General features: G+C 45.6%; 52 protein-coding genes, 1 tRNA gene and 3 pseudogenes. 34 read left to right on the top strand and 22 right to left on the bottom strand.

Going from position 1 to position 49,876, the window contains the following annotated elements; genetic code table 11:
- The 4 genes from QT984_RS11045 to QT984_RS11030 form a co-directional block, all read right to left on the bottom strand.
- The coding region (locus QT984_RS11045; protein ID WP_333373997.1) for a DnaJ domain-containing protein at window positions 1-324 on the bottom strand (324 nt) is incomplete at its 3' end.
- A gap of 108 nt (window positions 325-432) precedes the next feature.
- Complete coding sequence (locus QT984_RS11040; RefSeq protein ID WP_333055042.1) at window positions 433-1,281, bottom strand: alpha/beta hydrolase; 849 nt, start codon at window positions 1,279-1,281, stop codon at window positions 433-435.
- 195 nt (window positions 1,282-1,476) lie between these two features.
- The gene (locus QT984_RS11035; protein WP_333055043.1) at window positions 1,477-2,202 is read right to left on the bottom strand and encodes a DUF3120 domain-containing protein; all 726 of its coding nucleotides are present in this window, start codon (window positions 2,200-2,202) and stop codon (window positions 1,477-1,479) included.
- Entirely contained in the window at window positions 2,195-2,779 is a 585-nt protein-coding gene (locus tag QT984_RS11030) for a hypothetical protein (RefSeq protein ID WP_333231875.1), read from the bottom strand. The genes QT984_RS11035 and QT984_RS11030 overlap by 8 nt, the downstream gene beginning before the upstream one ends.
- Window positions 2,780-3,081: 302 nt before the next feature.
- On the opposite strand from QT984_RS11030, the gene QT984_RS11025 reads away from it, so the two are divergent.
- The 5 genes from QT984_RS11025 (at window position 3,082) to QT984_RS11005 (ending at window position 5,760) form a co-directional block, all read left to right on the top strand.
- Window positions 3,082-3,237 (top strand): hypothetical protein, encoded by a 156-nt coding sequence (locus tag QT984_RS11025; protein WP_333231873.1) that lies wholly within the window; start codon window positions 3,082-3,084, stop codon window positions 3,235-3,237.
- Window positions 3,238-3,257: 20 nt separating this feature from the next.
- Complete coding sequence (locus QT984_RS11020) at window positions 3,258-4,496, top strand: ferrochelatase (RefSeq protein WP_333055046.1); 1,239 nt, start codon at window positions 3,258-3,260, stop codon at window positions 4,494-4,496.
- Between the two features lie 292 nt (window positions 4,497-4,788).
- Window positions 4,789-5,031: an AbrB/MazE/SpoVT family DNA-binding domain-containing protein gene (locus QT984_RS11015; protein WP_333055047.1), complete on the top strand. Its 243-nt coding sequence runs from the start codon at window positions 4,789-4,791 to the stop codon at window positions 5,029-5,031.
- Window positions 5,028-5,372 (top strand): endoribonuclease MazF, encoded by a 345-nt coding sequence (gene mazF, locus QT984_RS11010; protein WP_333055049.1) that lies wholly within the window; start codon window positions 5,028-5,030, stop codon window positions 5,370-5,372. Before QT984_RS11015 ends, mazF begins: the two co-directional genes overlap by 4 nt.
- A gap of 4 nt (window positions 5,373-5,376) precedes the next feature.
- Entirely contained in the window at window positions 5,377-5,760 is a 384-nt protein-coding gene (locus QT984_RS11005) for a DUF433 domain-containing protein (RefSeq protein WP_333312478.1), read from the top strand.
- A gap of 120 nt (window positions 5,761-5,880) precedes the next feature.
- Here QT984_RS11005 and QT984_RS11000 read toward each other — a convergent pair whose 3' ends face one another.
- The 3 genes from QT984_RS11000 to QT984_RS10990 all read right to left on the bottom strand — a co-directional run bounded on the left by QT984_RS11000 (window position 5,881) and on the right by QT984_RS10990 (window position 7,898).
- Window positions 5,881-6,285, bottom strand: a complete 405-nt coding sequence (locus QT984_RS11000; RefSeq protein ID WP_333312476.1) for a type II toxin-antitoxin system VapC family toxin — start codon at window positions 6,283-6,285, stop codon at window positions 5,881-5,883.
- Window positions 6,285-6,509, bottom strand: coding sequence for a DUF2281 domain-containing protein (locus QT984_RS10995; protein ID WP_172189408.1), 225 nt, complete (start codon window positions 6,507-6,509; stop codon window positions 6,285-6,287). The genes QT984_RS11000 and QT984_RS10995 overlap by 1 nt, the downstream gene beginning before the upstream one ends.
- Before the next feature lie 237 nt (window positions 6,510-6,746).
- On the bottom strand, window positions 6,747-7,898 hold the full coding sequence (locus QT984_RS10990; RefSeq protein ID WP_333373995.1) for an aminotransferase class V-fold PLP-dependent enzyme: 1,152 nt from the start codon (window positions 7,896-7,898) through the stop codon (window positions 6,747-6,749).
- A gap of 160 nt (window positions 7,899-8,058) precedes the next feature.
- Between QT984_RS10990 and QT984_RS10985 the strand changes: the two genes are divergently transcribed.
- The 3 genes from QT984_RS10985 to QT984_RS10975 all read left to right on the top strand — a co-directional run bounded on the left by QT984_RS10985 (window position 8,059) and on the right by QT984_RS10975 (window position 11,380).
- Window positions 8,059-9,909 (top strand): TM0106 family RecB-like putative nuclease, encoded by a 1,851-nt coding sequence (locus QT984_RS10985; RefSeq protein WP_333373993.1) that lies wholly within the window; start codon window positions 8,059-8,061, stop codon window positions 9,907-9,909.
- 258 nt (window positions 9,910-10,167) lie between these two features.
- Window positions 10,168-11,250 (top strand): esterase-like activity of phytase family protein, encoded by a 1,083-nt coding sequence (locus QT984_RS10980; protein ID WP_333240509.1) that lies wholly within the window; start codon window positions 10,168-10,170, stop codon window positions 11,248-11,250.
- Window positions 11,251-11,306: 56 nt separating this feature from the next.
- A tRNA-Asp gene (locus QT984_RS10975) sits at window positions 11,307-11,380 on the top strand.
- 720 nt (window positions 11,381-12,100) lie between these two features.
- On the opposite strand, the gene QT984_RS10970 is transcribed toward QT984_RS10975, so the two are convergent.
- The 4 genes from QT984_RS10970 to QT984_RS10955 all read right to left on the bottom strand — a co-directional run bounded on the left by QT984_RS10970 (window position 12,101) and on the right by QT984_RS10955 (window position 14,460).
- Complete coding sequence (locus tag QT984_RS10970) at window positions 12,101-12,913, bottom strand: HNH endonuclease (protein WP_333373991.1); 813 nt, start codon at window positions 12,911-12,913, stop codon at window positions 12,101-12,103.
- Between the two features lie 257 nt (window positions 12,914-13,170).
- Complete coding sequence (locus tag QT984_RS10965) at window positions 13,171-13,548, bottom strand: DNA cytosine methyltransferase (RefSeq protein WP_333373989.1); 378 nt, start codon at window positions 13,546-13,548, stop codon at window positions 13,171-13,173.
- A 108-nt stretch (window positions 13,549-13,656) separates the two neighbouring features.
- Complete coding sequence (locus tag QT984_RS10960; protein WP_333373987.1) at window positions 13,657-13,866, bottom strand: hypothetical protein; 210 nt, start codon at window positions 13,864-13,866, stop codon at window positions 13,657-13,659.
- 96 nt (window positions 13,867-13,962) lie between these two features.
- Window positions 13,963-14,460 (bottom strand): DUF393 domain-containing protein, encoded by a 498-nt coding sequence (locus tag QT984_RS10955; RefSeq protein WP_333373985.1) that lies wholly within the window; start codon window positions 14,458-14,460, stop codon window positions 13,963-13,965.
- A gap of 71 nt (window positions 14,461-14,531) precedes the next feature.
- On the opposite strand from QT984_RS10955, the gene QT984_RS10950 reads away from it, so the two are divergent.
- From QT984_RS10950 to QT984_RS10940, 3 genes and pseudogenes are all read left to right on the top strand, one after another.
- Window positions 14,532-14,747: a hypothetical protein gene (locus tag QT984_RS10950; RefSeq protein ID WP_333373983.1), complete on the top strand. Its 216-nt coding sequence runs from the start codon at window positions 14,532-14,534 to the stop codon at window positions 14,745-14,747.
- Between the two features lie 64 nt (window positions 14,748-14,811).
- Window positions 14,812-16,254, top strand: a pseudogene (gene gltX, locus QT984_RS10945) (glutamate--tRNA ligase); the annotation flags it as partial.
- 366 nt (window positions 16,255-16,620) lie between these two features.
- The gene (locus tag QT984_RS10940) at window positions 16,621-17,055 is read left to right on the top strand and encodes a CAAD domain-containing protein (RefSeq protein WP_333055098.1); all 435 of its coding nucleotides are present in this window, start codon (window positions 16,621-16,623) and stop codon (window positions 17,053-17,055) included.
- Window positions 17,056-17,197: 142 nt separating this feature from the next.
- Here QT984_RS10940 and QT984_RS10935 read toward each other — a convergent pair whose 3' ends face one another.
- The gene (locus tag QT984_RS10935; protein WP_333373981.1) at window positions 17,198-20,881 is read right to left on the bottom strand and encodes a CHAT domain-containing tetratricopeptide repeat protein; all 3,684 of its coding nucleotides are present in this window, start codon (window positions 20,879-20,881) and stop codon (window positions 17,198-17,200) included.
- A gap of 667 nt (window positions 20,882-21,548) precedes the next feature.
- On the opposite strand from QT984_RS10935, the gene QT984_RS10930 reads away from it, so the two are divergent.
- On the top strand, window positions 21,549-22,727 hold the full coding sequence (locus tag QT984_RS10930; protein ID WP_333373979.1) for a hypothetical protein: 1,179 nt from the start codon (window positions 21,549-21,551) through the stop codon (window positions 22,725-22,727).
- Between the two features lie 148 nt (window positions 22,728-22,875).
- Here the strand turns inward: QT984_RS10930 and QT984_RS10925 are convergent, their stop codons facing one another.
- The gene (locus tag QT984_RS10925) at window positions 22,876-24,153 is read right to left on the bottom strand and encodes an aspartate aminotransferase family protein (protein WP_333373977.1); all 1,278 of its coding nucleotides are present in this window, start codon (window positions 24,151-24,153) and stop codon (window positions 22,876-22,878) included.
- A 128-nt stretch (window positions 24,154-24,281) separates the two neighbouring features.
- On the opposite strand from QT984_RS10925, the gene QT984_RS10920 reads away from it, so the two are divergent.
- Entirely contained in the window at window positions 24,282-25,559 is a 1,278-nt protein-coding gene (locus QT984_RS10920; RefSeq protein ID WP_333373975.1) for a ribulose bisphosphate carboxylase small subunit, read from the top strand.
- A gap of 419 nt (window positions 25,560-25,978) precedes the next feature.
- Here QT984_RS10920 and rbsK read toward each other — a convergent pair whose 3' ends face one another.
- Complete coding sequence (gene rbsK, locus QT984_RS10915) at window positions 25,979-26,899, bottom strand: ribokinase (protein ID WP_333055064.1); 921 nt, start codon at window positions 26,897-26,899, stop codon at window positions 25,979-25,981.
- Between the two features lie 208 nt (window positions 26,900-27,107).
- Here rbsK and nblR point away from each other — a divergent pair, with 208 nt between their 5' ends.
- The 4 genes from nblR (at window position 27,108) to QT984_RS10895 (ending at window position 29,469) form a co-directional block, all read left to right on the top strand.
- Window positions 27,108-27,803: a response regulator transcription factor NblR gene (gene nblR, locus QT984_RS10910; RefSeq protein WP_333055065.1), complete on the top strand. Its 696-nt coding sequence runs from the start codon at window positions 27,108-27,110 to the stop codon at window positions 27,801-27,803.
- A gap of 135 nt (window positions 27,804-27,938) precedes the next feature.
- A complete protein-coding gene (locus tag QT984_RS10905; RefSeq protein WP_333055066.1) occupies window positions 27,939-28,469 on the top strand; it encodes a DUF192 domain-containing protein in 531 nt (176 codons plus the stop codon).
- A 457-nt stretch (window positions 28,470-28,926) separates the two neighbouring features.
- A complete protein-coding gene (locus QT984_RS10900; RefSeq protein WP_333055067.1) occupies window positions 28,927-29,241 on the top strand; it encodes a hypothetical protein in 315 nt (104 codons plus the stop codon).
- A gap of 12 nt (window positions 29,242-29,253) precedes the next feature.
- The gene (locus tag QT984_RS10895; protein WP_015179531.1) at window positions 29,254-29,469 is read left to right on the top strand and encodes a DUF2949 domain-containing protein; all 216 of its coding nucleotides are present in this window, start codon (window positions 29,254-29,256) and stop codon (window positions 29,467-29,469) included.
- 55 nt (window positions 29,470-29,524) lie between these two features.
- On the opposite strand, the gene QT984_RS10890 is transcribed toward QT984_RS10895, so the two are convergent.
- The 3 genes from QT984_RS10890 to trpC all read right to left on the bottom strand — a co-directional run bounded on the left by QT984_RS10890 (window position 29,525) and on the right by trpC (window position 32,260).
- A complete protein-coding gene (locus QT984_RS10890; protein WP_333055068.1) occupies window positions 29,525-30,682 on the bottom strand; it encodes an alanine--glyoxylate aminotransferase family protein in 1,158 nt (385 codons plus the stop codon).
- Window positions 30,683-30,765: 83 nt separating this feature from the next.
- Window positions 30,766-31,011, bottom strand: coding sequence for a DUF5340 domain-containing protein (locus tag QT984_RS10885; RefSeq protein WP_333055069.1), 246 nt, complete (start codon window positions 31,009-31,011; stop codon window positions 30,766-30,768).
- 349 nt (window positions 31,012-31,360) lie between these two features.
- Window positions 31,361-32,260: an indole-3-glycerol phosphate synthase TrpC gene (trpC, locus tag QT984_RS10880; RefSeq protein WP_333055070.1), complete on the bottom strand. Its 900-nt coding sequence runs from the start codon at window positions 32,258-32,260 to the stop codon at window positions 31,361-31,363.
- Between the two features lie 154 nt (window positions 32,261-32,414).
- Between trpC and QT984_RS10875 the strand changes: the two are divergent.
- The 4 genes and pseudogenes from QT984_RS10875 to QT984_RS10860 all read left to right on the top strand — a co-directional run bounded on the left by QT984_RS10875 (window position 32,415) and on the right by QT984_RS10860 (window position 34,055).
- Window positions 32,415-32,834, top strand: a pseudogene (locus QT984_RS10875) (element excision factor XisH family protein).
- Window positions 32,819-33,211, top strand: coding sequence for a XisI protein (locus QT984_RS10870; protein ID WP_333055072.1), 393 nt, complete (start codon window positions 32,819-32,821; stop codon window positions 33,209-33,211). The pseudogene QT984_RS10875 and the gene QT984_RS10870 overlap by 16 nt, the downstream one beginning before the upstream one ends.
- Before the next feature lie 155 nt (window positions 33,212-33,366).
- Entirely contained in the window at window positions 33,367-33,699 is a 333-nt protein-coding gene (locus QT984_RS10865; RefSeq protein ID WP_333055073.1) for a DUF433 domain-containing protein, read from the top strand.
- Window positions 33,696-34,055: a DUF5615 family PIN-like protein gene (locus QT984_RS10860; protein WP_333055074.1), complete on the top strand. Its 360-nt coding sequence runs from the start codon at window positions 33,696-33,698 to the stop codon at window positions 34,053-34,055. Before QT984_RS10865 ends, QT984_RS10860 begins: the two co-directional genes overlap by 4 nt.
- A 215-nt stretch (window positions 34,056-34,270) precedes the next feature.
- Here the strand turns inward: QT984_RS10860 and QT984_RS10855 are convergent, their stop codons facing one another.
- A complete protein-coding gene (locus QT984_RS10855) occupies window positions 34,271-34,546 on the bottom strand; it encodes a type II toxin-antitoxin system Phd/YefM family antitoxin (RefSeq protein WP_333055075.1) in 276 nt (91 codons plus the stop codon).
- Window positions 34,547-34,574: 28 nt separating this feature from the next.
- A complete protein-coding gene (locus QT984_RS10850; RefSeq protein WP_333373972.1) occupies window positions 34,575-34,724 on the bottom strand; it encodes a hypothetical protein in 150 nt (49 codons plus the stop codon).
- Between the two features lie 190 nt (window positions 34,725-34,914).
- Between QT984_RS10850 and QT984_RS10845 the strand changes: the two genes are divergently transcribed.
- The 11 genes and pseudogenes from QT984_RS10845 (at window position 34,915) to QT984_RS10795 (ending at window position 43,630) form a co-directional block, all read left to right on the top strand.
- A complete protein-coding gene (locus tag QT984_RS10845) occupies window positions 34,915-35,676 on the top strand; it encodes a lecithin retinol acyltransferase family protein (RefSeq protein WP_333231851.1) in 762 nt (253 codons plus the stop codon).
- A 229-nt stretch (window positions 35,677-35,905) separates the two neighbouring features.
- Window positions 35,906-37,152, top strand: a pseudogene (locus QT984_RS10840) (ISL3 family transposase).
- Between the two features lie 252 nt (window positions 37,153-37,404).
- Window positions 37,405-38,139, top strand: a complete 735-nt coding sequence (locus tag QT984_RS10835) for a glutathione peroxidase (RefSeq protein ID WP_333055077.1) — start codon at window positions 37,405-37,407, stop codon at window positions 38,137-38,139.
- Between the two features lie 203 nt (window positions 38,140-38,342).
- Complete coding sequence (locus QT984_RS10830) at window positions 38,343-39,314, top strand: sodium-dependent bicarbonate transport family permease (RefSeq protein WP_333055078.1); 972 nt, start codon at window positions 38,343-38,345, stop codon at window positions 39,312-39,314.
- A gap of 1 nt (window position 39,315) precedes the next feature.
- On the top strand, window positions 39,316-39,627 hold the full coding sequence (locus QT984_RS10825; RefSeq protein WP_333055079.1) for a P-II family nitrogen regulator: 312 nt from the start codon (window positions 39,316-39,318) through the stop codon (window positions 39,625-39,627).
- Window positions 39,628-40,252: 625 nt separating this feature from the next.
- Window positions 40,253-41,284: a type I glyceraldehyde-3-phosphate dehydrogenase gene (gap, locus tag QT984_RS10820; RefSeq protein WP_333055080.1), complete on the top strand. Its 1,032-nt coding sequence runs from the start codon at window positions 40,253-40,255 to the stop codon at window positions 41,282-41,284.
- Between the two features lie 159 nt (window positions 41,285-41,443).
- Complete coding sequence (locus QT984_RS10815) at window positions 41,444-41,809, top strand: DUF1823 family protein (protein ID WP_333055081.1); 366 nt, start codon at window positions 41,444-41,446, stop codon at window positions 41,807-41,809.
- 262 nt (window positions 41,810-42,071) lie between these two features.
- A complete protein-coding gene (locus QT984_RS10810) occupies window positions 42,072-42,311 on the top strand; it encodes a helix-turn-helix domain-containing protein (protein WP_333055082.1) in 240 nt (79 codons plus the stop codon).
- Window positions 42,312-42,327: 16 nt separating this feature from the next.
- A complete protein-coding gene (locus QT984_RS10805; protein WP_333208856.1) occupies window positions 42,328-43,065 on the top strand; it encodes a transposase in 738 nt (245 codons plus the stop codon).
- Complete coding sequence (locus tag QT984_RS10800) at window positions 43,037-43,246, top strand: zinc ribbon domain-containing protein (protein ID WP_333055084.1); 210 nt, start codon at window positions 43,037-43,039, stop codon at window positions 43,244-43,246. The genes QT984_RS10805 and QT984_RS10800 overlap by 29 nt, the downstream gene beginning before the upstream one ends.
- A 117-nt stretch (window positions 43,247-43,363) precedes the next feature.
- A complete protein-coding gene (locus QT984_RS10795; protein ID WP_333055085.1) occupies window positions 43,364-43,630 on the top strand; it encodes a hypothetical protein in 267 nt (88 codons plus the stop codon).
- Between the two features lie 22 nt (window positions 43,631-43,652).
- On the opposite strand, the gene QT984_RS10790 is transcribed toward QT984_RS10795, so the two are convergent.
- Window positions 43,653-44,807 carry a transposase gene (locus tag QT984_RS10790; RefSeq protein WP_333055086.1) on the bottom strand — a complete coding sequence of 385 codons (1,155 nt, stop codon included), beginning with the start codon at window positions 44,805-44,807 and terminating at the stop codon, window positions 43,653-43,655.
- A 56-nt stretch (window positions 44,808-44,863) separates the two neighbouring features.
- On the opposite strand from QT984_RS10790, the gene QT984_RS10785 reads away from it, so the two are divergent.
- Together QT984_RS10785 and QT984_RS10780 are read left to right on the top strand one after the other, a co-directional pair.
- On the top strand, window positions 44,864-45,025 hold the full coding sequence (locus QT984_RS10785; RefSeq protein ID WP_333269959.1) for a plasmid mobilization protein: 162 nt from the start codon (window positions 44,864-44,866) through the stop codon (window positions 45,023-45,025).
- 12 nt (window positions 45,026-45,037) lie between these two features.
- A complete protein-coding gene (locus QT984_RS10780) occupies window positions 45,038-45,490 on the top strand; it encodes a CsgG/HfaB family protein (RefSeq protein WP_333055087.1) in 453 nt (150 codons plus the stop codon).
- Window positions 45,491-45,739: 249 nt separating this feature from the next.
- On the opposite strand, the gene QT984_RS10775 is transcribed toward QT984_RS10780, so the two are convergent.
- Together QT984_RS10775 and QT984_RS10770 are read right to left on the bottom strand one after the other, a co-directional pair.
- Complete coding sequence (locus tag QT984_RS10775) at window positions 45,740-46,462, bottom strand: glycosyltransferase family 25 protein (protein WP_333055088.1); 723 nt, start codon at window positions 46,460-46,462, stop codon at window positions 45,740-45,742.
- Window positions 46,463-46,624: 162 nt separating this feature from the next.
- On the bottom strand, window positions 46,625-48,940 hold the full coding sequence (locus QT984_RS10770; protein ID WP_333208860.1) for a protein phosphatase 2C domain-containing protein: 2,316 nt from the start codon (window positions 48,938-48,940) through the stop codon (window positions 46,625-46,627).
- Window positions 48,941-49,876 lie beyond the last annotated feature (936 nt).

Below are 49,876 nucleotides of genomic sequence, written 5' to 3'. Positions count from 1 at the left end.
TCTGTACTGAGCGTTTTGTTGCTGGGTAGTTTGTTGCTGGGTATGTTTGTGCTGGGTGTTTTGTTGCTGGGTGTGTTTGTGCTGAGTATGTTTGTGCTGAACGTTTTGATTCTGACCTCTTGGTTGAATCGATCGCAATTGTTCGCGAGCTTGATTAATTTCCTTAATCTTCTCTTCAGCTTTCTGTAGTAGTCTGGGATTGTCTTTGGGGATGCGATCGGGGTGCCAAATGAACGCTAAATCCTTGTAGGCTTGGCTAATTTCTTCTCTGGAAGCTCCCGGCAACAGTCCCAGCACTTTATAGTATTGGTCGAGGTCGTTCATTGTACCACCTTTCGCTTTAAGAAATTAGAAATTAAAAATTAAGATCGGAGCAAAAGCCGTTCTCAAAGCTTGCGTGTCCGATCGTACATTAGATGAACAATAACTCAGCTAAGCCGCTGCTGGCAAAAAGTCTCGAATTCGCTGCAAGTATGTTGCGGCATCCTCCAGCATCGGAAAGTGAGCCGTATTCGGAATTATAACAAATTCTACTTTTTTGCTGAGGGAGGCTGCTTGCTCTCCCATGGCGGCGGGAATAATTTGGTCAAATTCTCCTGCCACAAGCAGTGTGGGAACACTCAGCCGCGCAAATTCTTGGGGCATTTCCTCGGCTGCTCTTTTACTGACTGCCGTCACCATTGTACCAATAGCAGCTTGCTCGTCTGCCATTAAAAAATCCTTGAGAAACGCCAGACTGACCTCTGTGGGCAGGGAACGGCGCAAAAACCGGGCCATAAATAGCCGATCGGCAAAAGGGATCGATGCCAGCCAAGATGGTCTAAATTTTACCACATAGCCACCGAATTTGTGAAAAGTTGTAAAGGCTTTTTCGTCGTATTCAAAAATCCCGCTGCAAGTGAGAATTGCTTTTTCTACTTTTTCAGGGTAAAGGTTGAGAAATAAAGTAGCAATTGATGCACCTGTGGAGTGAGCATTGAGAAAGACGCGGCTTAAATTCAGAGATTCTAATAATTCCGCTAAGTCGTGGGCATAGGTTTCGAGTTCGTAGCTGGACTCAGGAGGCTCTTTCGGCAAGGGCGATCGACCAAAACCTCTCATATCGTAGAGCAAACAATCAAAATCATCAGCAATAGCCCGTGCCGTGCTTTCCCAGTAGCGCGCTGAACCCGCCCAGCCGTGCAGAAATACCATCACTGGTTTCCCGCTGGGTTGGGCCGTGTTATCTGCCGTTATCCACTCGTAATAATGTTCTACACCGCGAATTGAAATGAAAGACATGATATTGATTTTGGATTCTGAGATTTTAGATTTTAGATTTTAACTCATAATTGTTCCGTAAATACCAAAATTCCCGACTTCTTTAAAAAGTCAGGAATCTCAAGACTACATCCCTCAAAAAATTCTGCGTTAATCTGCGTCAATTTGCCCACATCTGCAGTCAAAAAATACCAACATAAAAACTAATCATAAATCTTAAGCAGCAGAAGCAGCCAACCAAAATAAACCATCTACCAAAAGCGTGCTTAACACCGCGCCGCTGAAAGCGCGCCAGTGCAGTTCTCGATCGCGCAAACTCAGCAAACCGACTGTTAGCAACACAGCGATTAGAACTAAAGCACAGCCTATGCCCCAAGGAGTTTCAATTTGACCGATCGCACTTTGAAAAATCGGCATAGCTAATTCCGGTTCCGCGTGCATCACTTGGCGCCAGTAGGGCATCAACCCAGTTAAATAAAAATATAAATCGGTAATAGCAGTGCCAAATAGGGAACCCAAGTAAAAATAGCTGCCAACTTTTCCCCAAGATTTGCCCAAGCACCAAATAGCAAAAGGCAAGCCAATTGCTTCTATAGGTAGATGTAAAATTGGTTCCCATCTAAACCAGCCCCAATAGATAGAACCTGCGAGCCAACAGCCGGCAAATCCTAATAATAAATCTCCCCAAAGTTGGGTTTTGGGGCGGAAAATTAGAATTAAACTCAGAACGAACCAGGGGATAGTTGACAGCAAACTGATGGTTGGATATAAACGCACTAACGGTGCTTGCACGAAGACGGGAATTGAGACTAAAAATGCTGAGGCGCTAAATATCAACCACTGTTTGATGGTGTTTGTTGTGGCTGAAGAGACAGAATTGTCGAGGCGGGCGATGGTGGCAATAGGTGCGATCGCTGAGGATACTAAATTTAGATTAAACAACTGATTGGACTCCGTATTGTTTCAATAGGTGGACTAAAAATTTTGCTGCGGTTGTGGGTGCGAGAGTCTCAATGCCGGCGGCGGTTTGGCTGAGGTGCCAGCCTTTTGCCGTTTGGGGAGCTCGCCATAAATCCAAATGTTCGATCGCGGGATCTGCATAAAAGCTTTCTCCACCGCCACCGAGAATTGCCGAACTCCAGTGCGTAAAGCGATCGTGGCTGATGCGGTGGATGGGAAAATTTCCCACCAGAGGTACTCCCCAACCGTCTAAGGCAAAAAAAGCCCCGACTTTGCCACCGAGTTGCTGCCACAGAAGAGCCGCCCCGATCGCCCCGGCTACTCCTGCCGAAAAGCTGACAAATACTAGACTTTCTCCTGCTAACTTTTCGCTGCACAAAAATTGCAATATGTCAAGAGCTGAGAAAGGCGGATATTTATGAGCGGGAAAAATCTTGACACGATCGACTATTTGCTGGTTTGGGCGATCGGCTGCCAGTCCCCAAAGCCCCGAAAGTCCCGTCAGGAAACAGTCGGTTAGCTTTGGTTCGTGAACTCCGGGGCAAATTACCAGTCTCATAGTTCGTCAAGAAAGTTAATATAGTTCGCAACATAACTTTATCATATACCTACTATATCATATACTACCCCAGGGGATAGGGTGTTAAACTTATAATAGAGTCAAGTTTGAAGAGTATCCCCCCAAGTTAAAAGCTGGGAACGCTCCAAACCCCATTAATCTGAGGCAAGGTCAGGGAGTCTTAAGAAAACATGAAACTTATCCCCCCCCGCCCCATCTCCTGTCAAGCTTAGCAAAGGCTGATTCTAGTTCTAGCCACCCTACGAATTTCGGGTCAGGGTCAAAAAACCGACTTAGGACTGATGCCCATCAATCCGGTTTCTAGGATAAATAAGAGGTTTGACCGGGAAGTAGGGGCGCAGAAACCGGGAATCAGCCCAGCACGCAACCGTCGTGCGATCGCACACAATGAAAAATCTCCGATTCACCCTTCATCCTGTTTGGATCTCTTAGAATAAATAAAATTGAGGAATACAAAGTGGTTGCTTCTCCAGAAAAAATCGAGTACAAAACATCTGCAGCACCCGCAAGTAACGATCGCGTTGCTGTATTGCTGATGGGTTATGGCGAAGTCGAAAGCTACGACGATTTTGCCAACTACAACGAACAAGCTTTAAATTTGCTTACGGCAAAGTTTGCGCCAGTACCGCTGTGGATTTATCCGCCGCTGGCGAAGATTTTAGCAATCTTTGACTTGCACGAGTGGAGTCACCAACACGGTAAATTCGTTTCGCCGCACAATGCAATTTTTGAACAGCAGCGCGCCGGGATTGAAAAGAATTTACAGGAGAAATGGGGCGATAAAGTAAAAGTGTTCAAAGCTTTTAACTTTTGCGCGCCGTTTTTGCCGGAACAAGTAATCCCTCAAATTCAAGCAGAAGGATTTGACAAAATTCTGATTTATCCGCTGTTGGTAGTTGATTCTGTTTTCACCAGCGGCATTGCTGTCGAACAGGTGAATAAAGCTTTAGCACAAACCTTTGATGGTAAGGAACATTGGGTAAAAGGACAGCGCTACATTCCTTCTTTTTACGATGAACCTGCTTACATCCAGCTAATGGCGGATTTGGTAGAAGAGGAAATTAAGAACGATTTAGCTGTAGCGCATTTGCCTTCTCAGATTGGGATTGTGCTGATGAATCACGGTTGTCCGCACAAGGCGAAGGGCTTTACTTCGGGAATTGTGGAAAGTCAAGCTTTGTACGATCGCGTGCGGGAACGTTTGATGTATCGCTATCCTTTGATTTCGGTGGGTTGGCTGAATCACGACACGCCGCTGATTGAGTGGACGCAGCCGGATGCGACGTTGGCTGCGAAGAATTTGATCGATTTGGGTGCAACTGCGATCGTCTTTATGCCGATCGGATTTGCGACAGAAAATCACGAAACATTGTTAGATGTAGACCACATTATTGAGTCTTTGCAGAAACAGCGTCAAGGAGTTACTTACCGCAAATTGCCTTGCGTTAACGACCATCCAGAGTTTCTGAAAATGGCGGCCGAGTGGGCAAATCCGCAGATTGAAGCGTTGTTGAGTGAAACTGCGGTTGCTGTTAATCCGAGTTTGGCTTCCGCGCACCGCGAGCACAGCCATTCTCACGGGGAACACGGGCATTCTCATGGCGATCGCGGACACAATCACGGTGGACATTCTCACGGTGGGCATTCTCATGGTGATCGCGGGCATTCTCATGGCGGGCACGGGCACAGTCATTAATAGGACTTAGGCCTGAGAGCTCAGAAACCGGGTTTTTTGCGAAGATACTGCATGGAAATGGCAGATTTAGTGAAAAACCCGGTTTCTTTTGTTGGGGTGCGTAGGTCGAAATTTGGGCGAAAAGGGCGATCGTCCTTTGTTGTTTTTAGGGAAAGGGCGATCGGCTTTTTTGTCAAATTTTCTGTGCTTGTCAAACATCCGCTTAGTCGCTACACTGTAGATACTCTGTATATACTTTCTCTGAGAAAGGGTAAATTCCTCAGAGTGATATCACTAACTAGAGGTTCAGGCTATGGTTGCGACGATCGCAAAATGGGGAAACAGTCTTGCTATTCGGATTCCACAGAATTTAGCTAAAGAGATTAACTTGACTGAGGGTTCCGAAGTGAAGCTTGTCTTGATAGATGGCAAGCTGACAATCGAGCCTATCGTTCGTCGGCGGTATTCGCTTGAGGAGTTGATCGAGGCAATGACGCCAGAGAATGTTCATACTGAGATTGATACTGGAATTGCTGTGGGGAACGAAGTTTGGTGACACAATCAAATCCCTACATTCCGAGTCGAGGCGATATCGTTTATTTAGACTTTGACCCAACTAAGGGACACGAGCAAAAAGGACTTAGACCTGCTTTTGTGCTGTCGCCTCGCTCCTACAACGAGAAAAGCTCCTTAGCTCTATTTATGCCGATTACAAAACAACAAAAAGGGTATCCTTTTGAAGTTATCCTACCCACTGGATTAAAAGTTCAGGGAGTAATTCTTGCCGATCAAATTAAGTGTTTAGACTGGAAAGCTCGCGGTATTCGATTGGTTGAGTCGGTATCTCAAGATGTAATTGAAGAGGTACAAGCTAAAATAGAGCCGTTGTTATTGTAAAAGCATGAAGTTCACGGGGCTGGATAAATCAGACGATCGCGCTTTTCCTGAAATTACCTATGTGCGGGGCGCTAGCGGCGAACTCGTCCCCGTTTTGCGCGGCACTCGCTTGCGGTTGCAAACAGTAGTAGTTGCATCTCAGAAATGGGGTTTTTCGCCAAACCAAATTGCCACTGAGTATGATTTAAGTGAAGCTCAAGTGAACCATGTTCTCGCTTTTTATGCAGCCCACTCTCAGGAAATAGATGCCTCTATTGACGCTGAGAAAATTATCGAACCGGTAACTCGTTGGCGGTATTCCATTGAGGAGTTGGTTGAGACGATCGCGCCTGAGAATCTTCATAATGAGATTGACAGTGGAGTTGCTGTGGGGAACGAAGTGTGGTGACACAATATTGCTATTTGTATGGTGCGTCGCTGTGAGATTTTCCTGCTAGTTGAAATAGCTACGGGAAGCGACGCACCCGAAGGTATTACTGTAGGGAACGAAGAGAGTTTCCTGTCATACTCACCAAATTGTTTGAATAGTAGTTAACCCTTGAATTTTTGCGTCGCGAGTAACTAACGGAAGACTCAAAGATAAAGCAGTAGCCGCAATAATCCTGTCTGGCATATCAGGAACTGTTGCCCTGTCAATTTGTTGAATAGTTGCCGAGATATTGCGATCCAAAGGTGCTAGCAAAATCCCCACATTTGGATCGTCCGCAGCATTTAAAACTCGTGTCAGCACTTCGCCTGCCAAACGCCCTCGCTCAATCAAGTAAGCAATTTCTACAATTGAAATTGCGGAAAAGTAGATAAAATTTCCCTCGTTAACCGCTTGTTCTAATGCTATTAATGCTGCTGGCGACAATCTTGGTAGTTCAAAAATGTACCAAATTAGGGTATGGGTATCTGCTACGACTGAGGGCATCAAACAATCTCCCTGGGAAAATTTCCCCACATTTCTTGTCGGGCTTGGGCGATGTCTTCTTCCGTAATATCTACTTTTAAGTCAGCACACAACCCTTTGGCACTCTTTAGGGGTCGTTTAGCCATAGTTTTTTGTTGAAGAAACTCAGCAAAATCTAAAACTTCTTGCTGTCGTTCAGGGGGCAATGCCCGCAACTTATCTAAAACTGCTTGCTCTAAATTCATCGTTTATTGCCCTCCGTAATTACTCTAAAATTATCTTCACGCTTTTACTTACCAAATTCAAAAAATGTGCTGGCAACCTACTTACCATATTATAAGGTAAATCCCACAAAAAACTAACGCCTCTTGCATCCTATTTTGAAATAATATTTTTCGGAGTGGAGTGCGATCGCCCCTAATTTTGTAGGTGCGTCGCTATGAGATTTTCCAGCTATTTGAAATAGCTCAAGGCGACGCACCCTACGTTATGGCGATCGCCCCAACCAACTTATCAATCTCCGCCTCAGTTGTAAAATAGTGAACACAAGCCCGCACACAATCAGGATTAAGAATAGTCCTTACCATAATTCCCTGTTTCTCCAACAAATCGACCAGCTTTTTGTGCGGCATCCCATTAGTTAATCGAAGCGAAACCAAACCAGCTTCCGGCGCAGATGTCCGCAAACATTCCACATTGGGAAGTTCCGACAAACGCTGCCAGAGATACTTACTCAAACGGCAAATTTCTGCATACCTTTCCTCGATCGTACCCCATTCATGTTGCAGGGCGATCGCACTCCGCAAACCCGCATACAAAGGATAAGCCGAAGTCGCAATTTCATAGCGCTGCGATCCAGGCTTCCACCCAAGGACCTTAGCATTAGCATCCGTCACAATTCCCCGCCAACCTATAAACACCGGATGCAAATCTGCCAAAGCTTCAGCACTCACATAAAGCCCCCCCAAACCTTCCGGGCCACACCACCATTTGTGACCAGTAAAAGCATAAAAGTCAACCCCCGATTCAATCAAATTTAAAGGCAAAACCCCCACAGATTGAGCAGCATCAACTAATACTTTGACTTTTGTTTGATGACATACTTTCACAATCTCAGCCAGAGGCAAAACTTGGCCAGTATTCCACAAAATGTGACTGATAACCAACAAGCGAGTATTTGGCCGCAAACTATCAGCAATCACCGCCACCGCATCGCCCTCATTCAAAGTAGCCGCCAACGGACAAATCGAAACCTCAATGTTGAAACGGCGCTGAAGTTCCATTACACTAGCTACAATGCCGGGGTGTTCGCAATCAGAAAGCAGCAAATGGTCGCCCGCTTTCCAGTCAATGCCCCACAGCGCAATATTGCAGCCGACGGTGACATCTTCAGTTAGGGCGATCGTTTCAGGAGGTACGGTCAACTCAGATGCGATCGCACGTCGCGTCAGCATCGCCTCCTGAACCACCCAAGCCCCCACCTCCCCCGAAAACGGCCCCCCAAGCTGCACCCGTTTGTAAGCCTCATAAATCGCGTCTAAAGCAGGCTCAGGCAGCGGCCCTTGTCCGCCGTAGTTAAAATAAGCTTTATTGGCCAAAGCTGGGAATTGTTGCCGGTGATTGTCCTTTGTCATTTTTTCTGGCGAATTATTGATAGCGTTAATATTGAATAACTGATGGTGTGAACTTTCTATCCTTTGACTTTTGCCTCAAGCTAAATAATCAATCCGTGTATCCGTCTCAAAATCCGTGTCGTGCTTTCCTTCTAATTATTCTATGCCTTGCGAATACTAAATGTTAATAACTGACAAACTGCTACTTTCCTATCAGCGATGCCATCTCCGAGCATTTTTAGACACCTGCGGAGACTGGAAACAACTAGATCCCCCCAGCGACTTTCTGCTGAAACTGATGCGCGACAGCGCCGCATACCAGCAGCAAGCTTTGGAACAGGAGACTTACCAACAACCATATTATCCGAGAGGGGATTGGGAAGCCGGCGCGGCCGCTACATTGAGTTTAATGCAGCAAGGGGTCGATCGCATTTACCGAGGAGTTCTGATCCAGGGCGAATTCGGCCAAACCAACGCCGCAACAACTTCTCTAGTAGGAATTGACAGTCAATATTTCCCCGAATTTGGCGAAATCCCCGAAACTCCCGTTGATATTTCATCCTCCAACCTTCACTCTTCAAACATTACCCTGATCAGCCGCCCCCATTTATTAATCAAACAGCCGGGACAATCAAAATTTGGCGATTGGAGTTATATTACTGCGGATATTTGGCTTAGCAAGCGACCAAAACAAGAGTATCAAATTATCGCAGCTTTTCACGCCCAAGTTTTAGCTTCCGTACAGGAAACAATGCCAGAGACTGCGTGGCTGATGCTGCGAAAAAAAGGGCTATACTCCGTGAATCTCGACCAGCGAACTCCTCAGATGTTCGAGATTTTAGATGATTGCATTCGGATGATAGAAAATCGGGATAAACCAGAGGTGTTCATTTCCCGGCAAAAGTGCAATCTTTGCGGTTGGTATACTATCTGTCACGCCGAAGCCGAATCTATTAAACATCTTTCGTTATTGCCGGGAGTTACTGCCAGCCGCTATGCTAGACTAAAAACTCTCGGAATTACTGATGTACAAGCTCTCGCTAATGCTAGTTCCAAACTGCTGGCTGAGTATCCCGAATTCCCGGACAGAGTGGCTTTTGATGTCGTGCAGCAAGCTCGATCGCACTTGCTAAATCAACCGCTGTTGCGAGAAGAAGGAAGTTCGGCAACGGATTCTGTAACGGATGTAACGGATGTCAGTCCGATGGAAGTCGGAAGAGGGAAGAAGGAAGAAGGAAGGCACGACACGGATTTTGACACGGATACACGGATTAATGATCGAGAAGAAGGTAGAAGTGAGAATTCAGAAGAACTTAACTCATCTGAAATAGTACCAGATATTGTAGACAATATCTTGAATTACACCGCAGTTGAGGAATTAAAAATTAGAGAAAATAAACCTGCGACATCTTCTATACCTGCGCCAATTCTCCGCAAAAAACCAATTCCGTATTCCCAATCTGTGTTTTTGCCGATCGCCCCAATCGAACTCTACTTTGATATTGAAGCCGAACCAGAGTTAAACTTGGATTACCTCCACGGAGTCTTAGTTGTTGACAGGTACAACAATACGGAAAAATTCCACGGTTTTTTAGCTGAATCAGCAGCAGAGGAAGGTGCAATCTGGGAGCAATTTTTAGAATTAATGTGGGCTTATCCTATTGCTCCGATTTTCCATTTTTGCGACTACGAAGTCAAGACTTTTAAGCGACTGGCTAAACTTTACAATACTCCAGCTTATTTGTGGAAACCCGTGCTGAAACGGTTTGTAGATATTCACAAACAAGTGACGCAAAAAGCGATTATGCCGGTGGAAAGTTACGCACTCAAACCAATTGCCCGTTGGCTGGGTTTTGACTGGCGAGATGCTAAGGCGAATGGTGCTCAGTGCGTCTGCTGGTATGACGATTGGCTCAAAACCGGCGATCGATCGCTCTTGGAGGCGATCGTCCGCTACAATGAGGACGACTGTCGTGCTACTTATGTCGTTAAAGATTGGTTGACCAATTTTTTGCTGAATCAGAAACAGTGAATTTATGATTTAACGAACCGCGAAGGCGCAAAGGGCGCGAAGGAAGAAAGAGAAGAAGAAGGTAGTTAAGCTAAAAAATATTTGCTTGGTCTTTTGAAAAATATTACACTTCTTGTATTCGGCCTCCTGTGAAATTATTGTGGGGTGGGCATCTTGCCCGCCCCAATATGCAGGCTCAAAGTGAAATAGTTTAATAGCCTACTTATTCATCAAATGCGAAATCTAATAAAAGCAACTATATTTATTGTCTGTTTTTTGATGGCAGCAAGTGTTGCTATTTGGGTAAATCAATCAGCTCAATCTTTCGCTGTTACGAAAATAAATTTTATCGGCAGAGCAATATTTCCTACAGGTTCTCAGTTTCAGGGGACGGAAATTGGCGGACTTTCGGGCATTACTTATGATGGCGATAAACAAGTTTATTATGCCATTTCTGATGACCGCAGCAGCAAGGCTCCGGCGCGCTTCTATACTCTCAAAATTAACTTGCAATCTGGTAAACTGGAAAAAGAGCAAATAACTTTTACTGGTGTCACTACTTTATTAGATGAAAACGGCAAAGGTTTTCCTGAATTAAGTTTAGATCCCGAAGGGATAGCTTTTACTGGCAATAGCGTGTTTGTTTCTTCTGAGGGAGATGTCGATCGCCAAATAAATCCTTTTATCAAAGAGTTCTCTCTAGATGGTAAACTCCTGAAAACGCTGGCAATTCCAGAACTATTTTTGCCCGACGACAAAGGCAGTAAAGGCATCCGCAACAATCTATCATTTGAAAGTTTAACTTTAACGCCCGATCGCAAACACCTATTCACCGCTACCGAAAACGCCTTGGTACAAGATGGCGCCGCAGCTTCCCTGGAAACCGGGACTCCGTGCCGGATTTTGCGCTACGATGCGGTGAGCGGCAATCCAGAAGCATCGTTTCTCTACATCACCGAACCGCTACCCGCTGGCGCGAATCCTGTGGGAAAATTAACTACTAACGGTTTAGTAGATTTGTTGGCGATCGACGATAACCGCTTGCTGAGTTTAGAGCGTGCTTTCTCCCTGGAAACCGGCACAACTATCAGAATTTTTGAGATTTCTCTGGAAAAGGGCGATCGTATTGAAGCACTCGAAAGCCTCAAAAGCCGTCTGGGCGAGGTTTCTCCCGCTCAAAAACGCCTGCTGCTGGATTTGGAAACCCTAAAAATTCCCCTAGACAACATTGAGGGGTTGACATTTGGCCCCGCCCTGGCGGATGCTAGCAGAGGTCTGATTTTGCTGAGCGACAACAACTTCAGTCCGCTGCAAGAGACTCAGATTTTGGGCTTCCAAATAAAAGTTCAAAAAACCTCTTGACAAAAGGTGAAGTTATAGGCATAATAGAAATTGTGCCTGAAAAAACGGCAAAACGAGGGACAGTAGTTCAATTGGTTAGAGCACCGCCCTGTCACGGCGGAAGTTGCGGGTTCGAGCCCCGTCTGTCCCGTTCAAAATAGAAAATGTTCAGATTGCTGAAAAAGGCGATATCCTGAAAAATAACCGCTGCTACTGAGTTTTCACAGTACCAGCGTTTGTTTCACAAAGCCTAGATCAACATCAGAAGGTAAACAGCAGGCTGTCTGCTACGTTGCTTTTACTGTTCTAATCCACATTGCCGATATCTAGAAAACCGTATAAAAGGTCAGTGTTGATGAACTAATCGAAGAAATTCAGAAATACAGGTCTTACATGAATTATTCGGGAGGTGGAGTTACCATTAGTGGAGGTGAGGCATTGTTTCAAGCTCACTTCGTCACCTAAATTTTTAAGCGTTGTCTAACATTAGGAATTCACACGGGATTAGATAGCTCTGGATACTGGGACTTGCAGGCAGCTAAACCCGTTTTAGAATTTACCGAGCTCGTTCTACTCGATATTAAATCTTTCGCTCCTGCAACGTATCGGAATGTCACCAGCCTCGATATCGAACCAACACTAATTCTCGCAAGATATTTGAGTAAAATTAATAAACCGACTTGGATTCGGTTTGTTCTGGTGCCTGGGCTGACAGGCGATCACAAATTCAACTGCCAACCTGCAGTCCCCCAGAAGACCAAGTTGAGAGCGAGGTACAAGGCGGATTCGAGCGCGGGCAAGCAGTCGCAGAAAAAGATAATAATCTTGTTTGTCAAGGGTATGCAAAAAATGTGCAAGTCTACCTGTTAATTTAATTGTCAAGGAAAATTTCTTCTCGATGACGGCGGAGAAAGTTAGGATTAGGTTGAAATTTTTCAGGTAAACGCATTTGCTTCCCGTGATAGGCAACAAAGTTATGCTCTAATACATCTTCCGGCAAGAAACTTTCAAGATATGAACTAAGGACCAGTCGATAATCTTCATCAAATGTAATCATTCCCCCATCAAAAGCTGCATCCTGAGTACGAGCAAGGCACAAACCATTATGAGGATCGAGTCGATGTTCTGGGTAATCGCCCCAAGGTAGTATATGGCTCGCGATCAAAAGTTGTGGAATTGGATTACCAGTAATACAGCAACGGCTGTTGTAGTTAGCTAGAATAGTTTGGCGAAAAAAACTTTGTCCGATTCGGGCTTTTACACTAGCTTCTACTTCTGTCTCGCCAGTTGGCTGACTTTTAGGTATTTTGATTTCCCTGACATTTTGAGATTTTGGTTGTCGGGGTAGCTGATACTCTTCAGGTATTACATTATCAAATAGTTCTTGTAATAGTTCTTCGCTTTTAACTCCTAGTTCTTCCCAATTTGTATAAAACTCTTGCCAAATGCCGCGATCCGCTTTACTTGCACCGCGAAGACCTTGAATGCCACGGGCTTGCAGTACAGGATCGAATGAAGCTAAATTACAAAGCTTCATTGATAGGCTGCTTGGTGTTCTTCCCAGCTTTTGAGCTACTTCAATAATAATTGGCGTGCGACTATCTAGCTGTCCAAATGGTAGCTTGCAGTATAAATTCATTGCGATAATGAGTTCATCTCGTGTCCAACCCTTTCTTAATGCCATTTATTACTACTTCAGCTACTTAACGGCGATCGCCTGTGCTAAAAGAGGCGGCACAGAATTCCCAACTAACCCCAACATCCTAGTTATAAGTGCGTCAAATACAAAGCGCTATGGGAAAGTTTGCTAATATTATAGCCTGGATAATTGCAATTTGTTGTTTTATGCAATCCTTTTTCCAAATCTCCTATCAAAGTAGGGAATATCCAGTGGTTGCGGAGATAATTAACATTTTCCATTGCAAAAAAATACGGTTTATATTATTCAATAAATCCAATAAATTGCTCGTATAAAAAAAAAATCATATCGATTTCAATATCCTTGCCTAAAGACCTCATTTTGCCTTTGCCAACTACTGAAAATACTTGACAAGGCTGCCCACCAATTAAAATATCAACTTCTCCCGGCTGAATATCTAGTTGACTCAAGTTAATCAGAGATTCTATCGGTTGGGCATCAAGCTTAAGCTTGCAGTTAGGGAAGTTTCTATGATGGGTTCTGATGGCATGGGGATTTTTATCAATACCTCCTAGAATCTCACAGCCGGCATTTTGAAAACCTAAACTCATCCCACCTGCACCGCAGAAGAGATCGAGTACAGTCGGAGCTTTGGTTGTCGGCTTACTTGGCTTAGGCATTCGATGGAGAAAGTGTTTTAGGTAAACTAACTACTACGCGGTACAGTTTACCCGAAAAGGCTGGCAAAAAAACTCCTGCTTGTAGTTACGATCGACTCCCCGCAGCGCTCAAAGGTGCGAGGAAAGAAAGGGTCGGGCGATCTGATATGTCAAAACCAGGACTATCGGCACGAGGATCGGAATCGCCACTAGCAGTCCCCATTTGCCAAACCTAAGTTTTTGACCGTCCGATTTTAACAGGAAAATCACAGCGGCAATTCCCATAAGTATCCAGAGACCACCGAAACCCATGAAGACTGTATAGCCTGCATCTTGCATTTTTTTGACCTTTAATAGTAGTCCATGTTTAATGTTAGTTGCAGTCTGTTTCTGCTGACATCTTCTGATAGGCCGATCGAACTTACTAAATATGACTCATTTCGAGTTTGGTTGGCAGCGACCCTGACTTTCGCACTCGATCCGCTGAGTTCGATCGCTCATAATAGTTGCTAAATCCGGCCTTCCCGTCAGCTTCAGCCGCCAGTCGGCCCAAATTCCGTACAGCCAATTGGCGATCGCCCCGATCGCTGGTAACTTAGTAACTGCATAAATCCATCCCATACCTAAAATCTCGTAGGTGCGGCGAAAAACCTCCACATTTTTAATTGCCGTACCGTCGGGTAATATCGCGTGAATCCGGCCCATCGCCGTTTCGTAGTCGATTCCGCCGTGCGCCTCCGGGTTGTAGCCATCATCCGCGATATCCACAAACGACACTAAATCTCGCCCCGCGTCGCGTTTTTTCAAGAAATTAACCTCCCGCACGCACAGAGGACATTCACCGTCGTACAGTAACTCAATCTGCCAAGCAGGCGCAACAGACTCTGGTGAGGGCGCAACAGATTCGGAAAACTCGGTTTTAGCAGCAGACATAGGGAAATATATTGTAATGTCGTCGATCGCACACAAACATTTTACAAGCATCAATAGTTATCAGGAGCACCTTGGGTACTCCTAAAGCAGTTATTTGTGCTGTGAAAAATAGTCCCAAAGGTGAATCCAGTCTTGGCCACCCGCAAGCTATTATCATCAAGATGCCCTCTCTTGCCTTGCCGGAGACTTTACGCCCGATCGCCCGATCGTCGAATATCCAACAATTCGAGGCAAAGCACCTGCCAAACACAACTGTTAATTCGGCAACAAAATATAATAAAATTTAAAGTCTTAAACATCAGCTATTCCCCCAACCAGCAAATCGCCCCCAATCTAAAAGCAAAAATCTACATGAATGTCAGAGTCCGTCTAGCCCCCAGTCCCACCGGAAACCTACACATCGGTACCGCCAGAACCGCCGTATTCAACTGGCTGTTTGCCCGCAACCAAGGCGGCCAATTCATCCTGCGGGTAGAAGACACAGACGTAGAACGTTCTAAAAGCGAATACACCGATAACATCCTCGAAGGACTCACCTGGCTGGGTATGAACTGGGACGAAGGCCCGAGTTTTCAGTCCCAGCGTCTGGAAATATACCGCCAAGCAGTCCAAACCCTTCTAGACAATGGACTCGCCTACCGCTGCTACACCACGTCGGAAGAACTCGACGAAATGCGGGAAGCACAAAAAGCCAACAAACAAGCCCCCCGCTACGACAACCGGCACCGCAACTTGACAAGCAAAGAGCGCGCAGCTTTTGAAGGCGAAGGGCGACAAGCTGTGATTCGGTTTATCATCGACGACGATCGCACAATTTCTTGGAACGACATGGTGCGCGACACCGTAACCTGGAAAGGTAGCGACCTCGGCGGCGATATGGTGATTGCCCGTGCATCCAGCGGCGGCGTCATCGGCCAACCCCTCTACAACCTCGCCGTAGTTGTCGATGACATCGACATGGGCATCACCCACGTCATCCGCGGCGAAGATCACATCGGCAATACTCCGAAACAAATATTGCTGTACGAAGCTTTGGGCGCGACAATCCCAGAATTTGGCCACACGCCGCTGATTTTAAACTCCCAAGGACAAAAGCTTTCTAAACGCGACGGCGTAACCTCGATTTCTGACTTCAAAGATATGGGCTACCTGCCCGAAGCTTTAGTTAATTACATGACTTTGCTCGGTTGGACTCCGCCGGATTCAACGCAGGAAATATTTACACTGTCGGAAGCAGCAGAATTATTTACATTCTATCGAGTCAACAAAGCCGGTGCAAAATTTGATTGGGATAAACTCAATTGGCTAAACAGTCAATACCTGCACAAAATGCCAGTGCCGCAATTGACAGATTTGCTGATACCTTATTGGTGGCAGAAAGGCGGTTATGAGTTTGACTCAGAGGCCGATCGCCCTTGGCTCGAACAAATAGCTGCTTTAATCGGCCCGAGTCTCGTTCGCTTAACCGATGCTGTGGATATGTGCAAGGTTTTCTTCTCCACCACGGTGGAATACGAAGAAGAAGCACTCGCACAGTTGCAGCAACCAGGGGCTGCACAGGCTTTACAAGCAGTTGTAGAAGCGATGGAAAGTCATTCATCCCTGACATCAGCGGAAGCTCAGAAAATCACTAAAAAGCTCAGTAAAGAGAAAACTCTTAACAAAGGGCTAATTATGCGATCGCTCAGAGCAGCTCTGACAGGTGCAATGCACGGCCCCGACCTGATAGAATCTTGGGTAATCCTTCACCAGCGAGGAACGGCTAAAACCCGTTTGCTTGATGCCATTAGCAACTTGAATTTGCCTGGTGTTGGTGTGGCGGCCGAAACTCCAACCCCAGAACAACCAAACGCAGAAACAGTCGCCGAAACCCCTGCTACAGAACAGCCAGCAGTCGAAACACCGATTGTTGAAACAGCAGCGGCCGAGGTGACAGCAGTCGAAATATCGCCTGTGGAAACAGTCGAAATATCGCCTGTGGAAACAGTCGAAATATCGGCTACCGAAATACCCGGAACGGAGGTTTTAGCAGTCGAAATATCGCCTGTGGAAACAGCCGGCACCGAGGTTTCAGCAGTCGATATTTCGGCAGTTGAAACAGCCGCAGCAGCAGTTGAAATACCTGCAGCCAACCAGCAAAAAACTATTGCGAGTGGAGAAATGACTTCATCAAACGAACCAGAAACAACCGTTATCATCACCGAAATTCCTGCCGGAAATGAAGCAGACAGTTCCAGCGGTACAACAAAAGTCATAATTACCGAAGAACCGCCAAGTCAGGGCCAGCAGATCAAAGAACAAATTATCTCAATTTTGTCCGAGTTTCCCGCTTACATCGGCAGCTTTTACGAGCAGTACAAAAGTCCCCTGACTGTTATCGGTGTAATTATAGCCTCGATTGTCTCTTTGAAAGTGCTTTTGGGCGTAATAGATGAACTCAACGACATCCCCTTGCTAGCACCGACATTCGAGCTAATTGGTATCGGATACACCGGGTGGTTTGTCTACCGCTATTTGCTGCGATCGTCCAACCGGCAACAATTAGGTCAAGAAATTCAAGCATTGAAAGAACAAGTTTTCGGCAAAAAGTCCTAAACTTTTGCGGGTAGTTTGTTGAATTTGTGCCCGACATTGATAACTTTAAATAAGTTGTTAGTGTCGGGTTTTTAAATGACTAATAACTGTTGACTGTTGACTGTTGACTGTTGACTGATGACTAATCACTAATCACTAATAACTAAACCCCAGCCGCCGTAAAAGCCGCCCAATAATAAGGATTAGCAAAAGGATAGGGTTTGCGGTTGCGAATTTGCTGCAAAGAAGCCTCCGCAATCAGACGAGAACTTTGAGAAAGCCGATCGAACATTTGCGAAATTTGAGGTTGAAAATCCGCCAGCAACACCTCCAATTCCTCGCTAGTCAAATCCCGCAGCCACCTTTGAGCGTCCCCCAGCGCGATCGCCACATCTCCCACCTGCAACCGAGAAAACCGTCCCAGATTTTCATAAAACTTGCTCGTCAGCAGCAGCGTAGAAACATCATTCACCTTCCAAAGACTGCTAACCACACTAGACGTGCCAGCATACAACAAACCCGCCGACAAACCCACAAAATCTCCTCCAGCACCGCTAACTCCGCCAGCGGCAATTTCGCAACCAGATAAAGTAACTAAAAAATATTGTCTAAAATCCAGATTTAAAATTTCCTCCAAACTCAGAGAATCATTCCTCAAAAACACTGCAGATTTCAGTGGCCAAGCCAAATTAAGCAAACTAAAACAAGCAAAATGAGCGCATTTTTTCTGCTGCCAATGCCCTATTTCTTGGGGCAAATCCCCATTATTAGCAGACATTTCTTGGGAAAAAGCCTCTTTAATTGCCGGCTTATGGCGCACAACTTCTGTACTGGCAAAATACTGGGAAATAGTGCCGATTTCAATGTTGCTGTAGAACGCATCTCTGGTGAAAGTTGGAATGGCCAAAAGCTGCTGCAAACGGGGTCTGTACCGACCAATAGCCGCTCCGTGTGCACTTTGTCTCAACAGCAATAGCTGACAGCTAGGAGCATAGCGAATTCCTCCGGGAAATCGATCGAGCAAATAAGTAGCAGGCGCTGCAACGTCGCCAAAAGACGAACTTTGAGAAAAATCCGAAAGGCTGTAGGTTTCCACCTCAACAAAACCGCTGCGATCGCTCCACCCAGACCTAAAAATTCCCCCACCATCCTCAAATCCGTCTCTCCCCGCCAAAGGCAAAGCGTGGAGTGGCAAAGCGTGCAAAAATCGGTGCGGCACAAAAATCAGCCGATCGCAATTATCGGGAATCAGCGCCACCACTCGATCGATTTCCAGCATCGTAGCCAAGCGTTTGAGGCGAGTCTGGAGATGATTGATCCAGCGACCTTTTTGTTCAGAATAAGCGGTGAGGTACTCCTGGCCCCAACTTTCGGCAGCCAAAGCATTTTCCGGCGAACACAGGTGAACGGCGGGATATTGTTCACTCTTTACCACCACAAAAGCAACCAGCAACTCTCCCAAACTCGCCCACACCACAGCAGCGCAATTGTCATCAGGCAACAATTGGCGAATTTGCTCGAAAGCGATCGGTTCAACTTTGTGAGCTAGGCTGAAGAAAGGGTCGTTTGCCTGCACCTCCCGCGCAATCAACCTATCAAACTGCTTCCACAATTGATTTAAGTGCATGAAGTCCAAGTTCGGCATTAGAGAACCGCTGTTCAAACCTTGGCTATCGCCCTCAGAAATCAAAGTCGTGTTCGGCTCAGGTTCTCCCTCTTCTTGGTGCCGCTGTTCCCCTGCTATTTCCAGTTGCAGCGACTCCAACTCGCTTCGCACCGCTGCAGGAATTTCGGCTTTCGGAGTCAAGTGGCATTTAAGCAGCAGTTCTACCAAATTCCGATTTTTGTGGCGTTCGGCGTATTCCAGAGCCTTAGCGTAATATTCAGGTTGGCTGGCGCCTAGTTCCAGGCAAACTTGCACCAGGCATTTATAGAGTCCAGCCCAGGTGCGGGTTAATTTGACTTTTGCGGTACTCGTCCGTGAAGCGTAGCTATCCCGTAGGGAATCGCCAAAATCGACTGTATCAACCCCAACTTCGCAGCGCAAGAATTCAACAGTATCGACAGCAGCAGTAAAAACCCCGTAAGCGCGAAGCAAGTCGCCTCGAACTCGGTAAGCTTGACCCAAATAAAATAAAATTTCAGCCCAGCGGTGGGGATAGGTTTCGCGAGTGTAGACTTGGGTGGCGCTGTGATAGCAGCCGATCGCGCTTTCCATGTGCGACAAGTTTTCCGCCTCCGTCAGTTGCGAATAAGCCCTACCGAGATAAATTTGCAGCATTGCCCAGCGGTTGGGATATGCCTGCCTGGTGTAGACTTCGCCCGCATTTTGATAGCAGGCGATCGCGCTTTTGAGGTTGCGATTTTTTTCCCCTTTCACGTGTTCGCAGAAAGCGCGGCCGAGGTAGGCACACAGCATGGCCCAGCGTTCGGGAGTTTTTTGGCGGTTGCAAAAGAGCAAAGCATTTTGATAGCAGGCGATCGCCATTTCCATATTTTCGGCTTTTTCCCCTTTCACCCGCCGACTGTAGATCCTACCGAGGTAAGTTTGGATCGAAGCCCAGGCTTCGGGAAATTTGATGCGGGTGTAGACTTGTAAAGCATTTTGATAGCAGAGGAGCGCCATTTCCAGATTTTCCACCGGATCGCCTTTGATGCGATCGACAAACACCCGGCCCAAATTCCTTTGAGTCGTCGCCCACTGCTGCGGAAAAGCTTCCCGAGTCCGCACCTGCAAAGCTCTCTGATAGCACGTAACCGCGTATTCGAGATTTTCAGCTCGGTTGCCCCGCAGCAACTCGCAGTAAGCATTTGCCAAATTATTTTGAGTTGTGGCCCAACGCCGGGGAAACACCTTGCGGTTGTAGACTTGCAAAGCATTTTGGTAGCAAGCGACTGCCAGTTCCAGATTTTGGGCTCGGTTGCCCTGCAGTCGCCGACTGTAAGCACGGCCGAGATTGTTTTGAGTGCTCGCCCACTCTTCCCCAAAAGTTTCGCGGGTGCGAACTTGCAGCGCGTTTTGATAGCAGGCGATCGCGTGTTCTAGATTGTCTGCCGGATCTCCCCTGAGACGCTCGCTGTAAGCGTTGCCCAGATTATTTTGCAGCGTCGCCCACTGTTCCGGGTACTGTTCGGGCGTGCGTACTTGTAGGGCATTTTCAAAGCAAGCGATCGCCTGTTCGATATTTTGAGCCTTATCACCTTTGGGGCGATCGCTATAAGCGTTGCCCAGATTGTTTTGCATCACCGCCCATTCTTGGGGAAAGTCTTTGCGGGTAAACACCTTAGCAACTGTTTCGTAACCGGCAATTTCGATTTCCAAGTTATTAGCCTTGCTGCCGAGGGGAAACCGCCCAATTTTGTTGCTCAGATTGCCGATTAACGCTGCAATGCGCCTTCTCTCGGATTCTTTGGCAGCAGAAAACACCAAATTTGCCCAGCAGCGCAGCAGTTCTGCGAAATTCTGGTCGAGTTTGTCTAAATTGTTTCTCAGCAGCGAGTACAGGTGCTGCGAATCAGCGCCGCGCGCCACTGCTTGCAATACTTCTGCTAAAAAAGCCAGATATGCTGCCCCGGTTGCGGGCAATTTATAATTCCCTTTTGCAGATTCTAAGGGTGCGATCGCCCTTTGGAAAAATTTTGCAGCTTTCAGCAAGCTTTCTCGCGTCAGCGCCACTTCTTCCACATAAAGCGTTTGCACGAACCCAAAGTCGATCGACTTTGGGTTCGTCCTCAAAATCAAATCTATTCCTGAGTCCCCAGGATTTTCCAGCAGCGCTTGGAGCATATTAACATCAGTTTTGCGACGCTGTTCGTCCATCGTGCATTCCGCCAAACTATTAACCATAGGAGCGCTGCTTCCCTGCAACCAATTAAATCCAGAAATCGGGAAATTTGAATCCCTAATTCTATTTACCCTCCTTTCGACTTAAAATCAATGGTAGGTGTGACTCGTTTAACCTAAATGAGTAGTAATATTCAAGGATTGCTAGCCTAACCCCCTTGTTAGTATAACTGAGTACACTTTTTGAAGCATCTATCAAGAAGAGTTGACGCTCAAATAACTCTCTTAGCAAAATATCCAACCAATTGAACTCGCTGCGACACAAATTTTTGTCTGCTTGACAATGACTAACGGGACTTAGACATTTTAAGGCCCCTTTAGGGGCTGAAAACCTATCTGGACAAGCAAAACAGGTTGATGACCTAAAAACGCCTGAAACCTTGGTGCATACTAGACTTATGCCTATTCGAGCTAAAAGTCTTTCTATCTCTGCCTTTTACGCCATTTTAGCTTCGATTTTTGTCTAAGTCCCGCTAATTAGGTTGATATAGTTTTACAAAAGGTCTAAATATAGTCGTCTTCAAAGGACTTACATCGGTTGGCAGCCACGCAGGTACAAAATTCATCAAGAAACCCAGTTTCTAGTGTATGATTTATAAATCAGGAATCTGCTGTAAGTTTCTATCGGCACAATACTTGACCAATCTTAATATAGGCAGGAGAATTTGCAATGAGTACACAACAAGATTTATGGAAAGCCACTAGCTGTTACTTTGGAGATCGAGTGGAAGAGGGACAAGTTCTCGCAATAGCTACGTATGTTGATCGGCGACGCATTTGTTTTCTGCTCAAGGGAAAAACAATAGGTCAATGGGTTCCCGAAGAATCTTTATACGGATCTGTCTCCTCCTTCAAAGTCGAAAAAGAAGCTCAAAAAGAAGCCAAAGATGATGTGAATACACTGATACAAATTGTCGAAGATGATAAACAAATTGTTGAAACCCAAAGCGTCAACATCCCAGACATATCATTTTTCCTACAAACAATTATTGGTGGGCTTGAATTTGGAGCAAAACTTGTCGTAGATCCTCTATCTTTCTCATATAAAGTGGTTGTTAGTTTGCTAGAAACCATACCAAGATTAGTAATTGCCGTTAAAGATGAAATATTGAAAACGGTTGAATTATGGAGTAAAGTTTGGAAACAAAGGGTTTTCACCACACTAATTGAAGGTGAAAAAGTTCATTACAGTAGCTCTAAGAAAATAGTAGATCAGTTAAGAATTGACTATCCTGATGAAACCAATCATCAACTTGCAGAACGCATTGTTTTGGAGAAGGCTGTGTATACAAGCATTACCGGTTTTATACAAGGCTTAAGTAGAAGTTGTGCAGGTAAGCTTCCAGAAGCAATTAGTGATTTTATTGCAGGGAATAAAGGATTTGAAACTCTGCATCAATTACTCAATAGTCGTCTAGTTAATTTTTTTGATACCAATAGCTTGCTGGTAGAGATGATTTACCAAATTTCTCTTATTTATGGTATTGAAAGCGGTGAAGGTGATATTTTAGTCATTTTAGGTGCTGCCTTTACCAAACAAATGGTTGATTTCTTGGGAATGCAATTCTTGATTGGTTCACCCTCTGATATAAATCCGCTAGTACCACCAGTCAAAAATATGTTGGTATTTATGGCAGTGGGTTACACTGCTATTAATTATTATAAAGCTAAAAAAGAAACTGGTAAGATGCCAATAGGTTCCTTAGAAGCTTTATTATCATTAGAGAATCAAGCGTTTGCTTATTTGACAGAAGCATCGTCAAAAGGTCCCGAACTAGAGCAAGCTTTAGCTAATGCTATTTCCGTTGAAGCAGTTGCTGTTCCACAATTATTTTCGGCTAAAAGCTAAATTGTCGAGAGAGTACAGCGGATTGTAACTTGATAGGTACTTCTATAAGGCGAGAGGGTTTTTTTTCATCTGGTTGTACCTACGCGACTGCAAGCCGCTGTAAGCGATAAGAGTGGGGTTTTCACCCCACTCCGGGTGAGGAAACTAACTAAGCTAGAGTATTTCCCAAGGAAACGATCGCACTTTCCACTGCTTCCAAAGCTCGATCGACTTCAGCAGCAGTGACAATCAGCGGCGGGACAAACCTCAGCACTTTCGGCCCTGCAGGAACCAACAAAACTCCTGCAGCGATGGCAGATTTGACGATATCAGCGGATGTAAGTTCGATGTCAGCTTGCAATTCCATCCCGACAATCAAACCCCAGCCCCGCACCTCGGCAATTAAATGCGGATATTCAGCCGCCAACTTGTTGAGCCCTGCTTTCAACTGTTCCCCGCGCTGCTGCACGTTTTCTAGAAGGTTTTCCCGTTCCAAAGTTTGGCAAACGCACAAAGCTACAGCGCAAGCAAAAGGATTGCCGCCGAAAGTGCTGGCGTGACTTCCCGGTTCAAATACATCGCAGGAAGACTTGCACAGCATAGCGCCGATCGGGATACCGCCGCCTAACCCTTTGGCAGACGTAAAGATATCCGGTTCAATGCCGAGGTTTTCGTAGCCCCAGTATTTGCCGCTGCGTCCCATCCCGACTTGCACTTCGTCGAGAATGAGCAAAATGCCTTTTTCGTCGCAAATTTCCCGAATTCGCTGGAAGTAGGCGATATCTCCGGGGCGAACTCCGCCTTCGCCTTGCAGCGCTTCCAACATAATTGCAGCTACTTGGCGTTCGTCTTTGTCGAGTTGCTCGATCGCACTTTCGATCGCACTAATATCGTTGTAGGGCACATAGTGAAATCCGGGAACCAAAGGGCTAAAACCCTTCTGGTATTTAGGCTGTCCCGTGGCCGTAATTGTCGCCAAAGTCCGCCCGTGGAAACTCGCAACGGCGGTAATGATTGTCGGATTCGAGATATTTAATTTTTCGTGGGCGTATTTGCGGGCGAGTTTAATTGCCGCTTCATTAGCTTCCGCGCCGGAGTTGCAAAAGAAGGCTCTGTCCGCGCAAGAATGGTCTACAAGCCACTTCGCCAGCTCGCCCTGTACGGGGATGTAATAAAGGTTAGAAACGTGGTGCAGGGTCTGAATTTGCTGAGTTACCGCTGCAATCATTGCCGGGTGGGCGTGTCCCAGAGTGCAGGTAGCAATACCAGCCACAAAATCGAGATATTCGCGGCCCTCGGTATCCCAAACGCGGCAGCCGAGGCCCCGTTCTAGGGCGATCGCAAAACGCCCGTAAGTTGTCATTACATAGCTGTCGAAGCTCTCAGAACTGAAGAGACTGGCTTCGGCTTGCACGCTTGGTTCTTTTAATAAGGTTTCTGGACTCACGAATCGCTCCTTAACACATAATATGTAGACCTCGATTGTACGGTAAAAATCCAGGTTAGCGGTGCAGGCTGTTAGTTTTGTCATAAAATCATAACAGTAACCTCAATTAATCCATTACAAATCTACTGATGAGTTATTACATTTCTCCTAACTTTCTCGATAAAGTTGCGGTGCACGTCACTAAGAACTTTTTAAATTTGCCCGGGGTAAGAGTTCCCCTAATTTTGGGAATTCATGGCCGCAAAGGAGAAGGCAAAACTTTTCAAACCGAACTGGTTTTTCGGCGGATGGGCTTTGAACCGGTGATGATATCTGGTGGGGAATTAGAAAGCCCGGATGCAGGAGATCCGGCGCGTTTAATTCGCTTGCGCTACCGGGAAGCTGCGGAGCAAATTCGCGTGCGCGGCGAGATGTGCGCCATCTTTATTAACGATTTGGATGCTGGTGCGGGCAGGTTCGATACTACTACTCAATATACTGTCAATACTCAGATGGTCAATGCGACTCTGATGAATATTGCTGATAATCCAACTAACGTGCAGTTACCGGGAAGTTATGACAGTACGCCGCTGCACCGAGTGCCGATTATTGTCACTGGAAATGATTTTTCTACGCTTTACGCGCCGCTGATTCGCGACGGGCGGATGGAAAAGTTTTATTGGGAACCCAGCCGGGATGATAAAATTGGCATTGTTGGGGGAATTTTTGAGTCGGACAAATTGTCAAAAACCGATATTGTGGCGTTAGTGGATAATTTTGCCGATCAGGCGATCGACTTTTTTAGTGCTTTGCGATCGCGCATTTACGACGAACAAATCCGCGAATTTATTCACAAAGTAGGAATCGAGCGAGTTTCCAAGCGTTTGGTAAACACTTTGGAAGCAGCGCCAGATTTCCAGAACCCGAATTTCAGCCTCGCTCATTTATTAGAAATGGGCCGTTTGATGGTGGGTCAACAAAAGCGGATTAAGGAAATGCGCTTAGTAGATGAATACAACCAATCGCGGCTTTTTAACGTTCAAGGAACCCCCAATGCCCCGGCTGCTGAACCCACCCAAAGTCAATTAAACGACCCGTCATCCAAATATTATAAGGCTTACGTCGAGCCAAGTTCTGAAGCGGGTAACGGTCATGGGGCGCGGCTGAGTTCCGAGGTATTGGAACAAGTAAAGCAGTTGTTAGCAAGAGGCTGCAAAATTGGCATGGAATATGCAGATAATCGCCGATTTAAAACTGGTTCTTGGCAAAGTTGCGCGACGATTAAAACTGCACAGGAAAAAGATGTGGTTGCATCTTTAGAAACTTGTTTGGCGGAACACGGCGGCGAATACGTGCGGCTGATTGGTATCGATCCAAAAGTTAAGCGGCGCGTAGTTGAAACAATTATTCAGCGCCCGAATGGTTAAAGTTAAAGTCCGCCAGGGAATGAATTCCCTGTCTAATAGCTAAAGTCCTCGCTATGAGGACTAATGAGTTTAAAAATTTTTATTCTCATATCATGTCCGGTTGGATTGGAATGATTAAACCGCAGAGTACGCAGAGAACGCAGAGGAAGAGAACAGAGAGATGAATACAGGACGATGCTAACGGATTTGATATCAGTCCTCTTGAGAGGACTTTAGCTTTGAGGCAGGGGTTTCAACCCCTGTCGGACTGTCGGACTATCGGTTTAATGTTAAGTTGATACCAATGAAGACAGTTGTGTCCCTACAGGCAATATCTTCTTTATCTCGCCCTAAACTACAGGACAGACAGAGATTATGCAAACCAGCGGCGAATTAGCTTTACAAGTTAAAGTAGGGTGCGCCTTCGGCACCTGACAAATTCAAATTAAATTCTGCAAAAATTTATCAAAAGTTGCCCGATCGCACATAGCAACTTGAGCACCCACTTTAGTTGTGCACAGAGCCCCCGCTGCTGCGCCCCACCGCACCGCCTCTGACAAGGAAAGACTGGCATCTAATGCAGAGGCCAAACCGCCGTTAAAAGCATCGCCAGCAGCCACAGTGTCGATCGCCTCCACAGCAAAAGCCGGTACAAAAAAGGTTTCATCCGCCGTAACAGCAACAGCCCCGCGATCGCCCAATTTGACAATAACATTCTTGACCCCACGCTCCTGCAAGTGTTTGGCAGCTACAATCGCTGTTTCGGTGTCATTCACCCGAAAACCGACTAACTGGCCCGCTTCCACTTCATTCGGCGTGATAATGTCAATTAGCGGATAAAGTTCCAGTGGCAAATCCGCCCTAGCCGGTGCTGGATCGAGAATAACTCGCACGCCCGCTTGACGAGCAGCTTTCGCAGCTTTTTGGACAATTTCCAGGGGAATTTCTAACTGTAACAGCAAAGATGTAGCTCCTGTTAACAGTTTTTTGAGACGTTCTATATCTGCTTCACCGACATTGTTATTCGCGCCCGGAATCACAATAATATTATTTTGACCTGTCTCGTCTACGGCGATAATTGCCACCCCTGAATGAGTGTTTTGGTCTATTAATACATTGTCTGTACTTAAACCATAAGATTGTAAATTTGTCAATAATTCTTCAGCAAATTTATCGTTGCCGACGCGGCCGATGATGTGGGTGGAAGTGCCGAGACGGGCGGCCGCTACGGCTTGATTTGCTCCTTTGCCGCCGCCGGCTGTGAAAAAATTGCTACCGATGATAGTTTCCCCTGGCTGCGGCAACCGGGGAGTTTTTGCTGCTAGGTCGATGTTGATACTGCCGAATACGATGATGGTCATAGGGCATGGGGCAAACAGGGCATCGGGAATTGTAACTAACAAATCACAGGACTTACCCAAAGAAACCGGGTTTCTCTGAAAAATCTTTGCTTTCTCAACTAGAGATATACGAAGAAACCCGGTTTCTGGCCTCGACGTGCGTCCAAAACTAAAATAACCAATAACAAATAACGTGCTAGAACAGTTATGGTCTCCATCGGTCAATTCAATGGCTGCAATTACTCTCGATCGCAATCCCTGTGTCCTGCTAGTTGAAACAGACGAAGTTCTCGCCGGACACTTGAGTCTCGACTTAAAATCCTCCGGCTACGAACCGGTAGTGGCTTCTAATACCGCCACAGGCCAACATTTAGCCCGTGAATTGCAGCCAGCTTTGATTGTAATCGATCGCATACTTGGCGCTGAGTCGGGGCTGTCACTGTGTTCTCACCTCAGAAGTATTGGCAATCGGGTGCCGGTGCTGCTATTGGTCGGTCGTGATACAGTTGACGATCGCGTAGCTTGTCTGGAAGCTGGGGCGGATGATTATTTTCTTAAACCTTACCGCACTGAGGAATTTTTGCAGTTGGTGCGCTTGTATTTGCAGCCGGATAACACCAGCAACGAACAATTGAGGTTTGGCGATTTAGTTTTGGATTTGGCCTCTAGGCGGGCATTACGCAATGGACGGGCGATCGACCTGACGATGAAGGAATATGAGCTGCTAAAGTATTTGATGGAACATCCCCGCGAGGTTTTGACTCGCGAACAAATTCTGGAAAATGTTTGGGGTTACGACTTTTTGGGTGAGTCGAATGTAATTGAGGTTTATATCCGCTATCTGCGGCTCAAGATTGAAGATGAGGGCGAAAAGCGTTTGATTCAGACGGTGCGCGGTGTTGGCTATGTGATGCGGGAAGCTTGAAGAAGTCATTAGTCATCAGTCATTTGTCATTTGTCATTAGTCAGTGGTCATTAGTCATTAGTCAACAATGCCCATGCCCCATGCCCTATGCCCCATGCCCCATCTAAAATCTAAAATCTAAAATCTAAAATAATTATGAGTTATTTAACTAATTTGCTCGGTATTGGAGTAAGTATATTTTTGCTGGGATGTTCGCCGACTTTACCGATCGCGAATGCTGGTGCTACTGGTATTTTGGCGGCTGAGTCTCCTACGGCGATAACATCGGGTCAAGTGCTGCCTGTTTCTGCTAGAGCTCGGATAGGCGATCGCCCAATCGAACTCGAAGTGGCGAAAACACCGGAACAGCAGGCTATGGGTTTAATGTACAGAACTTCTTTGCCGGATGACAGAGGAATGCTGTTTGAGTTTAAACCGGCGCGACGGGTCAATTTTTGGATGAAAAATTGCAAGATTTCTCTGGATATGATTTTTGTCCGGGATGGGGTGGTTGAGGCGATCGAAGTTTCTGCACCTCCTTGTACTGCCGATCCTTGTCCTACCTACGGGCCCAATACTGCTGTCGATCGAGTTATTGAACTCCGGGGCGGGCGGGCTGCTGAACTCGGTGTCAAAAAGGGCGATCGTATTGAAATCGAGTTTTTTAACGAAAACCTCGATCGATAAACAATCCCCCGGTTTCCATCGCCCAGAGATCCCCCTGCCTTGGGAATACCGGAGAAAATTTAGAAACTTTACAAAAATTGATAAAATCTATTAGAATATTAATGTAAGATTCAGTACAAACACCGGAAGATTTGCTACGATGTCGATCTCAGTCAGTCAGGACTTGAGCTTGTTTCCGGAAGCTGTAGATGGTTGGTCGCAGGTATGAGACGAGTCAGCGACTCGTTACCAATCCTGAGAGACGATACTCAGCCTCAAGGTGTAGCAACACGAAAAGAAATTCTCTGGAAGTTCTGGCGATCGAGCTAAATCTACTAAACCTATCTAAAGTAATATGCTACGAGCCAAGTTAATTGGCGGTAATTGGCAAACTTAACTTCTGGTAGCAGTTTTGGGTTTGATCGAAATATCTAACTAATTTTGCCGAAGTAGATTTGCGGATTCTGCATTTCGGCAGATGAAGTTAAACTCTGAACTTGGTTTAGTAGTTTTAGGTAGCAGAATTTATTCTGATTCGCGCTGCAGAGATGCCGAGGTATTCAGTTTAGGTTCGATCGCGATTACCAGTCGATCGGGCAGACATCAGCAAAATTGCAAAACCTTTCACTTTTTGGGAAAGGTTAGCTTTACAGTATCACTCAGCATTACGTTTGGCAGTTCAACCGCTAATAGCGTTTTAAAAGCTATCCACGGTAACAAGACAAATTTAAAACTGGCTTATTACTCATCACAAACATCAGGTTCACATCAGAAAATGGTGTCCTATACTTAGAGGTGAAATCACATGGCACCCGCTAAATACACTCGATTGATTCGATTTTTACAAGAAGATTTGGCAATTTCGCCCGCGTCAATTGCTGTCGCCGAACGTGTCGGCGATAACAAACAGCGGCAGCGCGATAGAGACCCGAATTCCTTGCCGATGGTTCTGTGGCAATACGGTTTAGTCACTCTCGAACAGTTAGATAAAATCTTTGATTGGTTATCCGAAGCATATTAAAAGGATTTTAGATTTTAGAGATAATCCAAAATCTAAAATCCTTTAACAACTGAGATTAGGATTCAGCCAAGAATTTGGCAGCCGCGGCAACGCCGGCCCCCGGAGTGTAGCCTTCATGACCCAATTCGCTCAGCACAACTTCTAAAGAGGAAATTGCTGCTAGAATATCGCGATCGCACACAAAGCCCAAATGACCGATTCGGAAGATTTTACCTTTCAAATGGTCTTGTCCGTCGGCGAGAGCAATGTCAAATCTCTTTCTCATCAAAGTCCGCACTTTTTGAGCATCTACGGATTCTGGCGGCATCACCGAAGTAATCGCAGGGCTGGCGGCATCGTCAGCAGCAAACAACGGCAAACCTAAAGCTTTTACAGCAGCGCGAGTAGTTGTCATCAACCGTTTGTGTCGCGCGAAAACATTTTCCAACCCTTCTGTTTTCATCATCTGCAGCGATGCTTGCAGGGCAAAAAACATATTGACAGGAGGAGTAAAAGGAGTGGTATTTTTGGCTGCGTCTTTGCTATATTTGCCCAAATCCAAATAATAGCGGGGCAGTTTCGCAGTTTTGTAAGCTTCCCAAGCTTTGGGACTGACGGCCACAAAACCCAAACCTGGAGGAATCATGTAAGCTTTCTGAGAACCCGAAGCAATGACATCGATGCCCCAAGCGTCCATCGGAATATTGACAGCGCCTAAGCTAGTGACAGCATCGACCATAATTAAAGCTTCACCGTGGGCCTTAACGTGGCGGTTGATGGTTTCGAGGTCGTTGAGGACGCCGGTGGAGGTTTCCGAGTGGGTGATGATGACAGCTTTGATTTGCTTCTCTGTATCTGCTTCTAGTTTTTCGCGGAAGTTTTCGGGGTCTAAAGGTTGGCCCCACTCGGCTTTAATAATTTCGGCGTTTAAACCGTAAGCTTCGGCGACTTCAGCCCAACGTTCGCCAAATTTGCCGTTGCATCCGACTAAAACTCGATCGCCCGCACTCAAGAAATTAATTATCCCAGCTTCCATCGCGCCGGTACCAGAAACCGTTAAACTCAGCACGTCACTTTTAGTTTGGTGCAGCCATTTCAAGTTTTCGGTACATTCTGCAAAAATCGCGTCAAATTCCTTGCTGCGGTGGCCCATCGGGTGTTTTGCCATCGCTAACAATGCCGCTTCAGGCACCGGCGTCGGGCCCGGAATCATCAGCATTAATTTGTTGTCCATGATATTGTCCTAAGTTTTTCTGTGGGAGTTCTATAGAATAAATCAAATACGATACGTCACGTCGCGTCGATACTCTAAGTTTTTTAACTTTTAACTCCCTTGTGGTTAATTTCATTTAGAGCCCAGCGATGTTCTACCGCTAAGTTCGATCGCTCGCAGCTTTGTTCTAATTGCTTTTGAATGGCAAGGGCTTTACGCAATGTAATAATAAGTTGGTGAACTTGTTGCTGCTGCGGCGATTGTGGACTGACAGCAAACATCGTTTTGCGCTCTAACAATTGAAGTAGCAATTCATAATGAATGTACGAAGGAAGGGGGATTGGCTCCATGAAAGCTAACATACCTCAGCGAACCGATACCCCATTGCAATTGCATGAGGCATCACGGTGAACATTAGATGCCCGATTTTTTATTTGTTTTCTAACCGTCCAATAACCTCTGCTTTGCCGATCGAATATTCGGGGCTGGGGGCGTTGGACACGCTAAATCTTGCGATCGACAGGCTTACAGAATAGATTTAATTGCTTTCTGGCAAAATATTTCTATGCAATATAGCTTTCAGTGCTATTTCTTTTTTACAGTAGCGCTTGAGTCGATGCAGGCTAGAAATTCTCATTATTTACCTACTTAATCACTTTTTATCAGAATTAAGGGTGCTTTGTCAAGCGGTCTCGCCTTTCACAGGCTGGGAGGGCGATCGGCAAGGGAGGCTAAAGCTGCACCCGGATCGGGCTGTTTGACCAGAGATTCGCCGATGAGGACGGCTTCGGCGCCTGCGGTGGCAAGTTTAGCTAGGTCGTCGGGAGTGTGGATTCCTGACTCGCTGACGATGAGGATGCCTTTTGCTTGGATTTCGGTTTGTCGATCGGCTAATAGTTGACCGGTAGTTTCTAGGCTGACGGAAAAGTCTGCTAGGTTGCGGTTGTTGATGCCGATTAGGCTGACGCCTTCTAGGGTTAATACTCGATCGAGTTCTTCGAGAGTGTGAACTTCTATTAAAGCTGTCATGCCCAATGTCTTGACAATTTTAACAAAGTATTGTAAGTCTTTGTCAGATAGAATGGCTGCGATTAACAATACAGCATCTGCGCCGTGAATCCGGGCGAGATAGATTTGGTAGGGATAGATAATAAACTCTTTGCAAAGTAAGGGTAAATCGACGGCGGCACGGATTTTAGCGAGGTTGTCGAAACTGCCTTGAAAGAACTTTTCATCGGTGAGTACGGAGATGCAGCTAGCGCCGTTTTGTTGGTAAGCTAGGGCGATCGCCACTGGGTCAAAATCTTCGCGAATTACGCCTTTGCTGGGGGAAGCTTTTTTGACTTCGGCGATGATAGCGGGTGTGGTTTTGCCGTTTTTAAGGGCGGCAAGAAAGTCGCGAGTAGGCGGTGCAAAGGGGAGTTTTTTGTGAAGTTCGGATAAGGGAGTGCGATCGCGCTTTTGGGCCACTTCAGCTTCTTTTTCCCAGACGATTTCTTCGAGGATGTGCTGGGGTTCGGCGTCGGGTACGGCGATTTGGTAGCTGAGGTAGAGTACGGAGACTGATGTGCTGGGGGGACGACGGCGGATTTGAAGCATGATAGGGGGATAAACAGTTGACAGTTGACAGTTGACAGTTGACAGTTGACAGCGAGGTTTTTAGGCTGGGGATTTATACCTTACCGCGATCGTAACAAGTTTCAACGTATTATATAATGGTTACAGTAAATCCTCCTAGCCTGAGAGCTAATGCGTGCCAGCTAAAGATATTTATCACGATACAGTTAAGCGTGCCTTACAAAAAGATGGTTGGATAATTACTCACGATCCCTTTCCCCTGCAAATTGGTCGCAAGCGTTTATCTGCCGACCTGGGTGCAGAGCGTCTAATTAATGCCGAAAAAGGAACCTAAAAAATTGTTGTTGAGGTCAAAAGTTTTGTGGGACGATCGGATGTAAAAGATTTGGAGCAGGCTTTGGGGCAGTACGTTCTTTACCGCCAAGTGCTTAATGAAATGCGGATCGATAGAAGTCTCTATTTGGCAATTTCTAAGCCTGCTTTTAAGAGCGTATTTACCATAGAACTAGGGCAAGTGTTATTAAAAAATCAAATTGTTAAACTGATTGTTTTTGATGTAAAAAGTGAGGAAAGACTTCAATGGATACCCGATTGAGATACCAAGAAATTATCAAAAGCATACTTCAGGAACACGCTAAATACCGCAATACTATACCTGACGGCTATCATTCTCAACTGTTATTTGATGAGGAACGAGGAGGATATTTAGTTTTGGATATAGGTTGGAATGATGACAATTACCTTCACGCCACACCAATCCACATCAATTTAATCGGCGATAAAATCTGGATTCAATATGATGATACCGAAGAAGGAGTGGCGACGGATTTACTGGCCGCCGGTGTTCCTAAAGAAGATATTGTACTCGGTTTTAGGCATCCTCAAGTGCGGCAGTACACTGAATTTGGAACTGGTTTGAGTGAGAAAGATGAAGAAATTGTTGCTGAATCTGCTGCTGTGCGATCGGCCTAAGTAGAGTACGGAGACGGATGTGCTGGGGGGACGGCAACGGATTTGGAGCATGATAGGGGGATAAAGGGCGATCGTAACAAGTTTCTATTATATAAGGTCGATCGCCCTTTTCCATATGATAAAATGCGATTAACTAAGTATTCGGAGATTAACCGATGCAATTAGAAGACTATTTTGAATTTCTCGACCCCGATGACATCCGCATCAAAGGACATCGGATCGGCATTGACGATGTAATTAAATATTACTTGGATGGATATTCGCCAGACCAAATTCTGGAAGAATTACCAAGTTTGAATTTAGAGAAAATTTACGCGACGCTAACTTATTATCTGCAAAATCGGAGGCAGATGGATGCTTATATGTTGCGGCTGGCGAAGTGGCGGGAAGAACGCTATCAGGAATGGTTGGCTAATCCATCTCCTCTAGCATTGCGTTTGAGAGCAATCAAAGCACAGCGAGAACAGGAGTTACTTAACCTGAAGTGAAAATTCGTTTTTTACTCGATGAAAATTTGCCACCTAAGCTCAAAAGTGCTGTTTTAAAACTTCAACCGGAGATAGATATTTTACGGGTGGGTGATTCAACTGCACCGCCATTCGGAACTTTAGATCCAGAGATTCTCATTTATTTGGAATCATCGAAACGATTATTGGTGACGGATAATCGCAAAAGTATTCCCGGACATTTGGAGGAACATTGGGCGGCTGGGGGACAAAGTTGGGGATTAGTTTGGGTGCGTCCAAGTGGAAGTATCGGCAGATGGGCAGAAACAATTCATTTTATTTGGGATACTACTGAAGCGGAAGAATGGATCGATAAGTTAGATTGGATTCCATATTAGAGAATGATGTGGAAAAAGTACGCGCGTGCGTAGCTATCCCGTAGGAATCGCACTTTTGGGCCGCCAAAATCTCTTCGCTAACCCGCAAGTCCGCCGGGGGTTGAAAACCCCCGTCTCATAGCAAAAGTCCTCTAAAAGAGGACTGAAAAGTCAATTCAATAAACAAAGGTCGATCGCGCATTCCCAATTTTTACCAAAAGGTCGATCGCACATTTCTAAGTTCCCGATAATTCACTGACAGTCTGAGTTTTGACTGTTCTATCTTTTGCGTGTTTCAGAGCACTTAACAAGCGATCGGCATTTTTGGGCGATCGCAGCAGGTGCAATGTCTCCAATAAGCTTGCCAACTCGTCAGCGGCAATTAAGGCTACGTTTTCGCCGTCTTTGCGGGTGATGATGATGGCATCGCGATCGCTGATGACTTGTTCGCACAGTTCATCAAGATTGGCCAAAGCTTCAGTATAGGTTACTTGGGTTTGTGTGAGTGACATGGTTTTTGGCTTCCCAATACTAAGGATATTATAAGGGCGATCGGGCTTCTTTTTCTATGTTTGGGCGGGAATAGTTGGTTTTGACATACTCTTTTAGTATCGGTGCAAGAGTAAAAAATGTGCGATCGCCCTCCGGGATTTTTTCAACAAATGAACGCCGTCCCAAGGATTGCATCACTTGCAAAAATTGCGATCGAGATAATTGCAGATTCTCTCAAAAATTTCGCTAGAATGCCATTAAATAAATCTTGAATCATTGTTGCCACTATTTTTAACTTCTTGCAGAGCGTCTAAGTGTTTTCCCGTATTGACTGAGCCTGGTTATCTGTGATATTCAATACTTATTGAACCTCACGTAGTTACAAGCTATGGCAAAAGGCGATCATATCTACATTCAACACGTTGGATACACTCATCACGGTATCGACTGTGGCGATGATAGTGTTATTCATTTCGGAAGGCGTGGGGGTGAAAAAATTTGTCGTATTTCTAAAAAAGATTTTGCATCAGGAAACAAAATTAATGTAAAGGAGTATGGAAAATGTTATTCAGATGATTCAGTAGTCAGACGAGCAGAGGGCAGGTTAGGCGAAAAAGGATATGACATTTTCAGCAATAATTGTGAGCATTTTGCTTATTGGTGCAAAACAGGAAAATATAAGAGTGAACAAGTAGCACAAGCTCAAGCTGGAGTTGCTGGTTTAGTTCAAGGAAGCGCTATTGGCGCAGGAACCAAGTTTGCAACTAAAATCGCCACTGAAGCTGCTATTAAATCTGCTGACCCTATATCTAAAGTTCTCATCAATGTAGGGCTTAAACAAGCGCCTGCTGTAGCGGGTAAAGCGGCTGCTGGTATTGTAGGTGTGGGTGGCATAGCCAGTGGATTAGCTGCTGATTTCATAGTTGGCAAGATACTTGAAGATGATGAAGCTTTGACTGAACGCGAACGTGAAGCACGAAAAAATGGAAGAATAGCAGGACAAGTTGCATCAACAATTGGAGGTGTTGGCGGAGGTATTGCTGCTGCTACGGTTGGTGGTAGCGTTGCCATTGCTGCTGCTGTTGCGGCTCCCGCAGTATTAGGTATAGCAATTGGTTTAGGTGCTTATCACCTACTCCAAGGCGAGTGAAAATTGATTTAGCTGCTGAAAGAGCGATCGCCCTTCTATTGTTGAAGTGCGATCGCTCTTTTTTTGGCTCTTCAGTAGTTAATATGCTAAATGAATAGCTGGCGCCAGGAAAGAAAGACAAATGAAGCTAGGAAAATAGCTGGGAGAGTCATTACCGGGGTTGACAGAGGAAGCTCATTTATTATTAAATATAAGCAAAAGCTAGAGGGGTGAGGTGGATTGAACAGCCATGAGAACGAACAAGGAGATAAAGTTTTTAACAGAGCTGTTGAATATAGAGGAAATAAAAGTAATCTCACATCGCCAGTATGAAGGGATTGGAATAATTTTACAGGTGGAAGGAATCGGTAAGGAAAGTAACTGTCCACGTTGTGGAAAAAAAGTCATAGATTACATCAAAATCATAGATACCTAGTCAAAGATTTACCTTGGGGAGAGAAGTTCGTATTTTTAGAAATCAACCGACGACAGTTTAAGTGTGAAAAATGTCTCAAGCCATTTAGTGAAGAGTTGGAGTTGGTCAAAAAAAGAAGAACCTATACGAAACGGCTAGCAAGAGCAATAATCCAAGAAGTGTTAGAGAATGATATCCACAGCGTAGCGAAAAAAGGGGTCGTGACAACAGAAGAAATAGAAAGGATGTTAAAAGACGCATCGAAAGAATACTTAAAAGCCCAGCCTAGCGAGTTGAAGAGATTAGGGATAGATGAAATAGCTCTAATTAAAGGAAAAGGAAATTACTGTGCAGTATTAATAGATTTAGAGAAGTCTAAGCTAATCGCGATATTGGCAGGAAGGAAACAAGAAGAAATTAAGGAAGTAATGCTCGGATGGGGTAAAGAAGTATTAGAGCAAATAGAAGAAGTAAGTATAGATTTGTGGAAAAGTTACAGAAATGTAGTGAGAGAGTTGATGCCAAATGCTCAGGTGGTCGCCGACAGATTTCATGTAATGGCACAAATAAATAAGGAATTAGATGCCCAAAGGAAGGGAGAGAAGAGACAGGTAGAAGATTTAATTAAAAAAGCAGAATCGTCAGAACAAAAAGCAGCCCCGGAGAAAGTTTTAGAAGCATTGAAGAAAAGTAAATATGTGTTATTGAAGAACCAATCAGATATAAATGAAGAGCAAAAAGCTAAACTAATGCAAGTTAAAAATGTATCTTCTACTCTCAAAACTCTGCTTGAATTAAAATAAGAAATTAGAAAATTTTTCGATCGGGCTAATAATTGGTTAGTCGGTTTGTGGCAAGTGGGAAGATGGTTGTCAAGAGCTAAAAAATATTTTACCGATAGTCAGAACACTATTATTCGTTGGCTAGATGAGATTATTGCTTACTTCGATTATAAGACTACCAGTGGTGTTGTCGAAGGCATCAACAATAAACTCAAGTTGATTAAACGTTCGGCTTACGGATTTATAAACTTTGAAAACTTCCGAGTTAGATGTTTGCTTACTTGGCAGTTTGATTGTTAGTTTAGCATACTAGCTAATGAAGAGCCAAAAATCCTCACCCGTTAGCAGCAGCAAAGGAATGGAGACAGAATTGCCGACTTACTTAAACAGCAAGTTTTAAATCTGCTAGCTGTCGCAAAGACAATGAACTGAACTCGCGCGCGCGCCCAAGTCCGAGAAAAAAAACTCGCCTCCCCTTGACAAGTCATACTCGTTATGAGTACGCTATAATAAGCAAAGGAATTGAACCCAAGTACCTAAGAATTTAAAATCATGCTGACGAACCAAGAAGGTCAAAGAGTACCCAAAGTCACCTTTCGCACTCGCAAAGACAACGAGTGGGTGGATGTCACCACCGATGATATATTTGCAGGTAAAACCGTAGTAGTGTTCTCGCTGCCGGGAGCTTTTACTCCCACTTGTTCGTCAACGCACCTCCCCGGTTACAACGAATTGGCGAAAGTTTTTAAAGAAAACGGCGTAGATGAAATCGTTTGCATTTCCGTCAATGACACCTTTGTGATGAACGAGTGGGCAAAAGACCAAGAAGCAGACAATGTGACGTTAATTCCCGACGGTAACGGCGAGTTTACTCAAGGCATGGGAATGCTGGTAGACAAAACAGATTTAGGTTTTGGGAAGCGGTCTTGGCGTTATTCGATGCTGGTAAAAGATGGCGTGGTGGAAAAAATGTTTATTGAGCCAGAGGAACCGGGCGACCCTTTCAAAGTGTCCGATGCCGAGACGATGCTCAACTACATCAACTCCGCAGCAACCAAGCCGAAGGTCGTTTCGCTGTTTACAAAAATGGGCTGTCCCTTCTGCGCTAAGGCTAAGGGAATGCTGAGTCAAAAGGGCTTGGATTATGAAGAAATCGTCTTGGGTCGGGATATCACAACCCGATCGCTCCGGGCTATGACTGGGGCTACAACTGTGCCGCAAGTATTTATCGACGGCAAGTTGATCGGTGGTTCCGAAGCCCTAGAGTCTTATTTGGGTGTTGCTTAGTTAAACCAAAATACTTAGCTTGCAGGTTCACAGTGCACACCTTACTCGTTGTACGGTGTCTACTGTGCGCCTTTGCCGTATTTGGGGATATTTAGCCTCAGCAAACTTCTGAGTCAAAAGTTCGATCGGTCTATTGATCCATTCTCGTGCAACAATTACTGGGGAAGTCATATTAAAAACGCAAGAAATGGGAGTGACCGATCGTGGATTTGAGTTTAGTATCGTCAAATATCTTAAATCCCCCAATATTAGCTTTTTTCATGGGAATGCTGGCAATTTTTCTCAAATCTGATTTAGAAATTCCAGCCCCCATCCCCAAACTGTTTTCGCTGTACCTGCTGTTTGCGATCGGATTTAAAGGCGGCGTCGAACTATCCAAAAGCGGCATTGACCAGCAAGTTGCCCTGACAATTTTGGCAGCGATGCTGATGTCAATGCTAGTACCAATTTATACTTTTTTCATACTGAGGATAAAACTCGACTCTTACAATGCCGCAGCGATCGCAGCCACCTACGGTTCCATCAGCGCCGTCACATTTATCACCGCAACCTCCTTCCTCACAGCACAGGGCATCGACTTTGACGGTTACATGGTAGCCGCGCTAGCATTAATGGAATCCCCAGCAATTATAGTCGGTCTGATTCTAGTCAGTGTATTTGGCGGGGAAGAAGGAAAACGCGAAATAGTTTGGTCAGAAGTGTTGCAAGAAGCATTCCTAAACAGTTCTGTTTTTCTGCTGATTGGCAGCCTAATTATGGGCGTACTGACAGGAGAACATGGTTGGGAAGTTATGAGTCCGTTTACTCAAGACTTGTTTTACGGAGTTCTGACTTTTTTCTTGCTAGACATGGGGCTGGTTGCGGCTAGCAGAATTAAAGATTTGCAAGAAGCAGGAGTTTTTCTGATCGGCTTTGCAATCCTAATTCCCATAGTCAACGCAGTAATTGCTTTGCTAATAGCCAAATTAATCGGAATGCCGCAGGGAGACACTTTGTTGTTTGCCGTATTGTGCGCGAGTGCTTCTTATATAGCAGTACCAGCAGCCATGCGCCTAACTGTTCCCGAAGCGAATCCAAGTCTTTACATTTCAACGGCCTTAGCAGTGACATTTCCATTTAATATCATTGTAGGCATTCCCCTGTATCTATACGGAATCAATATGTTTTGGAGGTGAGATGATGGAGTCAGTCAAAAGAGTAGAAATCATAGCCCACTCAGTAGAACTCGGCAAGATTTTAGACGGTTTAGACAAAGCTGGCGTACCCGATTATGCGGTGATTCGTGATGTCGCTGGAAAAAGCACTAGGGATCACGTTTCCCGTGATTCATCAATGACGGCGCTGGATAACATTTATGTGCTTGCTTTTTGTTCACCAGCTCAAGTTTCAGCAGTTGCAGAAAACATTAGACCCGTACTCAATAAATTTGGTGGGTCCTGTTTTATTTCAGATGCGGTGGAATTGCTAATTACTAGGTGCGTCGGGTAGTCATTAGTCATTAGTGATTGGTGATTATACCAATTCGGAAAATTTGAGCTACACCTATAGCAATCCTCGCATCATTTGTAAATTTCTTACTCCCTCCCTGCGAGTTCGGGGAGGGTTGGGGTGGGGTAAAAAAATTACGACTCCTGCAAGGATTGCTATAGATTGTACGCCATAAGTGTATGGACACGGCAGTGCTGTGTCCATACGCGTATCTGCGACTTTAATCCTAGGCTTTGGTTCCGACAATCGCCATTAGTGAGAATGCTAATCCGTTTCTCCTTTTGGATAAGTTTTTTATTATTACTTTAGGCTGATTGAAAAAATGCAATTTTGAAAATATTTTCTGTCTATTATAGCACTTTTACAAGTTGACAAAAATCAGCCATTAGCCATTAGTCAGCGGTCATTTCAGGATGAATTGCCCTTCCCAGCCGGGGGAGAATTCAGAATTCTTAAGAGATAGAAAAGAATCAGTTGCAAAAATCCGTTAGCGTGGTAAATTCTAAGCCACAACAGGCGATCCTCTTCGTTGGCGTAGCCCCCGTAAAGGCGGGCTTTCCTTCGGATCGCGAAAGCTAACGCTAACGCCCGATCGACTAACGATATTTTCAATAGGAGTTTAAACATGGCTGCATTAAAAGTCGGCATCAACGGATTTGGTCGCATCGGACGGCTAGTCATGCGTGCCGGCATCAAAAACCCCAACATCGAATTTGTCGGCATTAACGACTTAGTTTCGCCAGAAAACCTGGCTTATCTTTTCAAATACGACTCCACCCACGGCATTTACGACGGCGAAGTTGAAAGCAAACCAGACGGGATTGTCGTTGACGGAAATTTTATCCCCTGTACAGCGATTAGAAATCCTGCCGAATTGCCCTGGGGTAAATCCGGCGCAGATTATGTTGTAGAATCTACCGGATTGTTTACAGATTTTGAAGGCGCATCAAAACACTTGACAGCGGGAGCAAAACGAGTAATACTTTCAGCACCGACAAAAGACCCGGAAAAAGTTCCAACTTTTCTAGTAGGCGTCAACCACCACAAATTTGACCCGACAAAAGATACGGTTGTTTCTAATGCTAGCTGTACGACGAATTGTTTAGCACCAATTGCCAAAGTTATTAACGATAACTTCGGATTGGAAGAAGGTTTAATGACGACAGTTCACGCAATGACAGCTACTCAACCAACTGTAGACGGGCCCAGCCAAAAAGATTGGCGGGGAGGACGCGGTGCGGCTCAAAATATTATTCCATCTTCGACCGGTGCAGCGAAAGCTGTTACTTTGGTGTTGCCAGAATTGAAAGGAAAATTGACGGGAATGGCTTTGCGGGTGCCAACTCCCGACGTGTCTGTAGTTGACCTTACTTTCAAAACAGCGAAGGAAACTAGCTATAAAGAAATTTGCGAGGCAATGAAAAAAGCTTCGGAGGGCGAACTCAAAGGCATTCTTGGATATACTGAGGATGCGGTAGTTTCGACAGATTTTCAGGGCGACGCGCGATCGAGCATTTTCGATGCAGGTGCGGGAATTGAACTGAATTCTAAGTTTTTTAAAGTGGTTTCCTGGTACGACAACGAGTGGGGTTATTCTAGCCGCGTAATTGACTTAATGCTTTCTATGGCCCAGAAAGACGGAATTTTGAATAATTAATTTTTTTGGGGTGGCATTTTGGGCGGGGTTCGCGTGCCCAACCCCTACTCCCCACAAACAAATTCCTAGGATTTTTTGTGGAACGGGCCGGAGAGCCCGTTCCTGATAATGTTATCTAATGTGAGTTAAACTTTTTTTATTTCCGATTCGATCGCGCTCATGTCTGAATTACCACCGCTGAATAACGAAACTATTTGGGCTATTCTCAACGAAGAAATCGACGATGCTGCTGTCAACCGATTAGTTTGGCAGTATCTGGGCTACCGCTGGGATGCCGAGACTGGCAAGTGGAACAGTGCAGGTGTTGCAGCCGAGTGGCGGCAAGAGTACCCGGAACCGCCGGATTTTATCGATTCTAGGCCGGCGACAGTGAAATTGACTCGATCGACCCCTCCAGAAAACAAGCAGTTGCTGAAGGAAAAATTAGGCTTTAAAGGCTATAAAATTGGGGAATTCGGGCCCCGACAGACTCGCAGGGCGACGATGGCTAATTGGTTGATGGGTTTTATGGAATCTGGGGTGTAAGAGGAATTTTGGATGGCTGTGCGGTTCTTGCCACCTTTAGTCTGTGTCCTCTGCGTCCTCTGCGGTTCATTAACAAAAATTAAGCCTGTTGAAAGTCAAAAAACACTAAAACCCGCCAATTCCAACCTCCTCACCCCCAACCCTGACCGAAAATTTGGGTGCTGTGCCCAGTCCTTTTAGGACGGCTTTAATTAGAGTTCTTGAAAAAGCGTTCCTACGTTCGCTCATGGTTGTGATATAATCAGGTAGGAGGATAGAGCAAATGTTTCATTTAGTCTACGAATTCAAACTCAAACCAACGGCAGGACAAATAGCAATCTTTGAAGATTGGCTAGAACAATGCCGTCGCGTATACAACTACGCATTGGCCCTGCGTAAACATTGGTTTGAGTCTCGTAGTTGTCGAATTAACGCTTGCTCTATCCGATCTGAGTTCATCATTCGGGCCGAAACTTGCGCGACCAACTTATGCAAGCCAGTGCAAAAGTTTAACTACGGCTAGGGCAAACATACCCACTTTGGCTGCCGTCCAAGTACACGTCCTACAGCAAACACTCAAAAGGCTTGAAAAAGCGTTTGTGAGTATGTGGGAACAAAAACACGGTTTCCCCCGCTTTAAGAAAGCAGGAACAATGCGATCGTTTGTATTCCCGCAATTGGGGGTTAACCCTGTCCAAAATCAAGCGGTGAAGCTCCCTAAAATTGGTTTGGTTAAGTTTCATCAATCACGTCCTATCCCTGATGGTGCAACGATTAAGCAAGCAAGGATAGTCCGTAGGGTTAGCGGTTGGTACGTGATGTTAGCCCTACAATGGGACGTTTCAGTACCCACTCTAATGCCCCACGGTGAAGGTATCGGAATTGATGTGGGACTAACTAATTTTCTAGCAACTTCTAACGGTCTTTTAGTCAAGCGCCAAAGATTTTTTAAAGACGCAGAACGCAAGCTTAAATTGCTGCAACAACGTGTCTGTCGTAAAAAACTAGGTTCTAACAATTGGCGTAAAGCTCAAAAGAAAGTCGCCAAACTGCATGAATACGTTGCTAACAGTCGGAAAGATTGGCATCGTAAATTATCTCATCAAATCTGCCAAAACGTGGGAATGATTTTCGTTGAGGATCTGAATCTGATTGGGCTGTCTAGGGCGATGCTAGGGAAACACTGCTTAGACGCAAGCTGGGGTCAATTCTTCACAATCAAGCGAGCAAACTTGTTTGAAATATGGCGTGTACTTTCAGAAGGTAAGTGCTCATAAAACGAGTCAAATTTGCCCCAATTGTCTAGCAGAAACAGGAAAAAAACAGCTTGATGAGCGTACTCATTCATGCTCGAACTGTTGCTATACAACGGACAGAGATGTTGCAGCCGCTCAAGTAGTTCTAATTAGAGGACTTGCAGCCGTAGGGCATACGGTCAAGATGCTTGCCTGCAAGTAAATTCATTGGAATCCCTGCGAATCAAGAATCCCCTCGCCTTTAGGCAGGGGTATGTCAAATCGGGCTGTTCCGTAAAGTATTCTAGAGTCAGCACAACACAACTGTGAGGTAAGCTTTATGAAAAGAACCACCAGATCTCGCTTAACCAGCATTTCCCTCGCTACCCTAATGCTAGCAGGCGTTTCATTAAGTGCGATCGCCACACCAGCCAGCACCCAACCAGCAACCCAACTCGCCCAAGCAACTGCCAAAAAGCGCCTCGTCGTCATGGACTTCGACTACGGCCCCACCAACAGCTATTACACTTCCTACAGGGGAGTCGGCGCCGCCAAAGGCATCAGCGAACTGTTAATCAACGAACTCTTGACATACTCACCGTCGTGAACGAGCGGTGATTCTTTACGCTTCATTGACGGACGCTACGCCCGGTAGTCTTACTCTGTCTCGACGTACATTTAGAGTCGTGCCGATGCCCCGTGCCGACTTTTTCTATATTTATAGATGCGTTTTTGTCTCTATCATGTTCGCTGCCACAGCCTAAACAAAGAATAGAACGCACCGATAAATCAACTTTGCCCCATCTGTAACCACAATCAGAGCAGGTTTGGCTGGTAGGTTCCCATCGGCTAATGACTACAAACTTCCTGCCATACTTCTCGGATTTTGCCTCAACCAATACCCTAAACTCTCGCCACCCTTGCTGACTAATTACCCTGGACAGTTTGCGGTTTTTAACCATCCCTGACACGTTCAAATCTTCCAGTACGATAGTTTGGTTTTCGCTAACGACTTGGGTTGATAATTTGTGCAGGAAGTCTTTACGGGTATCAGCAATTTGGTTGTGCCGTTTGGCAATCTGAATCCTAGTTCGGTTTCGCCTCTTGGAGTCTTTTTGTTGTCGAGCCAACCGCCTCTGGAGTTGACGCACTCTACGATCTAGCGCTTTGTAGCTGGGACTCACAGCCTTTTCACCGTTGCTCATTACCGCAAATGTTTTGATGCCCAAATCAATGCCGATGCTTTGGTTCTTAGCTTCAACACTTATTGGTTCAATATCTACGACAAAGCTTAAAAAATAACGGTTAGCGCAATCTTTGATAACAGTTACAGAGCTAGGACTTGCAGGGAACTCTCTTGACCAGATGGGTTTAACAACACCTATCTTTGCAAGATAAACACCTCCGTCTTTAATAGAGAATCCCCCACGGGTAAGCCTTGCTGATTGGCTGTTAGTCCGTTTTTTGAATTTAGGATAGCCAACTTTCCTCCCTTTTCTCTTTCCCTTACAGGAGTCGAAAAAGTTCTTAAAAGCTATCTCTAGGTCGGCTACAGACTGCTGTAATGGAATGTTTGAAACTTCGCTCAACCACGCCCTTTCTTCAGTCTTTTTTGCCTGAGTGATGACTGTTTTTTGAAGCTCTGCGGACTTTGGCTTCTTTTCGGATTGTTTGCAGATCGCAAGAGCATCGTTATACACAACGCGGACGCAACCAAACAACCGAGCTAAACTCTGCTGTTGTTGGTTTGTTGGATAAAAACGATACTGGTATCTTGCTTTCAAGTCTTTTCCTCCTTGCTTCAATTATACTGTATGTATTGCCATTTGACAGGACAAGCATGAAAACTAAAAAAATATTTTTGAGGGTAACAAAATCCGAAAAAAAGCAACTTGTTGATGAAGCTGCTAGGCGAGGTATGACTCAATCCGAATTGATTAGGAGTATGATTGCTCGATTGCCGGAACTAAATAAAAAGCCGTCCTATAAGGACGGGGCTTGAATCCCATTCACTATGGTCAACAACGGCACTTATACAGTAGTCGATCGCAGCAAACTCGAACAAGTGCTCAAACAGCAAAATCGCAGCGGCGCGATGGATGCCGGGACAGCAGCCGAAATTGGCAAACAATTAGGAGTTGACGCCGTGCTCATCGGCACCATTACCAAGTTTAATATCGACAAACAATCCGGCGGCGGCAGTTTCATGGGAATCGGCGCCGGTTCACAAAAAACCAAAGCTACCGTTCAAATAGATGTGCGGTTAATCGGTACAGCTTCGGGAGATATTCTTGCCACTGCCAAAGCAGTAGGAGAAGCAGATCAAAGCGCTTCTAATATTTCCGTTAGGGGTATTGGCGGCAATTCTGGCAGCAGCAATGAAGACTCACTTTTGAGCGAGGCAGTTGACAAAGCCGTATCCCAAATGGTGACTAAACTGGCAGAAGTATCTAACAAATTAGGTTAGAATCAAGCATCATATCAAATATGCTGATACCAAATCCGGCTTAAATATCCCATCGATCTCGCTTGTCTGTTTGAGGCTACGTCGTGTCGCGTAAACTCCGGCAGACTTTATTTGTAGAGTTTGAGGTCAAAAGGTTTCAACCGCCGCCTTCATAAAGGGACTAATAAACCCGGATTTGGTATTAATTATTTTCCGGGCGATTGTGCTAACAGATTTGATATAAGCGAAGGATTTTAAAATCGAATTCAATTAACTAGAAAGCCAACGCTTCAGCCTTGTTTTGCTGGTTCTTCCTGCACCTACCAATCGACTCAACCCAGGTACACGGTCAAACCACTTAGGAGTGATGTCACTACGGGAACTCCTTTGCCACCCCAGGTTTGGAGAAGCAATCAAGGTGACAACATCGGGATTTTGAGATCGGAAAGTAGAATAAGCTCCGTCGAGGTGCATCGGGCCGCCGTCGGGATGTCCCGGAGGTCGCTGTTGCAGTTCTTCCAGAAACCGCAGGAGGCGATCGAAAATCCTGCCATTGACAGCGTAAAAATGAGCGGTCATCAGCCCCTCAGAAAAGGGTACGAGGGCGACAGGAGACTTTTGTTCAACCTCTTCGACGTGTCCGAAGTAGACGAAATCCCAATCTTGCTGACAGAGTTGTTCGAGGATAACAGCTTGGTCTGTTGTGAACTTTGCTGAAATTTCTAGGTCGTCTTCTACAATCAAAATATTGCTCAACCCCTTGTCTTTTGCCTGCTTGAGGATAGCTAAATGACTGTAAAAGCATCCCCTCGCCCCAATGCTGGGGAAACCTCCAACTTCGTCGGGGCGGATTGCGGGAAATATCTCAACCTTATGGGGCGTGAGGGGCATTCCTGCTTTCTCTAATTCCTTGACTATGAGTTGCCGTCGGTCTTTCCTTTCAGGGAGATTTACCGCATAAACTCCCTGGAAATAGTCTGTAATTTTCGTCATAGTTTGATCGGGAATCAAGAAGTTGATGAATCTTCGGCTTGAGCGGCCTCAAATTTTATTTGAACTCTGTGTATGCCTTAAACTATTATATTTTTAGCAAGCTGCATCTTCCATTTTCCTAAAGTTACTCAAATTACCTCGGTCGGAGCTAGCATTAACAGTTTAATTAGCATTGGGAGTTGAGTCAGAATTAACGCATTTTCCCTGTTGATTAAGGTTGGGGGCTGGGTTGGAGAGTACCTTATCAACAGCAGCTTGTTCTTGAATCCATCCAATTTCTCCCGGTTGCAGGTTGGCGCTTTCTACTTCAACTGTTGGCTTAACTGGCGGGGAAGGCGAGGGAGTGGGAGTTGCCACAGCGGGAGATGGATTCAGTGTCGGTTTTGAAACTGTAGAAAAATCTTTATTTGACTCGGGTTTGGGAGAGTTCGATCGCACTATTTCAGGAATCGAACAAACTTTCAATTCCAGCCAATTGCCTTGAGGCGTAAGCTGTTTGTTTGTCACCTGCAAAACGCTGCCGGCTGGGACTGTTCCTTTGACAGTCAACTCACCGATTGCGCCTCGCAAATCCAAGCGATCGCCCTCTTTTCCCAATTCCCCAGCCGCAGAACTTTTAATCTCTATAAACGAGCCGATTTCTAAAGATTTGACCGGAGAAGCTACAGATTCAACTGTTTTCTCCGGCGTCTTTCCAGCTTTAATTAAACCGCGTTTCCCGAAAATCGACTCCCCGGCAGTATCGATCGCGCGACCCACCGGAGGGATGAAAAAATAAGCAAATACACCCCCCAAGCCTAATAAAAATAAAATTTTCAGCAGCAGCGAAAATAAACTTTTGCTTTTTTCCGGCGGTAACAACAGCGTTTTTACTTCAGAATTCCCATTGCCAAGGCTTGTGGGCCCATTCAAATCCGTTGGCAAATCCTCGCTATCGGAAATTAGTTCGATCGGCGTATCTAAAGGTGCGACAGACAGTTCTGTAAAAGTATTACCGTCTTCCCTCAAATGCGCTTGACAGTGAATTAAAGCAACAGTGACGTTATCGTGACCGTTTCTAGTATTAGCAATCTCAATCAGTCGATCGCGCGCCTTAGCCAAACTAATGCTACCGTCGAGAATTGGCAAAATCTCCGCTTCCCAACATTCCTCAACCCGGTCTTTATCACTCAAACCGTCGGAACACAGCAGCAAAACGCAGTCTTCATCCACTGGAAAACGCTGCACAGTCGGGTGCAAAGTGTTGGACGAAGTAATGCCCAAAGCTTGAATCAGAGCTCCGGCGGCGACTTGTTCCAAAGCATCCCGGTAGAGAGAGTAGCCCAAACGCACCTCGCGGCAAGCCACATTATCATCGAGAGTAAGTTGATAGCAGCCAGTGCGGGTAATCCAGTAAGCCCGACTGTCTCCGACGTGGGCGACGTAAAGCTCGTGAATGTGGGCTAAACCCATAACTAGCGTAGTTCCCATCCGCTGGCGGCCTTGGCGGTGTTCGCTGTCGTTGCGACTGGCTATCTTGTCGTTAGCAGCACAAGCTGCCCGTTCCAGCTTGGAAGTCAGGCTCAACGGGTCCCAATTAGCTTGATGTAGGGGCATTTGCTGCAACTTTTCGCGCAGCACACCAATTGCTTCTTCCGAAGCGACTTCGCCCCCGTCTTGTCCACCGATACCGTCGCAGACGATCGCGCAAGCTTCCGCACCCGGGCTTCCTGCCAACAGCGTACCGCTGGGCGGATAGCAAGCATCTTCGTTGTGAGCGCGGGATCTGCCTACATCCGTGCCCGTGGCAATTTCAACGTGACGATCGTAAAATCGACCGCACTTTGCCAAAGCTTTATCCAACTGGCTCATCAGTTGTTCGCCGTGGCGCACTTGACCGGCAACCATTTGCTGGCAAAGTTGCCTCAAAAAATTGGCAATAGTTGGGTGAGCATCTTCGAGCCACTGCTGCCACAATTTGCCCAACTGGGACAAATGAGGCTGTTTGCGATCGGGCTGCAATTCCAGAAACCGCACCAATTGCCCTTCCACCCGTAGCAGTTCGGGAGTCAGCAGCGTCGAAGCCACGCCCTGAGCGATACAAGGCTGCCACAACTGGGCTATTTGCCACAGCCAATTGAGTTGGCGCATCGCTGCGGCTCCTTTCCAGGAATCCGCCAATTCCGGCATTAAAGATTCCGTCACCTTCAAAATAGGCACGTTTTCCAGTAGCCAGATATCTCCCGATAGCTTGCTCATCTTGGACGATACCAGGCCGTATACTTGAGGTACGTGCAACTGATAGGCAAACAGTCTCAGATAAGGAGTGACAACACTCGGAATCTCATCGGGCAGTTCCGGCAAGTGTTCGGGTTGAGTATCGACAAGAAGTCGATCGCGCTTGACCAAGTAGCGACCAGCGATCAGATCGCCTGGCTTACACCCTTTGATCCCTTCACCTAAAGCCCATAAGTAGTGTTTTGCCACAGAGTTTTGCATAAGGGTTCCTGACGCCTTTGGGCAAGCGTGCTGATCTGAACTATTTTAGCGATTGAACCTCGACGGGTTGATACGTGGCGATTATTTGACACCCCCGCTTTCTCAACAGACGGAGATTCTTAAGACTTCGCAGTCCTAATATCCTGATTTTTCAGGTTCCCTGGCTCACCACGTTTGCACTGTTGTGTGCGTAGCGATATCTCCTTACAATGTTTTAGGCGTGACTTTCCCCCAGTCCAGGGGTAGGTTTTAATGTCTTGTACTGACACGAACAGTTTACCATTTTGTTGACTGCCGGATGAATCTTACTATGAGCTTTCAGGGTTAGACGATCGCGCGACACCCCAGTCATCGGCTGGAAATCACGCTGTTTTCAGCATATTCATGATAGCGGCAATTTCCGAAGAAATCGCAGCACTCAAGGGAATTGAGATTTTAGACTAACTCTAATGGTATGATGCAGCTAGGTAGAAATCACCTGAGCCGACAGATATAAATAAATATCAATTGTCGGTTTTCTCGCGAAGGGTCATCTGTGCCTCGCGCCCTAGTTTCGCAACAGAAGTTAAATTTAACCCTACCCAAAGACGGATACAAGCCCGCAGATTCATCTGTCGAGTCAATCTCAAATCTAAAATCTAAAATCCACTGACGGATGCCAGCCCCCGACAGGAATTGTGGACAGCAAAAAAATTAGATATTAGTTCCAGCCCCCAAATTCATCTGTGGAGTAAATCTCAAATCTAAAATCTCAAATCTCAAATCGACTGATGGACGCAAGCCCCCGACAGGAGTCGTGGAAAGCCAAAAAAATTAGATATTAGTTCCAGCCCCCAGATTCATCTGTGGAATCAATCTAAAATCTAAAATCTCAAATCTCAAATCGACTGATGGACGCAAGCCCCCGACAGGAGTCGTGGAAAGCCAAAAAAATTA

This window comes from Microcoleus sp. Z1_B2, from assembly GCF_036700325.1.
Classification (GTDB): Bacteria; Cyanobacteriota; Cyanobacteriia; order Cyanobacteriales; family Microcoleaceae; genus Microcoleus.
Note: the sequence above shows the minus strand (reverse complement) of the source record. Positions and strands in the feature narration are given on the sequence as shown.

Bases quoted from the DNA above. Each gene is read 5' to 3' on its own strand.
- QT984_RS11040 (WP_333055042.1), bottom strand. From the start codon at position 1,281: ATGTCTTTCATTTCAATTCGCGGTGTAGAACATTATTACGAGTGGATA.
- QT984_RS11030 (WP_333231875.1), bottom strand. From the start codon at position 2,779: ATGAGACTGGTAATTTGCCCCGGAGTTCACGAACCAAAGCTAACCGAC.
- QT984_RS11025 (WP_333231873.1), top strand. From the start codon at position 3,082: ATGCCCATCAATCCGGTTTCTAGGATAAATAAGAGGTTTGACCGGGAA.
- QT984_RS11015 (WP_333055047.1), top strand. From the start codon at position 4,789: ATGGTTGCGACGATCGCAAAATGGGGAAACAGTCTTGCTATTCGGATT.
- QT984_RS11005 (WP_333312478.1), top strand. From the start codon at position 5,377: ATGAAGTTCACGGGGCTGGATAAATCAGACGATCGCGCTTTTCCTGAA.
- QT984_RS11000 (WP_333312476.1), bottom strand. From the start codon at position 6,285: ATGCCCTCAGTCGTAGCAGATACCCATACCCTAATTTGGTACATTTTT.
- QT984_RS10995 (WP_172189408.1), bottom strand. From the start codon at position 6,509: ATGAATTTAGAGCAAGCAGTTTTAGATAAGTTGCGGGCATTGCCCCCT.
- QT984_RS10990 (WP_333373995.1), bottom strand. From the start codon at position 7,898: ATGACAAAGGACAATCACCGGCAACAATTCCCAGCTTTGGCCAATAAA.
- QT984_RS10985 (WP_333373993.1), top strand. From the start codon at position 8,059: ATGTTAATAACTGACAAACTGCTACTTTCCTATCAGCGATGCCATCTC.
- QT984_RS10980 (WP_333240509.1), top strand. From the start codon at position 10,168: ATGGCAGCAAGTGTTGCTATTTGGGTAAATCAATCAGCTCAATCTTTC.
- QT984_RS10970 (WP_333373991.1), bottom strand. From the start codon at position 12,913: ATGGCATTAAGAAAGGGTTGGACACGAGATGAACTCATTATCGCAATG.
- QT984_RS10965 (WP_333373989.1), bottom strand. From the start codon at position 13,548: ATGCCTAAGCCAAGTAAGCCGACAACCAAAGCTCCGACTGTACTCGAT.
- QT984_RS10960 (WP_333373987.1), bottom strand. From the start codon at position 13,866: ATGCAAGATGCAGGCTATACAGTCTTCATGGGTTTCGGTGGTCTCTGG.
- QT984_RS10955 (WP_333373985.1), bottom strand. From the start codon at position 14,460: ATGTCTGCTGCTAAAACCGAGTTTTCCGAATCTGTTGCGCCCTCACCA.
- QT984_RS10940 (WP_333055098.1), top strand. From the start codon at position 16,621: ATGACTTCATCAAACGAACCAGAAACAACCGTTATCATCACCGAAATT.
- QT984_RS10935 (WP_333373981.1), bottom strand. From the start codon at position 20,881: ATGGTTAATAGTTTGGCGGAATGCACGATGGACGAACAGCGTCGCAAA.
- QT984_RS10930 (WP_333373979.1), top strand. From the start codon at position 21,549: ATGAGTACACAACAAGATTTATGGAAAGCCACTAGCTGTTACTTTGGA.
- QT984_RS10920 (WP_333373975.1), top strand. From the start codon at position 24,282: ATGAGTTATTACATTTCTCCTAACTTTCTCGATAAAGTTGCGGTGCAC.
- rbsK (WP_333055064.1), bottom strand. From the start codon at position 26,899: ATGACCATCATCGTATTCGGCAGTATCAACATCGACCTAGCAGCAAAA.
- nblR (WP_333055065.1), top strand. From the start codon at position 27,108: ATGGCTGCAATTACTCTCGATCGCAATCCCTGTGTCCTGCTAGTTGAA.
- QT984_RS10905 (WP_333055066.1), top strand. From the start codon at position 27,939: ATGAGTTATTTAACTAATTTGCTCGGTATTGGAGTAAGTATATTTTTG.
- QT984_RS10900 (WP_333055067.1), top strand. From the start codon at position 28,927: ATGAAGTTAAACTCTGAACTTGGTTTAGTAGTTTTAGGTAGCAGAATT.
- QT984_RS10895 (WP_015179531.1), top strand. From the start codon at position 29,254: ATGGCACCCGCTAAATACACTCGATTGATTCGATTTTTACAAGAAGAT.
- QT984_RS10890 (WP_333055068.1), bottom strand. From the start codon at position 30,682: ATGGACAACAAATTAATGCTGATGATTCCGGGCCCGACGCCGGTGCCT.
- QT984_RS10885 (WP_333055069.1), bottom strand. From the start codon at position 31,011: ATGGAGCCAATCCCCCTTCCTTCGTACATTCATTATGAATTGCTACTT.
- trpC (WP_333055070.1), bottom strand. From the start codon at position 32,260: ATGCTTCAAATCCGCCGTCGTCCCCCCAGCACATCAGTCTCCGTACTC.
- QT984_RS10870 (WP_333055072.1), top strand. From the start codon at position 32,819: ATGGATACCCGATTGAGATACCAAGAAATTATCAAAAGCATACTTCAG.
- QT984_RS10865 (WP_333055073.1), top strand. From the start codon at position 33,367: ATGCAATTAGAAGACTATTTTGAATTTCTCGACCCCGATGACATCCGC.
- QT984_RS10855 (WP_333055075.1), bottom strand. From the start codon at position 34,546: ATGTCACTCACACAAACCCAAGTAACCTATACTGAAGCTTTGGCCAAT.
- QT984_RS10845 (WP_333231851.1), top strand. From the start codon at position 34,915: ATGGCAAAAGGCGATCATATCTACATTCAACACGTTGGATACACTCAT.
- QT984_RS10835 (WP_333055077.1), top strand. From the start codon at position 37,405: ATGCTGACGAACCAAGAAGGTCAAAGAGTACCCAAAGTCACCTTTCGC.
- QT984_RS10825 (WP_333055079.1), top strand. From the start codon at position 39,316: ATGATGGAGTCAGTCAAAAGAGTAGAAATCATAGCCCACTCAGTAGAA.
- gap (WP_333055080.1), top strand. From the start codon at position 40,253: ATGGCTGCATTAAAAGTCGGCATCAACGGATTTGGTCGCATCGGACGG.
- QT984_RS10815 (WP_333055081.1), top strand. From the start codon at position 41,444: ATGTCTGAATTACCACCGCTGAATAACGAAACTATTTGGGCTATTCTC.
- QT984_RS10810 (WP_333055082.1), top strand. From the start codon at position 42,072: ATGTTTCATTTAGTCTACGAATTCAAACTCAAACCAACGGCAGGACAA.
- QT984_RS10795 (WP_333055085.1), top strand. From the start codon at position 43,364: ATGAAAAGAACCACCAGATCTCGCTTAACCAGCATTTCCCTCGCTACC.
- QT984_RS10785 (WP_333269959.1), top strand. From the start codon at position 44,864: ATGAAAACTAAAAAAATATTTTTGAGGGTAACAAAATCCGAAAAAAAG.
- QT984_RS10780 (WP_333055087.1), top strand. From the start codon at position 45,038: ATGGTCAACAACGGCACTTATACAGTAGTCGATCGCAGCAAACTCGAA.
- QT984_RS10775 (WP_333055088.1), bottom strand. From the start codon at position 46,462: ATGACGAAAATTACAGACTATTTCCAGGGAGTTTATGCGGTAAATCTC.
- QT984_RS10770 (WP_333208860.1), bottom strand. From the start codon at position 48,940: ATGCAAAACTCTGTGGCAAAACACTACTTATGGGCTTTAGGTGAAGGG.